Origin of the sequence: Thalassobacillus hwangdonensis, from assembly GCF_042675915.1 — a bacterium.
Lineage (GTDB): Bacteria > Bacillota > Bacilli > Bacillales > Halobacillaceae > Thalassobacillus_A > Thalassobacillus_A hwangdonensis.
Genome location: NZ_JBHTKL010000001.1, coordinates 631,485 through 689,155 on the forward strand (window position 1 = coordinate 631,485; position 57,671 = coordinate 689,155).

Annotated in this window: 56 protein-coding genes (2 of these 56 cut by a window edge); 52 read left to right on the top strand and 4 right to left on the bottom strand. The window is 44.8% G+C overall.

The window, feature by feature from the left end; all coding sequences use genetic code 11:
* The 43 genes from infB to ACFQ2J_RS03550 form a co-directional block, all read left to right on the top strand.
* Positions 1–592, top strand: the end of a protein-coding gene (infB, locus tag ACFQ2J_RS03340) for a translation initiation factor IF-2 (RefSeq protein ID WP_386056561.1). Its footprint begins 1,547 nt before the window's first position; the window shows 592 of its 2,139 coding nt (coding positions 1,548–2,139); its start codon lies beyond the left edge, outside the window; it ends in the stop codon at positions 590–592.
* Complete coding sequence (locus tag ACFQ2J_RS03345; RefSeq protein ID WP_386056563.1) at positions 589–867, top strand: DUF503 domain-containing protein; 279 nt, start codon at positions 589–591, stop codon at positions 865–867. Before infB ends, ACFQ2J_RS03345 begins: the two co-directional genes overlap by 4 nt.
* A 29-nt stretch (positions 868–896) precedes the next feature.
* On the top strand, positions 897–1,247 hold the full coding sequence (rbfA, locus tag ACFQ2J_RS03350) for a 30S ribosome-binding factor RbfA (RefSeq protein WP_386056564.1): 351 nt from the start codon (positions 897–899) through the stop codon (positions 1,245–1,247).
* A gap of 101 nt (positions 1,248–1,348) precedes the next feature.
* Positions 1,349–2,251, top strand: coding sequence for a tRNA pseudouridine(55) synthase TruB (gene truB / locus ACFQ2J_RS03355; protein ID WP_386056566.1), 903 nt, complete (start codon positions 1,349–1,351; stop codon positions 2,249–2,251).
* 33 nt (positions 2,252–2,284) lie between these two features.
* The gene (ribF, locus tag ACFQ2J_RS03360; protein ID WP_386056568.1) at positions 2,285–3,220 is read left to right on the top strand and encodes a bifunctional riboflavin kinase/FAD synthetase; all 936 of its coding nucleotides are present in this window, start codon (positions 2,285–2,287) and stop codon (positions 3,218–3,220) included.
* A gap of 129 nt (positions 3,221–3,349) precedes the next feature.
* Positions 3,350–3,619 (top strand): 30S ribosomal protein S15, encoded by a 270-nt coding sequence (gene rpsO, locus ACFQ2J_RS03365; protein ID WP_386056570.1) that lies wholly within the window; start codon positions 3,350–3,352, stop codon positions 3,617–3,619.
* Between the two features lie 118 nt (positions 3,620–3,737).
* Positions 3,738–5,858, top strand: coding sequence for a polyribonucleotide nucleotidyltransferase (gene pnp / locus ACFQ2J_RS03370; protein WP_386056572.1), 2,121 nt, complete (start codon positions 3,738–3,740; stop codon positions 5,856–5,858).
* A 505-nt stretch (positions 5,859–6,363) separates the two neighbouring features.
* Positions 6,364–7,302 carry a polysaccharide deacetylase family protein gene (locus tag ACFQ2J_RS03375; protein WP_386056573.1) on the top strand — a complete coding sequence of 313 codons (939 nt, stop codon included), beginning with the start codon at positions 6,364–6,366 and terminating at the stop codon, positions 7,300–7,302.
* 18 nt (positions 7,303–7,320) lie between these two features.
* Positions 7,321–7,563 carry a YlmC/YmxH family sporulation protein gene (locus tag ACFQ2J_RS03380; RefSeq protein ID WP_386056574.1) on the top strand — a complete coding sequence of 81 codons (243 nt, stop codon included), beginning with the start codon at positions 7,321–7,323 and terminating at the stop codon, positions 7,561–7,563.
* 143 nt (positions 7,564–7,706) lie between these two features.
* A complete protein-coding gene (gene dpaA / locus ACFQ2J_RS03385; RefSeq protein WP_386056576.1) occupies positions 7,707–8,603 on the top strand; it encodes a dipicolinic acid synthetase subunit A in 897 nt (298 codons plus the stop codon).
* Positions 8,600–9,199 carry a dipicolinate synthase subunit B gene (locus ACFQ2J_RS03390; RefSeq protein WP_386056578.1) on the top strand — a complete coding sequence of 200 codons (600 nt, stop codon included), beginning with the start codon at positions 8,600–8,602 and terminating at the stop codon, positions 9,197–9,199. The genes dpaA and ACFQ2J_RS03390 overlap by 4 nt, the downstream gene beginning before the upstream one ends.
* A gap of 98 nt (positions 9,200–9,297) precedes the next feature.
* Positions 9,298–10,344 carry an aspartate-semialdehyde dehydrogenase gene (gene asd / locus ACFQ2J_RS03395; RefSeq protein ID WP_386056581.1) on the top strand — a complete coding sequence of 349 codons (1,047 nt, stop codon included), beginning with the start codon at positions 9,298–9,300 and terminating at the stop codon, positions 10,342–10,344.
* Positions 10,345–10,367: 23 nt separating this feature from the next.
* Positions 10,368–11,588 carry an aspartate kinase gene (gene dapG, locus ACFQ2J_RS03400; RefSeq protein ID WP_386056582.1) on the top strand — a complete coding sequence of 407 codons (1,221 nt, stop codon included), beginning with the start codon at positions 10,368–10,370 and terminating at the stop codon, positions 11,586–11,588.
* Between the two features lie 23 nt (positions 11,589–11,611).
* Entirely contained in the window at positions 11,612–12,478 is an 867-nt protein-coding gene (dapA, locus tag ACFQ2J_RS03405) for a 4-hydroxy-tetrahydrodipicolinate synthase (protein WP_386056584.1), read from the top strand.
* 121 nt (positions 12,479–12,599) lie between these two features.
* A complete protein-coding gene (locus ACFQ2J_RS03410) occupies positions 12,600–13,334 on the top strand; it encodes a ClpP family protease (protein ID WP_386056586.1) in 735 nt (244 codons plus the stop codon).
* Complete coding sequence (locus ACFQ2J_RS03415) at positions 13,331–13,540, top strand: YlzJ-like family protein (RefSeq protein ID WP_386056588.1); 210 nt, start codon at positions 13,331–13,333, stop codon at positions 13,538–13,540. Before ACFQ2J_RS03410 ends, ACFQ2J_RS03415 begins: the two co-directional genes overlap by 4 nt.
* Positions 13,541–13,676: 136 nt before the next feature.
* Entirely contained in the window at positions 13,677–15,974 is a 2,298-nt protein-coding gene (locus tag ACFQ2J_RS03420) for an FtsK/SpoIIIE family DNA translocase (RefSeq protein WP_386056590.1), read from the top strand.
* Between the two features lie 229 nt (positions 15,975–16,203).
* Positions 16,204–16,929, top strand: coding sequence for a GntR family transcriptional regulator (locus ACFQ2J_RS03425; protein ID WP_386056591.1), 726 nt, complete (start codon positions 16,204–16,206; stop codon positions 16,927–16,929).
* A gap of 108 nt (positions 16,930–17,037) precedes the next feature.
* Entirely contained in the window at positions 17,038–18,150 is a 1,113-nt protein-coding gene (locus ACFQ2J_RS03430; RefSeq protein ID WP_386056593.1) for a BMP family lipoprotein, read from the top strand.
* Between the two features lie 179 nt (positions 18,151–18,329).
* Positions 18,330–19,856 carry an ABC transporter ATP-binding protein gene (locus ACFQ2J_RS03435; RefSeq protein ID WP_386056595.1) on the top strand — a complete coding sequence of 509 codons (1,527 nt, stop codon included), beginning with the start codon at positions 18,330–18,332 and terminating at the stop codon, positions 19,854–19,856.
* The gene (locus ACFQ2J_RS03440; RefSeq protein ID WP_386056597.1) at positions 19,856–20,902 is read left to right on the top strand and encodes an ABC transporter permease; all 1,047 of its coding nucleotides are present in this window, start codon (positions 19,856–19,858) and stop codon (positions 20,900–20,902) included. The genes ACFQ2J_RS03435 and ACFQ2J_RS03440 overlap by 1 nt, the downstream gene beginning before the upstream one ends.
* Before the next feature lie 3 nt (positions 20,903–20,905).
* Positions 20,906–21,859 (top strand): ABC transporter permease, encoded by a 954-nt coding sequence (locus tag ACFQ2J_RS03445; RefSeq protein ID WP_386056599.1) that lies wholly within the window; start codon positions 20,906–20,908, stop codon positions 21,857–21,859.
* 168 nt (positions 21,860–22,027) lie between these two features.
* A complete protein-coding gene (gene yfmF, locus ACFQ2J_RS03450) occupies positions 22,028–23,320 on the top strand; it encodes an EF-P 5-aminopentanol modification-associated protein YfmF (RefSeq protein WP_386056601.1) in 1,293 nt (430 codons plus the stop codon).
* The gene (gene yfmH, locus ACFQ2J_RS03455; RefSeq protein ID WP_386056603.1) at positions 23,317–24,621 is read left to right on the top strand and encodes an EF-P 5-aminopentanol modification-associated protein YfmH; all 1,305 of its coding nucleotides are present in this window, start codon (positions 23,317–23,319) and stop codon (positions 24,619–24,621) included. Before yfmF ends, yfmH begins: the two co-directional genes overlap by 4 nt.
* Complete coding sequence (gene ymfI, locus ACFQ2J_RS03460) at positions 24,611–25,330, top strand: elongation factor P 5-aminopentanone reductase (protein ID WP_386056605.1); 720 nt, start codon at positions 24,611–24,613, stop codon at positions 25,328–25,330. The genes yfmH and ymfI overlap by 11 nt, the downstream gene beginning before the upstream one ends.
* Before the next feature lie 79 nt (positions 25,331–25,409).
* Positions 25,410–25,670, top strand: a complete 261-nt coding sequence (locus ACFQ2J_RS03465; protein WP_386056607.1) for a DUF3243 domain-containing protein — start codon at positions 25,410–25,412, stop codon at positions 25,668–25,670.
* Between the two features lie 221 nt (positions 25,671–25,891).
* Positions 25,892–26,683 carry a DUF3388 domain-containing protein gene (locus tag ACFQ2J_RS03470; RefSeq protein ID WP_386056608.1) on the top strand — a complete coding sequence of 264 codons (792 nt, stop codon included), beginning with the start codon at positions 25,892–25,894 and terminating at the stop codon, positions 26,681–26,683.
* Positions 26,684–26,704: 21 nt separating this feature from the next.
* A complete protein-coding gene (locus ACFQ2J_RS03475) occupies positions 26,705–27,607 on the top strand; it encodes a helix-turn-helix domain-containing protein (protein ID WP_386056610.1) in 903 nt (300 codons plus the stop codon).
* Positions 27,608–27,729: 122 nt separating this feature from the next.
* Entirely contained in the window at positions 27,730–28,308 is a 579-nt protein-coding gene (pgsA, locus tag ACFQ2J_RS03480) for a CDP-diacylglycerol--glycerol-3-phosphate 3-phosphatidyltransferase (protein WP_386056612.1), read from the top strand.
* Positions 28,309–29,556, top strand: coding sequence for a competence/damage-inducible protein A (locus ACFQ2J_RS03485; protein WP_386056614.1), 1,248 nt, complete (start codon positions 28,309–28,311; stop codon positions 29,554–29,556). It abuts the gene before it with no gap.
* A 163-nt stretch (positions 29,557–29,719) separates the two neighbouring features.
* Positions 29,720–30,751, top strand: coding sequence for a recombinase RecA (gene recA / locus ACFQ2J_RS03490; RefSeq protein ID WP_386056615.1), 1,032 nt, complete (start codon positions 29,720–29,722; stop codon positions 30,749–30,751).
* Positions 30,752–31,052: 301 nt separating this feature from the next.
* Positions 31,053–32,618 (top strand): ribonuclease Y, encoded by a 1,566-nt coding sequence (rny, locus tag ACFQ2J_RS03495; protein WP_386056617.1) that lies wholly within the window; start codon positions 31,053–31,055, stop codon positions 32,616–32,618.
* Positions 32,619–32,870: 252 nt separating this feature from the next.
* On the top strand, positions 32,871–33,668 hold the full coding sequence (locus ACFQ2J_RS03500) for a TIGR00282 family metallophosphoesterase (protein WP_386056619.1): 798 nt from the start codon (positions 32,871–32,873) through the stop codon (positions 33,666–33,668).
* Positions 33,669–33,775: 107 nt separating this feature from the next.
* A complete protein-coding gene (locus ACFQ2J_RS03505) occupies positions 33,776–34,036 on the top strand; it encodes a stage V sporulation protein S (protein ID WP_320378968.1) in 261 nt (86 codons plus the stop codon).
* A 193-nt stretch (positions 34,037–34,229) separates the two neighbouring features.
* The gene (locus ACFQ2J_RS03510; RefSeq protein ID WP_386056621.1) at positions 34,230–35,153 is read left to right on the top strand and encodes a dipeptidase; all 924 of its coding nucleotides are present in this window, start codon (positions 34,230–34,232) and stop codon (positions 35,151–35,153) included.
* Between the two features lie 251 nt (positions 35,154–35,404).
* On the top strand, positions 35,405–37,150 hold the full coding sequence (locus tag ACFQ2J_RS03515; protein WP_386056622.1) for a 2-oxoacid:acceptor oxidoreductase subunit alpha: 1,746 nt from the start codon (positions 35,405–35,407) through the stop codon (positions 37,148–37,150).
* Positions 37,151–38,017 (top strand): 2-oxoacid:ferredoxin oxidoreductase subunit beta, encoded by an 867-nt coding sequence (locus ACFQ2J_RS03520; RefSeq protein WP_386056623.1) that lies wholly within the window; start codon positions 37,151–37,153, stop codon positions 38,015–38,017. It abuts the gene before it with no gap.
* 201 nt (positions 38,018–38,218) lie between these two features.
* Positions 38,219–39,250: an L-threonine 3-dehydrogenase gene (gene tdh / locus ACFQ2J_RS03525; protein WP_386058334.1), complete on the top strand. Its 1,032-nt coding sequence runs from the start codon at positions 38,219–38,221 to the stop codon at positions 39,248–39,250.
* 34 nt (positions 39,251–39,284) lie between these two features.
* Positions 39,285–40,460 carry a glycine C-acetyltransferase gene (locus ACFQ2J_RS03530; RefSeq protein ID WP_386056624.1) on the top strand — a complete coding sequence of 392 codons (1,176 nt, stop codon included), beginning with the start codon at positions 39,285–39,287 and terminating at the stop codon, positions 40,458–40,460.
* A 202-nt stretch (positions 40,461–40,662) separates the two neighbouring features.
* Positions 40,663–42,240, top strand: coding sequence for a tRNA (N6-isopentenyl adenosine(37)-C2)-methylthiotransferase MiaB (gene miaB, locus ACFQ2J_RS03535; protein ID WP_386056625.1), 1,578 nt, complete (start codon positions 40,663–40,665; stop codon positions 42,238–42,240).
* Positions 42,240–42,665: a RicAFT regulatory complex protein RicA family protein gene (locus tag ACFQ2J_RS03540; protein ID WP_386056627.1), complete on the top strand. Its 426-nt coding sequence runs from the start codon at positions 42,240–42,242 to the stop codon at positions 42,663–42,665. Before miaB ends, ACFQ2J_RS03540 begins: the two co-directional genes overlap by 1 nt.
* A 182-nt stretch (positions 42,666–42,847) precedes the next feature.
* Positions 42,848–43,408 carry an outer spore coat protein CotE gene (locus ACFQ2J_RS03545; RefSeq protein ID WP_386056629.1) on the top strand — a complete coding sequence of 187 codons (561 nt, stop codon included), beginning with the start codon at positions 42,848–42,850 and terminating at the stop codon, positions 43,406–43,408.
* 185 nt (positions 43,409–43,593) lie between these two features.
* Positions 43,594–44,076, top strand: a complete 483-nt coding sequence (locus tag ACFQ2J_RS03550; protein WP_386056631.1) for a hypothetical protein — start codon at positions 43,594–43,596, stop codon at positions 44,074–44,076.
* A gap of 47 nt (positions 44,077–44,123) precedes the next feature.
* Here the strand turns inward: ACFQ2J_RS03550 and ACFQ2J_RS03555 are convergent, their stop codons facing one another.
* Positions 44,124–45,044 (bottom strand): GNAT family N-acetyltransferase, encoded by a 921-nt coding sequence (locus ACFQ2J_RS03555; protein WP_386056633.1) that lies wholly within the window; start codon positions 45,042–45,044, stop codon positions 44,124–44,126.
* Between the two features lie 167 nt (positions 45,045–45,211).
* Between ACFQ2J_RS03555 and mutS the strand changes: the two genes are divergently transcribed.
* Together mutS and mutL are read left to right on the top strand one after the other, a co-directional pair.
* Positions 45,212–47,773 carry a DNA mismatch repair protein MutS gene (mutS, locus tag ACFQ2J_RS03560; RefSeq protein WP_386056635.1) on the top strand — a complete coding sequence of 854 codons (2,562 nt, stop codon included), beginning with the start codon at positions 45,212–45,214 and terminating at the stop codon, positions 47,771–47,773.
* Between the two features lie 14 nt (positions 47,774–47,787).
* Positions 47,788–49,656: a DNA mismatch repair endonuclease MutL gene (mutL, locus tag ACFQ2J_RS03565; RefSeq protein ID WP_386056637.1), complete on the top strand. Its 1,869-nt coding sequence runs from the start codon at positions 47,788–47,790 to the stop codon at positions 49,654–49,656.
* 288 nt (positions 49,657–49,944) lie between these two features.
* Here the strand turns inward: mutL and ACFQ2J_RS03570 are convergent, their stop codons facing one another.
* On the bottom strand, positions 49,945–50,310 hold the full coding sequence (locus ACFQ2J_RS03570; protein WP_386056639.1) for a helix-turn-helix domain-containing protein: 366 nt from the start codon (positions 50,308–50,310) through the stop codon (positions 49,945–49,947).
* Between the two features lie 206 nt (positions 50,311–50,516).
* Between ACFQ2J_RS03570 and miaA the strand changes: the two genes are divergently transcribed.
* The 7 genes from miaA (at position 50,517) to glnA (ending at position 57,248) form a co-directional block, all read left to right on the top strand.
* A complete protein-coding gene (gene miaA, locus ACFQ2J_RS03575; RefSeq protein WP_386056641.1) occupies positions 50,517–51,452 on the top strand; it encodes a tRNA (adenosine(37)-N6)-dimethylallyltransferase MiaA in 936 nt (311 codons plus the stop codon).
* A gap of 39 nt (positions 51,453–51,491) precedes the next feature.
* Positions 51,492–51,716, top strand: coding sequence for an RNA chaperone Hfq (gene hfq / locus ACFQ2J_RS03580; RefSeq protein WP_386056643.1), 225 nt, complete (start codon positions 51,492–51,494; stop codon positions 51,714–51,716).
* 129 nt (positions 51,717–51,845) lie between these two features.
* Positions 51,846–52,793 (top strand): AAA family ATPase, encoded by a 948-nt coding sequence (locus ACFQ2J_RS03585; protein ID WP_386056645.1) that lies wholly within the window; start codon positions 51,846–51,848, stop codon positions 52,791–52,793.
* Positions 52,794–52,851: 58 nt separating this feature from the next.
* Positions 52,852–54,102, top strand: coding sequence for a GTPase HflX (gene hflX, locus ACFQ2J_RS03590; protein WP_386056647.1), 1,251 nt, complete (start codon positions 52,852–52,854; stop codon positions 54,100–54,102).
* Positions 54,102–55,364 (top strand): methionine gamma-lyase family protein, encoded by a 1,263-nt coding sequence (locus tag ACFQ2J_RS03595; RefSeq protein WP_386056649.1) that lies wholly within the window; start codon positions 54,102–54,104, stop codon positions 55,362–55,364. Before hflX ends, ACFQ2J_RS03595 begins: the two co-directional genes overlap by 1 nt.
* A 126-nt stretch (positions 55,365–55,490) precedes the next feature.
* Positions 55,491–55,895, top strand: coding sequence for a MerR family transcriptional regulator (locus ACFQ2J_RS03600; RefSeq protein WP_386056651.1), 405 nt, complete (start codon positions 55,491–55,493; stop codon positions 55,893–55,895).
* Between the two features lie 21 nt (positions 55,896–55,916).
* Entirely contained in the window at positions 55,917–57,248 is a 1,332-nt protein-coding gene (gene glnA / locus ACFQ2J_RS03605) for a type I glutamate--ammonia ligase (protein WP_386056653.1), read from the top strand.
* Between the two features lie 92 nt (positions 57,249–57,340).
* Here glnA and ACFQ2J_RS03610 read toward each other — a convergent pair whose 3' ends face one another.
* Both ACFQ2J_RS03610 and ACFQ2J_RS03615 read right to left on the bottom strand, forming a co-directional pair.
* Complete coding sequence (locus ACFQ2J_RS03610; protein WP_386056655.1) at positions 57,341–57,523, bottom strand: aspartyl-phosphate phosphatase Spo0E family protein; 183 nt, start codon at positions 57,521–57,523, stop codon at positions 57,341–57,343.
* A 123-nt stretch (positions 57,524–57,646) separates the two neighbouring features.
* Positions 57,647–57,671, bottom strand: the final stretch of a protein-coding gene (locus ACFQ2J_RS03615; RefSeq protein WP_386056657.1) for a DUF421 domain-containing protein. 566 nt of this gene lie beyond the right edge of the window; only the last 25 of its 591 coding nucleotides appear in the window; its start codon lies off the right edge, out of view; the stop codon is at positions 57,647–57,649.

The following is a 57,671-nucleotide window of genomic DNA, read 5'->3' on the forward strand; positions in this document are numbered from 1 at the left end:
TCTGAAAGCTGATGTCCAAGGTTCTGTTGAAGCTCTTGCATCCTCTCTTCAGAAGATTGATGTGGAAGGCGTAAAAGTCAAAATCATCCACACTGGTGTAGGTGCGATCAATGAATCTGATATCTCACTAGCATCCGCTTCCAATGCGATTGTCATCGGTTTCAACGTACGCCCGGATTCCAATGCGAAAAAAGCTGCAGAATCTGAGGATGTCGAAATCCGTCTCCACCGCATCATTTATAAAGTAATGGAAGAAATCGAAGCGGCAATGAAAGGGATGCTTGACCCTGAATTTGAAGAAAAAATCATCGGTCAAGTCGAAGTACGTGAAATCTTCAAAGTGTCCAAAATCGGTACGATCGCTGGAGCATATGTCACGGATGGTAAAATCTCTCGTGATGCTGGTGTTCGCGTCGTACGTGACGGCGTCGTCATTTTCGAAGGCGAAATCGACACATTGAAACGTTTCAAAGATGATGTGAAAGAAGTAGCTCAGAACTATGAGTGCGGAATCACTGTGAAAAATTACAATGACATCAAAGAAGGCGACGTCATTGAAGCATACGTCATGCAGGAAATCGAACGGACATGATCCTGAGCGCTGAAGTCGAATGCTTCATCTATGAAGCACAGTCATTGAAAGAGAAGCGTTCGGTGATCAAGCGGGTTATGACAAGGATGCAGAATGAATTCAATGTAGCAGTCAGTGAGCTGGATCATCAGAACCTCTGGCAACGGACGACGATAGGTGTCGTTACGATCGGAAGCGATCGGATGTCTGTCGAACGTGTGATCCAGCAGGCACTGGCATTCATTGATTCATTTCCTGAAATTGAAAGGACGGAAACGACTCTGGAATGGAGTTGATCCCGTCATCAGCAAAAGAGGTGTAGCAGATGAGTGAATTAAGAGCAAACCGTGTCGGGGAACAGATGAAGAAAGAACTTGGCGACATCATAAGTAAAAAGATCAAGGATCCTCGTGTAGGGTTCGTGACGGTTACCGATGTCCAAGTTACTGGTGACCTGCAGCAGGCAAAAGTTTTCATCTCTGTGTTAGGCGAAGAAAAACAGAAGCAGGAAACATTGGTGGGACTTGCAAAAGCGAAAGGGTTCATCCGATCAGAGATCGGAAATCGTATTCGCTTGCGTAAAACCCCTGAGATCACATTTGAATTCGATGATGCGATTGAAAGAGGAAATCGTATTGAGAAACTGCTTCGTGATCTTAACGAAGATAGTTATTGACCTTATGAATCCGTGCTGCCACCTGCGGCGCGGATTTATTACATTAAATCTCCATCAGACGGTTCAGACTAATCGACGACTGGTGCGGTGAGGTGATACATATGGATGGAATCCTGGCACTTTGGAAGCCTAAAGGCTGGACATCCCATGACTGTGTGATGAAAGCAAGAAAACTGTTGAAAACGAAGAAAGTCGGCCACACAGGAACACTGGATCCAGATGTAGAAGGTGTGCTCCCCCTGTGTATCGGCACAGCTACAAAAATTGTTCCATTCTTAACGGATACACGTAAAGATTATGATGCGGTCGTATGCGTCGGAAGCAGTACAGATACAGAAGATGCAAGTGGTGAAGTCATTTCCGAAAAAGTTGTGGATCCTGCGCTGACACTCTCGGAAGTGGAGCAGGTAATCAAGCAGTTTGAAGGGGAAATCACTCAAATCCCGCCGATGTATTCAGCTGTGAAAGTAAATGGTAAGAAACTGTATGAATACGCGAGAAAAGGGGAAACAGTGGAACGCCCTTCTAGAAAAGTGCAAATCCACCAAATCGAACTGCTTTCTTCAAGCCTCTCTGAGCAGGACGGAAAAGTTCATTTTCCTATCCGTGTGACCTGCTCGAAGGGCACGTATATCCGTACGTTATGTGTCGATATCGGAGCTGCACTAGGGTACCCAGCCCACATGGCACATTTAGTACGAACTCGAACCGGAGACTTCGGAAAAGAAGATTGCTATTCGATTGAAGAAGTGGAAAAGCATGCAACAAATGATTCCGTATCGCAGATTCTTCTACCGATGGAAAGAGGATTGAATCATATTGAAGCGTGGACGGTTGACGAAGGGCTTGCTGAAAGGATCAAATTCGGACAAGTTTTGAATCAGACCGACGATCTGCCTGATTCGAATCCATTCAGAGTCGTACACGAAGGTAAGACGCTTGCAATCTATCAGCGTCACCCTGCAAAAGAGGGCAAGATTAAACCGGTAAGAGTTTTTAACTGAGCATTATTTTGAAACGTAAAGTAGGTGAGAGCGTTGCAAGTGATTGAATTGACATATCCACATACCCTGAATCGGGAGGAAATCGACCCGACGATCATGGCTGTCGGCTTTTTTGATGGCGTCCACCTCGGCCATCAGAAACTGATTAAGACGGCTGTAGAACTAGCCGAACAAAGCGGGAAGCAAAGTGCAGTGATGACCTTCGACCCACACCCGTCGGTCGTATTGAAAAAAGAACAACAGCATGTGAAATACATTACTCCATTGGCGGATAAAATCTACTTCCTCGAAAGAATGGGAGTGGACCGACTGTACGTCGTCCGCTTCACAGAGTCATTGGCAGAACTATTGCCACAACAGTTTGTCGATCACTTTTTCATTGGATTGAATGTAGATCATGTAGTCGCCGGGTTTGATTTCAGTTATGGCCGTATGGGCAAAGGGAATATGGAAAGTCTTCCGTTCCACTCCCGCGAGCAATTCACCCAAACGACGATTCCCAAGGTCGAACGGAATGGAGAGAAAGTAAGCTCCACTAGGGTCAGGGAAGCGATAAAAAATGGTGAACTTCCTGAAGTGACGGACTTGCTGGGAAGGCCCCTATCCGTTCAGGGCGAGGTCATCAAGGGTGATCAGCGGGGACGTACCATCGGTTTTCCAACTGCAAACATCCATATCAGTGATGCCTATCTGCTCCCGAAGGTAGGGGTGTATGCCGTTGCGATCAATGTCAGGGGCAAATGGTATCATGGTATGGCGAATCTAGGCTATAAACCGACTTTTTACGACGAAGCGGAAAAACCAAGCCTCGAAGTGTATATTTTTGACTTTAATGGAGATATTTATGGAGAAGACGTAAAGGTCGAGTGGCATGCGTTCATCCGTGAAGAAAAGAAGTTCAATGGGATCGATGCGTTAATTGCCCAACTTCATTCTGATGAAGAGGAAATACGTCGTTTTTTTCAGTGATTACAGTCAATCACTTGCATTTTAGCTCCAAAACATGTACCCTTAATTACGGAACCTTCGCTTGGCAGTGCGTAACTCCGACGCTTGCTAGGGGAAAGGGAATTCTAAGAAATTACAGGAGGTGCCATTATGGCAATCACACAAGAACGTAAGAATGAAATCATCAATGAGTACAAAACTCATGAAAACGACACTGGATCTCCAGAGGTTCAGATTGCAGTTCTAACTGAGCAGATCACTTCATTGAATGATCATTTGCGTACTCACAAAAAGGATCACCATTCACGCCGTGGTCTTTTGAAAATGGTAGGTAAGCGTCGTAACCTATTGAACTACCTACGCAAATCTGACATTACACGTTACCGCGAGTTGATCAAGAGTCTTGGCTTGCGTCGTTAATGGTATGACTAAAAGCGGGAGTAATCCCGCTTTTTCTGTATGTTTAAGTACATAAAGAATGTTATTTAAAACATTCTTTTTAATTTACAGTTGATATTCTGAGAGGAGCACAGCATTTATGGCAGAAGAAAAACAAGTGTTTTCAATTGATGTTGCCGGACGTACATTCTCCATTGAAATCGGAGAATTGGCTAAGCAGGCAAGTGGCGCTTGTATGGTCCGTTACGGCGATACATCCGTATTGTCTGCGGCTACCGGTTCCAAGGAACCCAAGGACCTTCCGTTTTTCCCGTTGACAGTCAATTATGAAGAGCGACTTTATGCAGTCGGAAAAATCCCGGGAGGATTCATCAAACGTGAAGGACGTCCAAGTGAGAAGGCAGTACTTGCTTCCCGTCTGATCGACCGTCCGATCCGTCCGTTATTCCCGAATGGATTCCGTAACGATGTACAAGTCATCAGTACAGTGATGAGTGTGGACCAGGACTGTTCATCTGAAATGGCAGCAATGCTTGGTTCATCCATTGCACTTTCTATATCCAACATCCCGTTCGGTGGGCCGATTGCCGGTGCCGTTGTCGGACGTGTAGATGGTGAACTGATCATCAACCCTACTATCGAACAGCAGGCGAAAAGCGATATTGATCTGACTGTTGCTGGTACGAAGGATGCCATCAATATGGTGGAAGCTGGTGCCAACGAAGTACCTGAAGAAGATATGCTTGAAGCGATCATGTTTGGTCATGAAGAGATCAAGCGCCTTGTAGCCTTCCAGGAAGAGATCGTCGAAGCTGTAGGAAAAGAAAAGATGGATGTCGTTCTATTTGATCTTGACCGTGAGCTGAAAGCGCAAGTGGAAGCTGAAGGTAAAGAGACGATGGTCAAAGCGATCCAGACATTTGAAAAGAAAGCACGAGAAGAAGCGATCAAGGAAGCTAAAGCATCCATCATTGCTCATTATGAAGAGCAGGGAGCGGATGAAGAAACAATCGGAAAAGTTCAGGCGATTCTCGATGACATGGTTAAAGAAGAAGTCCGCCGACTTATTACGAAAGAGAAGATCCGTCCTGACGGGCGTGCTGCAGATGAAATCCGTCCATTATCTTCCCGTGTCGGTATCCTGCCTCGTACACACGGTTCAGGATTGTTCACTCGTGGACAGACTCAGGCGTTGAGCATCTGTACGCTAGGTGCGCTTGGTGATGTACAGATCCTTGATGGTCTGGATTTGGAAGAATCTAAGCGATTCATGCACCATTACAACTTCCCTCATTTCTCCGTCGGTGAAACTGGTCCGATTCGTGGACCTGGTCGTCGTGAAATCGGGCATGGAGCTCTAGGTGAGCGTGCACTTGAAGTTGTCGTACCTTCAGAAGAGGATTTCCCATACACGATCCGTCTTGTATCGGAAGTGCTTGAATCGAATGGTTCCACGTCTCAGGCAAGTATTTGCGCAAGCACCCTTGCAATGATGGATGCCGGTGTACCGATTAAAGCACCTGTAGCAGGTATTGCAATGGGTCTTGTGAAATCCGGAGACGATTATACAATTCTTTCTGATATTCAGGGTATGGAAGATTTCCTTGGAGATATGGACTTTAAAGTAGCAGGTACTGCTGATGGTGTCACTGCATTGCAGATGGATATCAAAATTGAAGGACTATCCCGTGAAATTCTTGAAGAAGCTTTGAAACAGGCGAAAAAAGGCCGCATGCAGATTCTTGATAGCATGCTTGCTACAATGCCTGAAACACGTCAGGAATTGTCCCAATACGCTCCGAAGATTCTTACGATGGAGATCAAGCCGGAGAAAATCCGTGATGTCATTGGACCAAGCGGTAAGCAGATCAACAAAATCATCGAAGATACAGGTGTCAAAATCGATATCGAGCAGGACGGTAAGGTGTTCATCTCTTCCGCTGATTCAGAAATGAATGCAAAAGCGAAGCAGATCATCGAAGATATCGTCCGTGAAGTCGAAGTCGGTGAAGTATATGATGGTAAAGTGAAACGGATTGAGAAGTTCGGTGCTTTCGTTGAATTGTACAAAGGTAAAGAAGGCCTTGTACACATTTCTGAAATGGCCGAAGAACGCATCCGTAAAGTGGAGGATGTCGTGAAGCTTGGGGATACGATCAAAGTTAAAGTGAAAGAGATCGATAACCAAGGGCGCGTCAACCTGTCCAGAAAAGCGATTCTTCTTGAAGAAAAGAAAAAAGAAGAAGCAAACCAGCAATAAAGAAGCTGGGAGACCAGCTATACAGCTTGTAGAGGAACTTCGAGTCCTCTACAAGCTTTTTTTATGCGAAAGTGGGAAAATACCACTCGCATTCTCCGGACGACCCCCCAAGCTATTCTCGTATAACATAACCTCTAGAACTTCGATCTTTCATTGGAATCTACTAGTTTTTGACTTTATTTCACTGAAAAAGACTAAGTAAATACTACTGTTGATTACCTGGTCCTAGATAAGCCATAGAAAAGTATGCATAACCAAACACACCTAGGGTGGCTGGGAAACTGCGAGACTCCCGTGGGAGAAGGGGCTAGGCGAGACCCCACAGGGAGTGAAAACGACCGAGGAGGCTCGCCAGCTCCCCCACAGGAAAGCGAGTAGTTTCCCAGACGCCCTTTGCACAGATTCGGAAAATCCTAAAGCATAAACTGATTAGATTCCATCAGCGTAGCAAATTCCGTTCTACCTTGTCCTTAAGCAACATAAGCTATCGATAAGGAGGGGTGGTATGAAGCCAAAGGCTGCATTAGTGGTTACACTGCTCATCGCAGGATTTGCCGTATTATTTATTAGTCAGAAAGAATTGTTGCGTAACTACACACCTGCAATGCTCCTGACTGGTTCCGAGTCGACCTCTCTATATAAAGAGATCGAATCGAAAAGCAAGGAAATGAATGAAGCACCTGAAAATGCGTACATCGATCAAGTTTGGAAAAAAACACCCGGCTTAGACGGCCGTAAGGTAGATATAAAGAAATCATATGAAAAAATGAAGAAGAATGGAATTTTCGACAAAAAGCTGCTTGTCTACGATACTGTCCCTCCTGGAGTATCCATCGATGACCTCCCACCTGCCCCGATCTATAGAGGGAATCCGGAAAAGGAGATGGTCACTCTGCTGATCAATGTCTCATGGGGAGAAGAGTATATTCCTGAAATGTTGAAGACGCTCAATGAAAAAAACGTAAAAGCGAATTTTTTCATCGATGGAAGGTTTGCTGAAAAGAATCCTGACATTGTGAAAATGATTCATGAGCAGGAACATATCATTGGAAATCATGCCTACAACCATCCGGATATGTCGAGGATGGATAAAGCTTCTGCGAATGAATCAATTTCCCAGACGAATGACGTGCTTCGCTCGCTGATTAATGATGAAACCAAATGGTTCGCTCCTCCTGCCGGCGGCTATAATCAGCAAGTCGTCGAAGCAGCGGAGGAACTTGAGATGTACACGATCCTTTGGACTGTGGATACGATTGACTGGAAGAAGCCTACCAAAGAAGTGCTTCTTCAGAGAGTACTGCCGAAAGCGCATAATGGTGCAACCATCCTTATGCACCCTACTGCAGTGACAGCGGACAGTCTGGATGAATTGATAGATGGACTCAGAGACAAGGGATTCCGAATCGGCAATATTGAAACATTGATGGATACTTCGAGATGATAAAAAGGAGGCTTCGATATGAGGTACAAAAGTCTAGGAGGAAAAGAGATCGTCGATATTACAAGCGGTACGAAACTTGGAATACTTGGTCAAACGGATATGGAAATCGATCAGACGACAGGGGAGATCATATCGTTTGTCATCCCTGAATACAAATGGTTCGGGATGAAATCGGAGTCGGAAGGATACAGGATTACCTGGGATGAAATCATACGTGTCGGTGAAGATATGATCCTCATTCAACCGAAAAAGAAGCTGTGATTCACAGAGATATAGTTAAAACATCCATTTTTATGAAATGGGTGTTTTTTTGTTTGTGAGTGCTTCAAAAAGCGCACGAACAGATGGAGGATTCATAGGATAGAGGGAAACGGTAGTGCAGCAGATAAAGGAGGTGTCCGGTTATGCTGACCGGATTTAACGTGGCGATTCTTGGTGGAGACGCCAGGCAGATCGAAATGGTCCGCAAATTGAATGAATGGGATGCCACACTCCATTTAGTAGGATTCGACAAACTTGACTATGGATTTACCGGCGCGAATCATATCGACATGGATGATGAGGTAATTGAGAAGCTTGATGCTGTTATTCTTCCTGTACCGGGAACGGATGCAGCAGGTAATATCGAATCGATTTTTTCGAATCAGCAAATTACACTCGAAAAAGAGTGGGTGGAACGAACACCAAGCCATTGTCTTTTTTTCACTGGAATAACGAACGACTATTTGACATCGATGATCCACCAGGCAAACCGTAAACTGATCCCATTGTTTTCACGTGATGATGTAGCAATTTATAACTCAGTGCCTACAGTTGAAGGCACGATCATGATGGTGATTCAGAACACGGATTTCACGATCCATTCCTCTCGTGTGTACATTCTTGGCCTTGGCAGGGTGGGGATGAGTGTCGCGAGAGCCTTTCACGGATTAGGTGCGAAAGTGTTCGTCGGTATCAGGCGATCTGAACATTATGCAAGAGTGATGGAAATGGGGCTTACTCCATTTTATTTGAATGAACTGGAACAGGTGTCCGGGAACTGTGATGTCCTGATTAATACGATTCCTGCTGAGATTGTTACAGCGGCAGTCATCCAGAAAATGCCTGGCCATACCTTCGTGCTTGATTTGGCTTCTAAGCCTGGAGGGACGGATTTCCGTTATGCGGAGAAGCGTGGAATCAAAGCGGTTCTTGCTCCAGGACTTCCTGGAATTGTAGCTCCGAAAACTGCAGGTAAAATACTGGCGAACGTAGTGCTGCAAGTGTTGAAAGAATCAACTGGAAAGGATGAACATGAATGAGTTTAAGCGGAAAAACGATCGGCTTCGGATTGACTGGATCCCATTGTACGTATGATGCGGTTTTCCCTGAAATACAAAAACTTGTCGACAGTGGTGCGACAGTCATTCCTGTGCTGTCTTATACCGTACAGAAAACGGATACGCGATTTGGGGACGCAGCAGATCATTTAAAAAAGCTGAAAGAAATTACTGGTGAGGAACCGATCATGACCATTCCTGATGCAGAGCCTTTGGGGCCGAAGCGGCCGTTGGATTGCATGGTGATTGCACCATTGACGGGGAATTCCATGAGTAAATTCGCCAATGCGTTGACAGACTCCCCTGTTCTGATGGCGGCAAAAGCGACGCTCAGGAATGGCAGTCCTGTCGTGGTCGGAATCTCTACCAATGATGCACTTGGACTGAATGGTGTAAACCTTATGCGCCTGATGGCGACGAAGAACATCTACTTCATCCCTTATGGTCAGGATCACCCGTTCAAGAAGCCGAATTCACTCGTAGCGGAAATGACGTTACTGAAAGAAACCGTTTTGGCTGCCATTGAAGGAGAGCAGCTGCAGCCGGTGCTTCTTCAACGATATTTCGATGAGGCATAGTTTTCCTTAACGATGCCCGAGGTTAATATGATAGAATACAAGCAGAGTGACTCTTTGAATCAATCCAACAACCATAAGAAGAGAGAGGAGACACCATCATGAGTCAAACAAAAACATATAATGTGGCAGTTGTCGGTGCTACGGGAGCTGTCGGCCAAAAAATGATCCAGACATTAGAAGAACGTAATTTTCCTATAAATGAATTGAAGCTGCTTTCTTCCAGCCGTTCCGCTGGAAAGAAAGTGGTTTTTAAAGGTGAAGAACTCATTCTGGAAGAAGCGAAACCGGAAAGCTTCGAAGGAATCGATATCGCGCTCTTCTCTGCGGGAGGTTCCGTATCAAAGCAATTGGCACCTGAAGCAGTGAAACGTGGTGCAGTAGTCGTTGACAACACAAGTGCCTATCGCATGGAAGATGGTGTACCACTAGTCGTCCCTGAGGTGAATGAAGCAGATATCAAAGAACATAAAGGAATCATTGCCAACCCGAATTGTTCAACGATCCAGATGGTAGCTGCCCTGCAGCCGATCCGTGAAGCATTTGGACTGAAACGTGTGATCGTATCTACGTATCAGGCAGTTTCAGGTGCAGGCACACAGGCGGCAGATGAGCTTCGCCAACAATCGAAGGAGTTCTTGGAAGGAAAGGAAATGAAAGCAGAAATCCTTCCGGTCGGTTCTGATGAACGCCATTACCCGATTGCCTTCAACGCATTGCCGCAAATCGATAAGTTTCAGGATAACGGTTATACATTCGAAGAGATGAAGATGATCAATGAAACGAAGAAGATCATGCATGAGAACGATTTGCCGGTTGCGGCCACATGTGTGAGACTTCCGTTTTTCACATCCCACGCAGAGAGTGTCTATATTGAAATTGAGAAAGACGGTGTGGAAGTTTCCGATATCCACAATTCCCTTAAAGAAGCTCCGGGAATCGTGCTTGAAGATGATCCGGCTACCCAGACATATCCGACACCATTGAGCGCTGCAGAGAAGCGTGATGTATTTGTTGGTAGAGTAAGGAAAGACTTGGACCAGTCGAACGGTTTCCACCTTTGGATCGTGTCTGATAACCTATTGAAGGGGGCAGCGTGGAATTCCGTCCAGATTGCGGAGCGGCTCGTTGCCAATGATTGGTTGTAATACAAATTTGATGAGGTGTCAGCATGAAATTTTTAGTTCAGAAATTCGGCGGTACTTCTGTGAAGGATCCAGAAGGCCGTGCCAATGCAATAAATCATATTAAAGCAGCACTTGAACAAGGATACAAAGTGGTGGTGACCGTATCGGCGATGGGAAGGAAAGGGGATCCGTACGCAACGGATTCCCTGCTTGACCTCGTTCATTTTCCTGCTTCGAATATTTCATCCAGGGAAAGAGATTTGCTGATGTCGTGCGGAGAAACGATTTCATCGGTGGTTTTTTCAAATGAATTGAAGCGGTCCGGTGTACATTCGATTGCCCTGACAGGTGCACAGGCAGGCTTTTTGACGAATGAAGATTTCAATAAAGCCAAAATCCTTAAGATGGATCCTGCTCGTGTAATCGAGGAATTCACTGAACACGATGTCGTTGTAGTTGCCGGTTTCCAAGGCAAGTCGAGCAATGGTGAAATTACTACCATTGGCAGAGGAGGCAGCGACACAACAGCTGCCGCACTCGGCGCTGCTTTGCAGGCAGAGTACGTGGATATTTTTACAGATGTCGAAGGAATCATGACAGCAGATCCCCGTCTCGTTGAATCTGCGCGTGCACTTAATGTAGTCACGTACAACGAAATCTGTAACCTTGCTTATCAAGGCGCAAAGGTCATCCATCCGAGAGCTGTCGAGATAGCAATGCAGGCGAAGGTGCCGATTCGTGTGCGTTCCACCTATTCACCGGATGAAGGAACGCTTGTCACTTCCTCCCGTGAAACAGAGGCTGGCAAAGACATCGCAGATCGTGTCATTACAGGAATTGCGCATATTTCTTCCATCTCACAGATCAGGGTGCAGGCCAAAGATGAGCCTTACCAGCTCCAGTCTGAGGTATTCAAATCGATGGCAGAGGCCGGTATTTCCGTCGATTTCATCAATATCTCACCGAGCGGGGTCGTCTATACCGTCGAGGACTATTACACCGATCATGCTATAGAAACTTTGCAGGGATTAGGTTATAAACCGGAAGTCATCCGCAATTGTGCGAAAGTATCGACTGTCGGAGCAGGGATGACCGGTGTTCCTGGTGTTACTGCTAAGATTGTCCAGACGTTGACGGATGCAGGTGTCCAGATCCTTCAATCCGCAGACTCCCATACGACCATTTGGGTGCTCATTCCTGAAAAGGAACTTGTCAAAGCAGTGAATGCACTGCATGATGCATTCGAGCTGAACGTACTTTTATAAACGAAGAAGGAGGAATTGGAACGATGAATTTTGGTAGAGTTTTGACCGCGATGGTCACACCATTCAATAACAAAGGTAACATCGACTTCGATAAGACGACGAAACTCGTTGACTATTTGATCAATAATGGATCAGACGGGCTCGTCGTTGCAGGTACGACTGGGGAATCTCCTACACTGACGAATGAAGAAAAGGTTGCGTTGTGGAAACATGTCGTTAAAGCAGTAGACAATCGTGTACCTGTCATTGCAGGGACAGGTAGCAACAATACACATGCAAGCATCGAACTGACTAAAAAAGCGGAAGCGTGTGGCGTTGACGCGGTCATGCTGGTCACCCCATATTACAATAAACCGAACCAGCGCGGGCTGTCTGCGCATTTTAAAGCCATTGCCAATGAAACGAAGCTTCCAGTAATGCTCTACAATATTCCTGGTCGTTCCGTCGTCCAAATGACAACTGAAACAATCATCGAGTTATCCAAGATCGACAATATCGTTTCTGTAAAAGAAGCAAGTGGGGACTTGGACGCAATGGCAGAAATCATCCAACATACCTCTGAAGATTTCACTCTTTACAGTGGAGATGACGGTTTGACACTTCCTGTAAGAGCGATCGGTGGAGATGGAATTGTTTCTGTATCATCCCATGTCATCGGCAATGATATGCAGGAGATGCTTGATAAGTTCGATGAAGGTGATGTCAAAGGTGCTGCGGCGATTCATCGCCGTATTCTGCCGATCATGAACGAACTGTTCAGTGCACCTTCCCCGACGCCGGTGAAAACCGCGCTGCAGATCAAAGGGTTGGATGTTGGTGGCGTACGTCTGCCACTGGTACCATTGACGTCTGAAGAACGCGATCGTATTACAGCTATTCTCAATGGATAATTAGAAAGAGTAAGATGCCGTTCAGGTGAAAGTTGCCTCCTGATCGGCATCTTTTTATTGGTTATTGATGCGTAAGTCATCCTGATTTGTCCATACTAACCATTAAGAAAGGGGTATGGTCATGTCTGAAGAACATAATCAACAACCGAAGGAACAACCGAAAGAACAGCAAGGAAAATCGGAATTGGTGGAAAAAATCCAGCAATTGGGGCAATCGAATGTCCCACAGGCACCTGACTCCAATATTCACGTCCTGCCGATTATCGGACAGGTCGAAGGGCATGTTCAGTTGCCGCCTCAGAACAAGACGACTAAATATGAACATCTCATTCCGCAATTGATTGCAATTGAACAAAACCCTAAAATCGAGGGATTGGTCGTATTACTGAATACAGTTGGTGGGGATGTAGAAGCTGGATTGGCGATATCTGAAATGATTGCCTCTCTATCCAAGCCTACGGTATCCATCGTACTTGGCGGAGGTCATTCGATCGGTGTCCCGATTGCAGTATCTGCCGATCACTCATTCATTGCAGAAACTGCAACGATGACCATCCACCCGATCAGACTGACTGGTCTCGTTATCGGAGTGCCACAAACATTCGAATACCTGGATAAAATGCAGGATCGTGTTATTAATTTTGTGACGCGCCACTCCAATGTGTCCGAGGAGAAATTCAAAGAATTGATGTTCGCAAAAGGAAATCTCACAAGAGATATAGGAACAAATGTAGTTGGTGATGATGCAGTTGAATTCGGTCTGATTGATGCAGTCGGGGGAGTCAAAGAAGCAATGGAAAAATTGAATGAAATGATCTCCCAGAATAAGCCGGATGAGAAGCAGGTGGTTCAATGATCCTTTACACCCCACTGAGTGAAGTGGATATATTTCCTCCTGACCAGGAGGAATATCAGAATACAATCATGACTCAGTACAATCAACGGCCCGTCAAAGCGATGAAAATGGGAAATGGGAATTATCAAATCGTCCAGCTGCTCTCGACAGACCCGCAGGATTTCATGGACCCGGACTTTCAGCCTGGAATAGAATTCAATGTATAATCCCTGCCCAAACATATGATTGCCTGTGCTATAATAAAAGGGATGAGAATATGAATCAGGATGGTGCATACACGGTAGATAAACGAAGGTCGATCCAGTGTGCAGCATCCTTATTCGCTTTTTTGAGGTGAATCCTATGGCTAAAAAAAGAAAAAAGCGGCAAAGCAAATTGAAAAAGCAACTGAAGACAGAGCTGCTCGGACTTTTCTTCGTATTGATTGCCGTTTTCGGCAGCGGCGCAAGTGTGATCAGTGACGGAGCGATTCCGGGAGGGCTCGAGCATCTGCTGCAGTTTTTCTTCGGTGTCTGGTACTTCATTGCGTCCCTGTTCCTCTTATGCCTTGGTATCTATTTGATGGTGAAGCGCAAATGGCCTGTATTCCTACATAAAAAAATGGTTGGCTTTTATATCATATTCACTTCCATTCTGCTATTCACCCATATACAGTCCTTTGAAGGAATACTTGCAGGTGCCGTCAAGCCTTCGATCCTGGAAACGACATGGGAACACTACTTCACGTATCTAGAGGGGGAAATTTCCTATAGTACGCTTGGTGGGGGAATGATTGGAGCACTTCTGTTTGCCTGGACTTATTTCCTGTTCTCTGCAGCTGGAGCTAAAATCCTTGCTGTTTTCGGCATGATTGTCGGGGTTCTGTTCTTGACGGAGTGGTCACTTGGGTCATGGATGGGAAAGGTGTTCGGTAATTTGAAAGCCTTCGCTCAACAACAGTGGAAACAAGCGAAGCCGAAAGGTAAAAAGCCGAAAAAGAAGCCTGCGGACAAAAAAGAACCGGAGGCTGTCGCTGAGACTGAAGCGGAACGAAGCTATGATATTGTTGAAGAAGGAAATCCTGACCCAGGAAGTCAAGAACCGATCATTCAGGACTTTACGGATAACGCTTATGCCAAGAAGCAGGAAGCTAAGCCGGATCAGCCAGAAGAAAATCAGGCTGGTAAAGATGAAGACACGCTTGCACAATCACTTCCGATGACTGAAATGGAGAACGTCGACTACCAGTTGCCGGGTATGGACCTTCTGAATGAACCTTTCAAAAATTCCCAATCACAGGAACGTTCCCAGATCCAGGCTACGGTGAGAAAGCTGGAGAAAACGTTCCAGAGTTTCGGAGTGAAAGCGAAGGTGACGAAAGTCCATGTTGGACCTGCAGTTACAAAGTATGAAGTGTACCCGGATGTTGGCGTCAAAGTCAGTAAGATCGTGAACCTTCATAATGATTTGGCACTTGCATTAGCTGCGAAGGACATACGGATCGAAGCACCGATTCCTGGAAAATCAGCTGTCGGTATCGAAGTGCCGAATCAGGAAGTGGCGATGGTGTCACTCCGCGAAGTGCTTGAATCTTCACAGGCTAAACAAGGCTCAAAGCTTGGCTTTGCGCTCGGAAGAGATATTTCAGGCGATGCAGTGATGGGGGAATTGAATAAGCTTCCGCACCTGCTTGTGGCAGGAGCGACAGGAAGCGGGAAAAGTGTGTGCATCAACGGGATCATCACGAGCATTTTGATGCGTGCTAAGCCACATGAAGTCAAGATGATGATGATCGATCCTAAAAAAGTGGAATTGAATGTCTATAATGGCATTCCTCACTTATTGGCTCCGGTCGTCACCGATGCCAAAAAAGCGGCACGAGCACTTAAGAAGGTCGTAGCTGAAATGGAACGTCGTTATGATTTGTTTTCCGATACTGGAACTCGGAACATTGAAGGTTATAACGAATATGTCAATAAGCAGAACCAACTGCAGGAAGAGCAACAGCCGCAACTTCCTTATATCGTCGTTCTCGTCGATGAGCTTGCTGACTTGATGATGGTCGCTTCCGGTGATGTAGAGGATGCAATTACGAGACTTGCACAAATGGCGCGTGCGGCAGGAATCCATCTGATCATTGCAACGCAACGCCCATCCGTAGACGTCATCACAGGTGTCATCAAAGCGAATATTCCTTCGCGTATTGCTTTCAGTGTTTCCTCTCAAACGGATTCCAGGACGATTCTCGATTCCGGTGGTGCAGAAAAGCTGCTCGGAAGAGGGGATATGCTGTACATGCCGGTAGGGTCCTCAAATGGTACCCGAGTCCAAGGGGCATTCTTATCCGATGAAGAAGTGGAGCGAGTGGTCGACTTCTGTATCGAACAGCAGCGTGCCCAATACCAGGATGAGATGATACCTGAAGAAGAAAGTGAAACGAAACAGGAAGTGGACGATGATCTATACCCGGAAGCAGTCCAGCTTGTCATTGAAATGCAGAGTGCCAGTGTATCGATGATCCAGCGCCGTTTCCGAGTTGGATACACTAGAGCGGCAAGGTTGATCGATGCTATGGAAGACAACGGTATCGTAGGTCCTTATGAAGGAAGCAAACCTCGTACGGTACTTGTATCTGCGAATAGTGAAGAACAAACATCCTGAACCAGTCCCATTCTCATTATTTTACAATATTTGATGAGAATGGGTTTTTTTTATGTCTTTTTATTGCGTGAATATTCCGATATTCAGAATAGAGGAGGCGATTTTGAAAAATATGTCGACATAGTATTTATTTCTTCCTAGAAAAGTGTTATATTATTGACGAATATGATGTGTCGAACGTCAGATGTCTGATCTCTATACATAGGATTATTGACCAGGAGTGAAAGCGATGTCAATCAAACATGACACTCGTCACTTGTATTTGCAAGTGATCGACCAAGTGAAAAGGGATATTGAAAAAGGTGTCTACAAAGAGAAGGAAAAATTACCATCAGAATTTCAGTTATCAAAAAGTTTAGGGGTCTCCCGGGCAACATTACGGGAAGCGCTCCGCATCCTGGAAGAGGAGAATATTGTGACACGTCGTCATGGTGTTGGAACCTTCGTCAATCCAAAGCCAGTGTTTTCCTCAGGAATCGAACAATTGAGCAGCGTAACATTCATGATTGAAAGCAGCGGGATGAATGCTGGAACTCAGTTCCTTTCTACGGACGTCGTCGAACCGACAGAAGAGGATATGGAACGATTTGCTCCACTACATATTCAAAACCTTGCGAAAGTCGAGCGAGTAAGGACAGCGGATGGAGACCCTGTAGTTTACTGCATCGACAAGATTCCAGAACAATTCATCCATGGGGAAGACTTGAAGGAAGCGGATTCAATGTTCCGCATTCTTGAAGGTGTAGCAGGCAAACGGGTTAGTTATGCAGTTACACATATCGAACCGATCGGTTACCATGACCGCATTTCACCGATTCTTAACTGCGATCCTGAGCAATCGCTTCTTCTGCTGAAACAAATGCACTACACTGACGAAGATGAAGCTGTCCTGTATTCCTCCAATTACTTCAGAGCGGACAAGTTCAGCTTCCACGTTTTAAGAAAACGTGTGTAAGGGCTTTCAATAGTATGTAACATTCTATTTTAGGGAGGTGATGCCGAACTTAGGACTCGGTAGGTTTGTCGCACATCTTTTACTTAAAACTATTAGGGGGTAATTTTTTTGAAAAATCGTCGTTTTCTAATGATTATCGGTCTGCTACTTGCAATCGGTATGGTACTTGGCGCATGTGGTTCTTCCGATGACGAAGGATCCAATGGAGATAATGAAGGTAGTGACAATGGTGACGAAGCTTCAGGAAATGAAGATTTCTCTGCAGCAATGGTAACTGACGTTGGTGGAGTAGATGATAAATCCTTCAACCAATCTGCTTGGGAAGGTCTGAAAGCTTTCGGTCAGGAAAATGGAATGGAAGAAGGCGAAGGGATTGCCTATGCTCAGTCTGAAAGTGATGCTGACTATACGACGAACATCTCTCGTCTTGTCCGTGATGAGTATGATTTGGTTTATGGTATCGGCTACCTTCTTCAGCCGGACATCGCTAAAGCCGCTGAACAGTATCCAGATACGAACTTCAGTATCGTCGACTCTGTTGTAGAAGCAGACAATGCTTCAAGTATCCTGTTCAAAGAACATCAAGGTTCTTTCCTTGTTGGTGTTGCAGCTGCTATGAAGACTAACTCGAACAAAGTTGGATTCGTCGGTGGTGTTGACGGAGACTTGATCAACAAATTCGAAAGTGGATTCATCGCAGGTGTTAAATCCATCAACCCTGATATCGAAGTGGAAGTACAGTACGCTGGTGCATTCGATGCTGCGGATGATGGTAAAGTAATCGCTTCCCAAATGTATTCAAGCGGAATCGATGTCATCTATCACGCTTCTGGTGGTACAGGTAACGGTGTCTTCGCACAAGCGAAAGACCTTAAGAAGAGCAACCCTGACGAAGATGTTTGGGTAATCGGTGTTGACCGTGACCAGCACGAAGAAGGTCAAATCGACGACATGAACGTTACATTGACTTCCATGGTCAAACGTGTAGATATCGCAATCCAGGATATGACTACAAAAGCAATGAACGGTGAGTTTCCTGGTGGGGAAATCGTCGAGTACGGCTTGGAAGATGACGCGATCAGCGTTGCACGTACAAATGAAGATGCAATGACACAGGACATCATCGATGCTGTTGAAGAATGGAAACAGAAAATCATCGACGGTGAAGTAGAAGTACCAAGTACTCGTGATGAAACGAAAGCATTCGTAGACTCACTATAAGTATTCAAGGGGGGCCGGACACGGCCTCCTGTATATTGAAGATCATCAAATGAAGGGTATCATGATGGTCCCTTTCATTTGGTGATTTTTACTGCCATCAATAATAAAGAGACAACACCCAGGATGCGTCTAGGGACTTTTATAATTTTGGGGACAAAAAAGGGGAGTGAGGAGAAATCATGGATTATGTTATTGAGATGCTTGGCATCCGTAAAGAGTTTCCAGGGATCGTTGCAAACGATGACATTACCCTCCAGGTAAAAAAAGGCGAAATCCATGCCCTGTTAGGTGAAAACGGTGCGGGGAAATCAACGTTGATGAACGTTTTGTTCGGTTTGTATCAGCCGGAAAAAGGTGAGATCCGCGTCCGTGGAGAGAAAGCGAATATCAAAGGGCCGAATGATGCCAACCAATTAGGGATCGGCATGGTGCACCAGCACTTCATGCTCGTGGATACGTTCACGGTAACGGAAAATATCATTCTTGGAAGTGAACCTAGTAAACTAGGAAAAGTAGATATAAAGAAAGCAGAAAAAGAAGTGAAGGAGATTTCCGATCGGTACGGATTGAAGGTCGATCCTCGCTCGAAAATCCGCGACATTTCAGTCGGAATGCAGCAGCGTGTGGAAATATTGAAAACGCTTTACCGTGGGGCAGACATCCTGATTCTGGATGAACCGACAGCAGTTCTGACCCCTCAGGAGATCAAAGAATTGATCGAGATCATGCGTACCCTTGTTAAAGAAGGGAAATCGATCATTCTAATTACACACAAGCTTAAAGAAATCATGGAAGTATGTGATCGTTGTACTGTCATCCGTAAAGGAAAAGGCATCGGAACCGTTGATGTTGCTGGTACAAATCCGACGGAGCTAGCATCCTTGATGGTGGGCAGGGAAGTTTCCTTTTCCACTGAGAAGACTCCTGCACATCCGAAAGAAAATGTGCTGGCTGTAAAGGACCTGATCGTCAAAGATGCCAGGAAAGTAGACATGGTCAAGGGTCTGAATTTGGAAGTCAAGGCGGGAGAAATCGTTGGAATCGCTGGTGTCGATGGGAATGGTCAGTCTGAATTGATCGAGGCGATCACCGGGCTGAAGAAATCCGAGAGCGGAGTCATTCAATTGAATGGAAAATCCATCATGAACCTTAAACCTCGGAAAGTTACGGAAGCGGGTGTTTCCCATATCCCTCAGGACCGTCATAAATATGGACTGGTACTTGATTTTCCGATTGGTGAAAATATGGTTCTGCAAACCTATTATCAAAAGCCATACTCAAAAAATACCGTTATGAACTTCAAAACTATCTATAACAAAGCGAGAGATTTGATCAAGGAATATGACGTGCGTACCCCTAGCGAGTACACTCCTGCACGTGCACTGTCAGGTGGAAATCAGCAGAAAGCGATTATCGGCCGTGAGGTGGACAGATCCCCTGATCTGATCATTGCAGCCCAGCCGACTCGTGGTCTGGACGTAGGTGCAATCGAATTCATCCATAAGAAATTGATCGAAGAACGTGATAAAGGACGTGCTGTTTTACTTTTATCCTTCGAGTTGGATGAGATCATGAACCTGAGTGACCGTATTGCCGTCATGTTCGATGGCCAGGTGGTTGCAGAAGTGAAGCCGGAGGAGACGAGCGAGCAGGAACTGGGTCTTCTGATGGCTGGTAGCAAGCAGGAAAAGGCAGGTGACGCGTGATGTTTTCCAATCGTACAGTTAATATTCTGATTCCGATCATTTCCGTTATACTAGGGCTTCTATCCGGTGCGATCATCATGCTTATATTCGGTTACAATCCGGTTGAAGGGTATGCAGCATTATGGAAAGGCTCTTATGGTGATCTTTTCTTCCTTGGAGAAACGTTACGTCTTGTAACACCATATATCTTATCAGGACTTGCGGTTGCATTCGCATTCCGCACGGGTCTGTTCAATATCGGTGTCGAAGGACAGGTATTCATGGGCTGGCTTGCCTCCGTGTGGGTAGGGGTGGCGATCGATGCACCAATGATCATCCATCTTCCGTTGGCGATCATTGCAGCAGCTCTAGCTGGAGCAGCCTGGGGATTCATACCGGGTCTTTTGAAAGCGAAACTAGGTGTCCATGAAGTTATCGTAACAATCATGATGAACTACATTGCACTATATACATGTAATGCCATCGTACGTAATGTAATTACAGACGGTCAGGATCGTACAGATCGAGTAGCTGATTCAGCTTCTCTTGGCGCAGAATGGTTATCCCAACTGACGTACTTCTCCCGTCTGCATTATGGACTGTTGATCGCACTTGGCGGAGCATTCGTCATGTGGTTCTTGTTGAATAAGACTACAAGAGGATTTGAGCTTCGTTCAGTCGGTTTCAACCAGAATGCTTCAAGCTACGCTGGAATGAACGTAAGCAGAAACATCATTCTGTCCATGGTGATTTCCGGAGGTTTCGCTGGACTTGCCGGTGCGATGGAAGGGTTAGGGACATTCGGATACATGTCAGTTAAAGCCGGATTTACGAACATCGGTTTTGATGGTATCGCTGTTGCCCTACTGGGTGCGAACACGGCAATCGGCGTCATTTTTGCAGCATTGTTATTCGGAACATTGAAAATCGGTGCATTGGAAATGCCCACAAGCGCCGGTGTTCCGACAGAACTGGTAGAAATCGTAATTGCATTGATCATTTTCTTCGTAGCATCAAGTTATATGATTCGTTGGTTCATATTGAAATTCAAAAAGGAGGGGAAATAAGCGATGGGTATCATTGAAGTCTTACAGGTCATCATTCCATCTGCAATTTTCTTTGCCGCCCCTCTGATTCTGACTGCAGTCGGCGGTGTATTCAGTGAACGGTCAGGTGTCGTCAACATTGGTCTTGAAGGGTTGATGGTCATGGGGGCGTTCGTCGGAATCGTCTTCAACCTGACTTTCGCAGAGACGCTCGGTTCATGGACGCCGTGGTTATCGATTCTGGTCGCGATGGTAGTCGCATCCTTGTTCTCGATCATCCACGCGGTCGCTTCAGTGACTTTCCGTGCAGACCAGGTCGTAAGTGGCGTAGCCATCAACTTCCTTGCGTTAGGAATCGGTTTGTTCCTTACGAAGCAGTGGTACGATAAAGGGCAGACCGATATGATCAGTCAGCCGTTCTACACATTCAACGTCCCTGTATTGAGCGATATTCCGGTGATCGGAACATTGTTCTTCTCGAAAATGTATGCGACGTCTTACTTGGCTATTTTCATTGCAATCATGGCGTGGGTCGTCCTTTATAAAACACCGTTCGGTCTGCGGCTGCGTTCTGTCGGGGAACATCCGATGGCAGCGGACACGAATGGAATCAATGTTTCACGCACACGTTATGTGGCAGTTATGATTTCCGGTGCAATGGGTGGACTTGGCGGATCGGTCTTTGCGTTGACGATCGCTTTGAACTTCTCCCACGGTACAATTGTTGGACAAGGATTCATGTCATTGGCTGCTGTCATTTTCGGTAAGTGGCATCCGTTAGGAGCGCTTGGAGCAGCATTATTCTTCGGTTTTGCTCAGAGCTTGAGCTTTTCCAATTTGGCAATTTTGCAGGATGTTCCGCAAGTATTCCTGCTGATCGCTCCTTATGTCTTGACTATCCTTGCTTTGGCAGGGTTCATAGGTAGAGCAGAGGCGCCGAAAGCCATCGGCCAGCCTTATATTAAAGGAAGCAGATAATAAAGAAAGTGCAATTCACCCGGAATGTTTTGGTTCTGGGTGAATTTTTTTACATTTAGAATGAAATCACGTATTGTAGGATTTAAGGTCAGTGCATAATGATGGATAAATGAAGTAATATTAGAAAAAAATAAATTGACAGGGATGCTACCTCAGGAGGTTTCGATTATGAAGATCAATAAAGAGAAGATGATTGAAAAGCAAGGGTACCGATTACATATCCTTCAAAGCAAGAAATATAAGACGATCAATGTCGTTGCCAAGTTCAAAAGTGCACTGCAGCGTGAATTGATGACGAAACGGGCGCTATTGCCGATGATTCTCCAAAAGGCGACGAGTTCTTACCCGGATACCCGTTCCTTACAGGCGGCAATGGAAGATCTTTATGGCATGGTACTTAACAGTGATGGTACGAAAAAAGGAGAGGATCATGTCATCAGCTTCCGCATGGAAGTTGCAAACGAAGTATATTTGAACGACCAGACTCCTCTTTTGAAAAAAGCGTTGGGATTGTTCCGTGAAGTGCTTTTCCAACCTAAAGTTGTGGACGGCGGCTTCGACCCGAAAATTGTTAACAGGGAAAAGCAGACGCTGGAACAGAAAATCACATCGATCAAAGATGACAAAATGAGCTATGCGAATATGAGGATGATCGATGAAATGTGCAAAGGGGAGCCATATTCCCTGCATGTACATGGTTATTTGGAAGATCTGAAGAAATTGGATGAAAAGGACCTCTATTCCTATTATCAATCCTTCATTTCAAATGATCTTCTCGATGTATATATCATTGGCGACCTCGAAAATATCGATGTGGAAGCCTTGATGGATGAACACTTCCGCAGAGATTCATCCGAAGTGAACCAGGATGATGGAAATGAAAAGCAGCATATAGCTGTATCCGAGCCTAAAAATATCGTGGAACATGATGACCTGAATCAAGGTAAACTCCACCTGGGCTTCCGTACTCATACGGTGTTCGGGGATGAGGATTACTTTGCTTTGCAGATTTTCAATGGTCTCTTTGGAGGTTTTCCAAGCTCCAAGCTGTTCATGAATGTCCGTGAAAAGCACAGCCTTGCTTACTATGCGGCTTCCCGATTTGAAAGTCACAAGGGGTTGCTGCTTGTATTCAGTGGTGTCGATCCGAAAGATTATGAAAAAGCAAAAACGATCATCCTTGAACAGGTAGAAGCGATGAAGAAGGGTGAATTCACAGACGAAGAGGTCGAACAGACGAAAGAACAGGTGACCAATCAGTTGCTGGAGACGATGGATAATGCACAAGGTCTGATCGAAGTGCTCTATCACCAAGTCCTTTCCGGTAAAGTCATCGAAGCCGAAGATATGATCGAACAGGTACGTGGAGTGACCAAAGAGGATGTCATCGCAATGGCCAATAAAATCGAACTTGATACGATTTACTTCTTGACCAGTCGTGAAGGGGGAGAACAGGAATGAAAGAACTAGTATATGAACAATTGAATGAAACGATTTATACAGAGACATTGGACAATGGATTGAAAGTCTACCTTCTTTCTAAGCCTGAAATGGCGAAAACCTACGGAATTTTCGGAACCAACTACGGTTCGATCGACCAGACGTTCACCCCGATCGGAAATGAGGAGACAGTGAACGTTCCTGAAGGGATTGCGCATTTCCTTGAACACAAGTTGTTTGAGAAAGAAGATCGGGATGTCTTCCAGGACTTCACGAAACTTGGTGCATCTGCAAACGCATTTACATCTTTTACAAAAACTGCCTACTTGTTCTCTGCGACGAACCATATCGAGAAGAATGTAGAAACCCTTTTGGATTTTGTCCAGGATCCATTCTTCTCTGATGAATCTGTAGAAAAAGAAAAAGGAATCATTGCTCAGGAGATCCGAATGTACGATGACCAGCCGGACTGGCGTGCATTCTTCGGTACAATCCAGAGCCTCTATCACGAACATCCGGTGAAAATCGATATCGCGGGTACCGTGGATTCGATTCAGAAAATCACAAAAGAAGACCTTTATACTTGTTACGAAACATTCTATCACCCATCCAACATGTCTTTATTCATTGCCGGAGACATCGATCCGGAAAAGATGATGGAGCAGATCAAAAACAATCAGAGCAGCAAGAGTTTCGCCAAAGAAGAGGAAATCAAACGTTCCTATCCTGATGAACCTGATCACGTGGCCAAGTCCTTCGACTCGATTGAAATGCCTGTATCGACTTCCAAGTGCATGGTGGGGATCAAGGAAAAGGTGAAAGGGTTGAGAGGTGAAGACATCCTAAGGTCAGAACTATTATCCGGGATGATCCTTAGTCATTATTTCTCTAAAAGTGGAGAGTTCTATGAAGAGCTTTACCAAAACGACCTGATCGATGATAGCTTCCACTTCGAGACGGACCTTGATGTGGAATTCGGATTCACGATCATTGGTGGTGATTCCCGAAAGCCGGATGAACTTGCAGACCGAATCAAGGAAATGCTGCACCAGCTGAAGGATCAGAAAATCGATCCGGAAGATTTCGAACGGATGAAACGTAAGAAAATCGGACATTTCCTTCGTGCAATGAACTCGATGGAATTCATCGCCAACCAGTTTTCCCACTATCATCTGCTTGGCGTCGATTTGTTTGAAGTGCTTCCGACCATTGAAAGCCTCACAATCGATGATGCAACTGCTTTTCTGGAACACTGGATCAAGGAAGATCGTATAGCTGTCTTCCAGGTAAAGCCGGCGGCAAGTGAGAAGCATGCCGGGTAGTGTGCTCATATTAGGAGCCAGTGGTGATATCGGTAAGGCGATTGCAAAAAGTACAGTCGAAGAAGGAGCTAATGTCCTGCTTCATTATCACTCTAATCGCTCTTCCATTGACGCGCTGGTTTCTGAACTACCGGAAGCACGTGTGCTCGGCACGGTGCAAGCGGATTTATCGACTTCTGAGGGAATCAAACAATTGATCAACAGCATCCCTTTTACACTCGACGGGATCATCTTTGCGGGAGGATCCAGCTTTCAGGGCTTGCTCCAGGACGCGGGGGAAGCAGACATGGATCTGCTTTACCATCTTCACGTCAAAACACCATGGATGGTCGCCTCAAGCTTTTTACCACAGATGATTCACAAACGGAGAGGAAAGATCATTCTCATCTCTTCAGTCTGGGGGAGTGTTGGTGCAAGCATGGAAGTGTTATACAGTTCGGTAAAAGGAGCACAGAACAGTTTTGTTAAAGCTCTGGCGAAAGAGGCAGGACCAAGTGGCGTACAAGTGAATGGGATAAGCCCTGGATTCATTGATACAAAAATGAACAGCCTTTATTCTGAAGAAGAAAAAGCGGTCATTTTTGATGAAATTCCGCTAGGGCGTCCTGGACTTCCGGAAGAAATCGCATCCGTTGCCGCCTTCCTCATCAGTGATCGATCCAGCTACATCAATGGTCAGATCATCACAGTCGACGGCGGTTGGACCTGAAGCATTTTATTATATTCATGTATAATGCATCCATTTTTTCTAAAACTAACGGTGTACCATATTTAAAGGAGGAAATGGAATGTCTGTACTTGATAATTTCGACTCTTGGAAAGACTTTTTGGGCAACCGTCTTCACCAGGCTGAAGGACAAGGGATGAAGCAAGGGGCAGTATCGAATATTGCATACGAAATCGGCGGTTATTTAGCGAAAAATGTCGATGCGAAAAACGAGCAGGAAGCGATCCTTCGTGATTTGTGGAATGTTGCAGATGAACAAGAACAGCATGCCATTGCGAACATGATGGTGAAGCTTGTTCAGAATGACGGTACACACCAGTAAGAAGAAGAATGCAAGAGGAAGAGCCGGGCGGATGTCACGGCTCTTCATTTGTTAAAAATAGTAAACAACACCTTTAAAGTAGAAATAGTTGCACTTTTGTCGAATATTATCATTTAACTCCTTTTCTAAAATATGAAAATCATTTATTATAAAATAAGAGATTGAAACATGCTTGTGGATGGTATACATAAAGATGACGGATTACAAGAGGAGATGGAAGTATGGAAAGGAAAAAGTGGTATTTGGAATATGAAATCCAATATAACCGTCCAGGCTTGCTCGGGGATATTTCCTCTTTGCTTGGTATGATGTCCATCAATATCATTACCATCAATGGGGTGGAGAACTCCCACAGGGGCATGCTCCTTCTTTGTAAAGACGATGATCAGATTACAAGGCTGAAATCGATTCTGAAGACGATGGATACGATCAAAATCACGAAGCTGCGCAGACCGAAGCTGCGGGACACGCTTGCAGTGAGGCATGGAAGATACATACATAGCGATATTGATGACCGTAAGACATTCCGATTCATTCGCGAAGATTTGGGGTTGTTGGTTGATTTCATGGCAGAGCTGTTTATGAAAGATGGACACAAGCTTGTCGGTATCCGTGGGATGCCACGTGTTGGAAAGACTGAGTCTGTCGTTGCTGCGAGTGTCTGTGCCAACAAACGTTGGTTATTCGTATCGAGTACGCTTCTTAAGCAGACGATCCGGAATCAGTTGATTGAAGATGAGTACAGCGAAGACACATTGTACATCATCGACGGAATCGTTTCGACTCGAAGAGCAAGCGAGAAACATTGGCAGCTTGTCAGGGAAATCATGCGTTTGCCAGCTACCAAAGTAGTGGAACATCCTGATATTTTTGTGCAGGAATCCGAGTATAAACTGGAGGATTTCGATTACATCATTGAACTGAGGAACAGTGATGATGAAGAAATCACCTATGAAAAAGTGGAGAAACCAGAATGGAACCCAAGCGACGGTTTTTCTATGTTTGATTTTTAATTGTATTGGAAGGTGTTATAGATGGAGCTTGGTACCCGTTTAAGGGAAGCGCGTGAAGCGAAGAAATTATCATTGGAAGAAGTCCAGGACGTTACAAAAATACAAAAACGTTATCTTCAGGCAATTGAAAAGGGAAACCTGAGTGTACTGCCTGGGAAATTCTATGCCAGGGCATTCATAAGGGAATATGCAGCAGCTGTCGGGCTGGACCCGGATGAAGTGATGGAAACGCATGCGAATGAACTTCCTGCATCAGAGGATGAGTCGATCAACTACACCCGGTTGCAGCGGTCGAAGAAAGAATCCGTTTCAACTGGACCAGGATTCTCGAAGTTATTTCCCACCATCATGACTGTATTGCTTATCATTCTGATTGCATTTGCAATCTGGTACTTCGTCCGTTTGCAAATGGAGCCTGATACGGGTGGTGGACAAACCGATGAAGGCACGGATGAGTTCATCATCAACGATCCTGCGCCATCGAGCAATGAGGATGATGAGGAAGCTGCTGAAGAAAATGGTGAAGAAGATCAAAACGCCACTGAAGATAAAGAAGCTCCTGAAGAGGAACCGGAAGAACCGGAACAGCCTGAATTGGAACTGAATCTTGTGGAAGAAGGTACGGGCAGTTTCCCGATGCACACATTTGAGTTGAAGAATGCTGAAGAAATCAACGTTACCCTTGAACTTGATGGGAAGAGCTATCTTGAAGTGAAGGAAGGTCCGAATGGAGAACATTTGACTTCCCCTGTCAATTACAGTGAAGGGGACTCCCCATTGGAATTTGAATTCACTGGTAAGGACCAGATCTATATCAGCATGGGATTTGCGCCTGCCGTAACCGTAAAAATCAATGATGAAGTCGTCGATTTTCCTGTAGATAAACAATCGCAGAAATTTTTGATTGATATTGTGAACGAATAATGGAACCTAGCTGTTCCGAAAGTGAGAAACAAAAGAGTCATTGGGTCATCCCTCTGGCTCTTTTCAACCGATGCTTTTGGAACAGCTTTTTCTATCATGAATTGTTGTTAGGAGTGGATAGCATGAATATTCCAAATCGAATTACGTTATCACGAATTTTTTTGATCCCCATCTTCATCGTCCTGATGTCAGTACCTTTTGATTGGGGAACATACCAAATGGGAGAGGCGGAATTGCCGATCGCCCATCTGGCAGGAGCCATCCTATTCATCATTGCCTCTACTACAGATTGGATTGATGGGCACTACGCACGTAAGCACAACCTTGTTACGAACCTTGGGAAATTCCTTGATCCATTGGCAGATAAACTACTCGTTTCTGCAGCACTTATCCTGCTTGTCGAAATCGATCTTGCAGCAGCATGGATCGTGATCATCATCATCAGCCGAGAATTTGCAGTCACAGGACTAAGGTTGGTGGCGGCGGGAGAAGGGATCGTACTTGCAGCCAGCAATATGGGTAAATGGAAAACGACCTTGCAGATCGTTGCTATCTCAGCGCTGTTGCTTCATAACTGGCCGTTTGCCTTTATCGGTTTTCCGTTTGCAACTGTTATGCTTTATGCAGCCATGATTATTACAGTCATTTCTGGGTATGATTATTTCAAAAAGAACTGGCATGTCATGAGGAGCTCGAAATAAATGAGGACAATCAATGCAGAGGTCATAGGTGTTGGTACGGAACTTTTGCTTGGGCAAATTGCGAATACGAATGCACAATGGATATCACAGCAGCTTGCTGTCCTAGGTATCCACGTCTATCACCATAGTGTTGTGGGAGACAACCTGGAGCGCTGCAGTCAGACATTCCAGACAGCTCATAACCGTTCGAATCTGGTCATCGTGACAGGAGGACTGGGGCCGACGGAAGATGACATGACGAGGGATGCTGCACAATCCATCTTTGGTCAAAAGCTGGTGACAGATGAAGAGAGTATGGAACGGATCGAGCACTTCTATGTAAAGAACAATCAACCGATGTCACCGAACAATCGGAAGCAGGCGCTTGTGTTTGAGCATGCCGATGTCCTTCAGAATTTAGAGGGCATGGCGCCTGGAATGATTGTACAGCATGAATCGACGGCGTGGGTGTTCCTGCCAGGTGTTCCTTCTGAGATGAAATTTTTGATGAATCAACATGTACTGCCTTTTTTGAAGGATCGTTTTCAACTGGAAGCAGAAATCGCATCAGAAATGCTTCGCTTCATCGGGATTGGCGAATCTCAGCTGGAACACGATCTTGCAGATATCATCCAGTCTCAGACTAATCCTACAATCGCTCCACTTGCAAGTGAAGGAGAAGTAGGGCTGAGACTTACTGCGAAAGCTGCATCATCAGAAGAAGCTAAACGATTGATCGAAACTGCGAAAACAAGAATCCTTGCTGTGGCAGGTGAGTATTACTACGGATCAGATAACATTACGATAGAAGAAAAAGTGTTGAAGATGCTACAGGATCGAGGTTGGTCCATTGCATCTGCTGAAAGTCTTACAGGTGGAAGATTCATGGACCGTCTCGTCTCCATTCCAGGAGCTTCGTCAGTATGCAATGGAGCAATCGTAGCCTATAGCGCTGAAGTAAAAGAGCGCGTGCTGGAGGTCCCTAAGTTCCTACTGAAGAAGTATGGTACAGTAAGTGAAGAGTGCGCCTCTTGCATGGTGCTGAATGTCCAAAGCATGCTCGAGAGCGATGTAGCTGTCAGTTTCACAGGTGTGGCTGGCCCTGATGCTGTCGAAGGGCATGAAGCAGGGACAGTGTATATCGGGTTGCAGTTGAAAGATCAACAACCGATCATCCGTAAGTTCCACTTTACTGGAAGAAGGGAACAGATACGGAACCGTGCCGTGAAAAAAGCACTGGAAATGATTTTTCATCAGTTAAAAAAATGATTCAGTCTAAGGGAATCATGCGATAATTCACAATTGATCCGGCAAACGTTGAATTATCGCATGATTTTTTCTGTTGAAAATAGGGAACATTTATTCGCTTTTTTGTTGGCAAATCGTTCAAAACAAGTTATTATAGGGATAGAAATGGTGAAAGGGGATAATTATGAGTGATCGTAAACAGGCATTAGATATGGCACTTCGTCAAATTGAAAAGCAATTCGGTAAAGGCTCCATCATGAAACTTGGTGAATCAGCAGAACAGAAGGTGAACACGGTACCTAGTGGATCCCTTGCATTGGATGTTGCACTTGGAGTAGGTGGATACCCTAGAGGACGTATTGTTGAGATATATGGACCGGAATCTTCCGGTAAAACGACTGTAGCACTGCATGCGATTGCTGAGGCACAGCGCCGCGGTGGACAGGCTGCATTCATCGATGCAGAGCATGCACTCGACCCTGTATATGCTAGAAACCTGGGAGTGAATATTGAAGAGCTTCTTCTTTCCCAGCCGGATACAGGAGAACAGGCACTTGAAATTGCTGAAGCATTGGTACGAAGTGGAGCGGTAGACATGGTTGTCATCGACTCTGTTGCTGCATTGGTACCAAAAGCAGAAATCGAAGGTGAGATGGGGGATTCCCACGTCGGTCTTCAGGCGCGTTTGATGTCCCAGGCGCTCCGTAAATTGTCAGGTGCTATCAACAAATCGAAAACGACTGCCATCTTCATCAACCAGATCCGTGAAAAAGTCGGAGTCATGTTCGGTAATCCGGAAACGACTCCTGGTGGCCGTGCGTTGAAATTCTATTCATCTGTCCGACTGGAAGTGCGTCGTGCTGAAACGCTTAAGCAGGGCAATGATATGGTCGGAAACAAGACTCGTATCAAAGTCGTCAAAAACAAAGTAGCTCCTCCGTTCAAACAAGCGGAAGTGGATATCATGTATGGGGAAGGTATTTCACATGAAGGTGAATTGATCGACATCGGTACGGATTTGGATATCGTTCAGAAGAGTGGTTCCTGGTACTCCTACAATGATGAGCGTCTTGGACAGGGAAGGGAAAATGCGAAGCAGTTCCTTAAAGAGAATAAAGATATCCTCGATGATATCAATAACAGGATTCGTCAGCATTATGATATGTCAGGTGAAGATGCAAGCAAAGAAGAAAATCAGGAAACCCTGGACGTATAAGATCCAACGGATATAACAGGGATTTTCAGAGGCAGAGTATGGACGTTGGAAAGTCCGTACTCTGCATTTTTCTACATAAAATGACAGAAATTTTCGAAAGAAACGCTGAAGCCTTTTGTGATAAGGCTTTGCAATATGACATATATTTGACGATTCCTTGACATTGGTTGACCACAAGCTTAAAATTAATGTGTATCATTTTCATATTTTATACACGATTGAAACAATTTTTGAAACTGAAAATGAAACGTCTGTACATGCCGACAAATTGTACAAGTTCATAGCAAGAGGAGGTGGAATCATGGATAATTTGGTATCCCTGCTCATCTTCATTTTGCTTGCCCTGATCGTCGGTATTGTTGTTGGTTATCTAATTCGGAAATCCATCGCCGAAGCGAAGATCTCAAGCGCAGAACAACTAGCGAAACAGATTGTCGAAGAAGGCCATCGCAATGCAGAAGCTGCTAAGAAAGAAGCGCTTTTGGAAGCGAAGGATGAAAATCATAAAATTCGACAAGATGCTGAGAATGAAATTCGTGAGCGTCGATTGGAATTACAAAAAACTGAGAACCGTCTGACACAAAAAGAAGAGAACCTCGATCGCAAAAGTGAAACGCAGGATAAGCGTGAACTGACGCTCGAGAAGAAAGAGGAGACTCTTACCGAAAAACAACAACAAATTGAAGTAATGGAAAGCAAAGTGAAAGCTATGCTGCAAGAGCAACAGACTGAGCTTGAACGTATTTCCGGTTTGACCTCCGACCAGGCAAGACAAGTAATCCTGGAAAGAGTTGAACAAGAGGTTTCACATGAATCTGCCCTAATGATCAAAGAAGCAGAAAACCGTGCTAAAGAGGAAGCGGATAAGAAGGCTAAAAGCATTCTTTCACTTGCCATGCAACGTTGCGCGGCTGATCACGTAGCTGAAACTACCGTATCTGTGGTCAATCTTCCTAATGATGAAATGAAAGGACGGATCATTGGTCGTGAAGGCCGTAACATCCGTACCCTCGAAACATTGACTGGAATCGATTTGATCATTGACGATACGCCGGAAGCTGTCATTCTTTCCGGGTTTGATCCGATCCGCCGTGAAACAGCCCGAATTGCTTTGGAGAAATTGGTTCAGGATGGCCGTATCCATCCAGCCCGTATTGAGGAGATGGTTGATAAATCTCGTCGTGAAGTGGATGAATATATCCGGGAGGTTGGAGAACAGACTACATTTGAAGTAGGAGTTCACGGACTGCATCCGGATCTGGTGAAGATACTAGGTCGTTTGAAGTACCGTACAAGTTATGGTCAGAATGTGTTGAAACACTCGATGGAAGTTGCGTTCCTTTCAGGTCTGCTGGCAGCAGAGCTAGGGGAAGACGAAACACTCGCACGTCGTGCTGGTTTGCTTCATGATATCGGTAAAGCGATCGACCATGAAGTAGAAGGAAGTCACGTAGAGATCGGTAAGGAGCTGGCAACGAAGTACAAAGAGAATGAAGTAGTGATCAATTCGATCGCTTCTCACCATGGTGATGAAGAGCCTACTTCCATTATCTCAGTACTTGTGGCCGCTGCAGATGCTCTATCAGCAGCACGACCTGGAGCAAGAAGCGAAACACTTGAGAACTATATCAAACGTCTTGAAAAGCTGGAAGAGATTTGCGAATCCCATGATGGAGTCGAAAAATCTTTCGCTATTCAAGCAGGACGAGAAGTTCGTATCATGGTAAGACCGGATGATATTGATGATGTCGCTGCTACCAAGTTGGCAAGGACGATACGGAAACAAATTGAGGAAGACCTCGACTATCCGGGTCACATCAAAGTTACAGTCATTCGCGAAACGCGTTCCGTAGAATACGCAAAATAAGAAAGCGGCCATTTGGTCGCTTTTTTATTTTTCCCTGGAAATTAGACTCAAGAACATTTACATTTGGACATCTATTTGAGGTTCCGTTCATTGCGCTGTTTCGCTTTGACAACGCAGGAGCGGTGTGTGAAACTGATTTTAATAGCAAACCCTGAATAACAATTCAACGTGAAATTCAGAAGCGGCTAGATAGATGTTCCATGTTTTACAATCCATCACTATACTAAATACACATATAGAAAGGAAATGAACATGAAAATTTTATTCATAGGAGACGTCGTGGGATCTCCTGGAAGAGATATGGTCCAGGAATACCTTCCGAAACTGAAATCGAAATACCAGCCGACGGTAACGATCATTAATGGTGAAAATGCAGCCTCCGGTAAAGGGATCAATGAAAAGATCTACCGGAACTTCCTTCAGTGGGGGGCGAATGCGGTAACGCTCGGGAACCATGCATGGGACAAGAAAGAGATTTTCGATTTTATCGATCATGCAGAATATATGGTCCGCCCGGCTAATTTTCCTGCAGGTACACCAGGAAAAGGGCTCACCTTCGTAAAAACGAATAAAGGCGAGGTTGCAGTGATCAATCTTCAAGGAAGGACGTTTATGACACCGAATGACGATCCTTTTCGGGTGATCGATGAGTTGATTGAGGAAGCAAAGCAGCGTACCAATATCATCTTCCTGGATTTCCATGCGGAAGCTACCAGTGAAAAACAGGCGATGGGATGGTATGTGGACGGCAGGGTAAGTGTCAATGTAGGCACACACACTCATATCCAGACAGCTGATAACCGGATATTGCCAAATGGAACCGCTTATATTTCCGATGTTGGAATGACGGGTCCTTACGACGGAATTCTGGGAATGGAAAGAGAAGCGGTCATGAAACGTTTCCTGACAAATCTGCCTGTACGTTTTGAAGTTCCAAAAAAGGGAAGGACACAATTAAGTGCTATCTTGGCAGATGTGGATGAAAGCACCGGAAAGGCAAAAGACATCAAACGGATCCTCATCAACGACGACCATCCCTTCTTCGGCTGATTATTTGAATTTTTCAAAAAATTCCTTCATAATGTAAAGGAATAATCTTCATCTCCAAGAATATAGTAGTTATGGAACAACTATCGTTTATGAAGGAGGAGCTAGTATTGGATATATTAAAAGTATCAGCTAAATCTAACCCTAATTCAGTAGCAGGCGCTCTAGCTAATGTGCTAAGGGAACGTGGCTCTGCGGAGATTCAAGCAATTGGCGCCGGCGCTTTGAACCAGGCGGTTAAGGCAGTGGCGATTGCCAGAGGATTCGTCGCCCCGAGTGGCGTTGATCTTATTTGCATCCCAGCTTTTACAGATATCATGATTGAGAATGAAGAGCGGACTGCAATCAAATTGATCGTTGAACCAAGGTAAGTAGACAAGCTCTTCCGTAACCTATAACTGACTTCAGCATTCGAGGATGTCTCAAAAGGTCCGGCACTTCATCCGGAAGTGCTTCTTACCTTGTGAGACATCTTTTTCTATGATGCTTGAAATGTGACACCGCTAGTCTGATATAATTCCTCCTGACAATGAAATGTATCCGTATGAAGAAAGGAAGAGCTTTGTGATTATAGATGCGCACTGTGATGTTCTATGGAAATTGTGGGAAAACGACTATGATTTCCATGATAGTGATCTATTACGATTGAATTATAAGAAGTGGAAGAAAAGCGATGTGAAAGTACAGTGTTTCGCGATTTTCGTGCCGGATGATGTGAAGGAAGCTGCGCAGTATGATGTGGCGCTGGAAATGGTACATATCTTTTTTGACCGGATCATTGCCCCCTACGATGATGTTAAGTTCATCACATCTAAAGAAGAACTGATAAGTCTGGCGCCCCATGCAAAAGGTGCGATGCTTACTCTGGAGGGCTGCCATGCAATCGGTCATGATCTAAATAAATTGAAAACGCTCATAAATATGGGAGTACGTGCTGTCGGACTTACTTGGAATCAGGCGAATGCGACATGTGACGGTATCGAGGAGAAGAGAGGTGCAGGGCTCAGCTCTTTTGGAGAAGAAGTCGTCGATTACTTGAACGAAGAAAGGATATGGACGGATGTTTCCCACCTTTCCTATCAGGGGTTTTGGGATGTGATGAATCGAAGCCAATATCCGATGGCTTCTCATTCGAATGTATTAGAACTGGCTGGACACCCTCGCAACCTGGATAAGGATCAATTGACAGCATTGATCAAAAGGAAGGCATGGATCGGGATTACGTTCGTTCCGGAATTCATCAATGGTCAGACGGAAGCAGAATGGATCGAAGTCCTCCCTCATATCGATTATATCCTGCGTATGGGTGGAGAAGATTGCCTTGGTTTCGGATCAGATTTCGAAGGCATCGATGATATAGTCAAAGGTTTGTATGATGTGAATGACTTTACTGCATTCGTTCAACAACTGATACCACGTTACGGACAACGTCTCGTCGAGAAAATGAGCTATGTGAATTTCATCGATAAGTTTCCAAGATTAAGATAATGTCGATTCTTGCAAGTCGTGTTCTCTTGAAAAATGATAGGGGAACGTCTATCATTAAAAGCGTACAGGACAGGATATTGGAAGTGTTTTGTTTCGTACATACATCCTATGAAACGAACTATAAGATTTATAAATTGAACCAATAGAAGATGAAGAGACAAAGGCTGAACCGGGTGTTCAGACTGAAAGCACAGGTGTGGTCCCATCGTTTCTTCGAAAATGGAACCGACACAATGATGGAGGGGTGTAACATGGTTGAACAGCTTTCTTGGAAAGTTGGTGGACAACAAGGGGAAGGTATTGAGAGTACTGGTGAAATTTTCGCCATTACACTGAACCGATTAGGCTATTATTTGTATGGATATCGCCATTTCTCTTCCCGTATCAAAGGTGGTCACACGAATAATAAAATTCGTGTAGCAACACAGAAAGTAAGGTCGATTTCTGATGATTTGGATATTCTGGTCGCATTTGATCAGGAGACAATCGATGTCAATGTCCATGAGTTACATAAGGATGGAATCGTACTTGCCGATGCGAAATTCAAACCGACAGTTCCGGAAGACAAAGATGTAACGCTATATGCTGTACCTTTTACAGAAATTGCGACAGAGCTCGGGACATCATTGATGAAGAACATGGTCGCAGTCGGTGCTTCTGCTGCTATCATGAACCTGGAACCAGAGTCTTTCCGTGAAGTCGTCGATGAAATCTTCTCAAGAAAAGGCCAGCAGGTCGTCGATAAGAATATGGAAGCAATTGAAAAAGGTGCTGCTGCTGTCAAAGAACAGGCAGATGGTAAGCTTGAAAAAATGGAACTTAACAAAGCCGATGGCAAGAAGCGGATGTTCATGATCGGTAACGATGCCATTGCGATGGGCTTCCTGGCTGGTGGATGCCGCTTCATGGCAGCATATCCAATTACGCCGGCTTCTGAGATTATGGAATATATGATTAAACGACTGCCTGAATTCGGGGGTACGGTCATTCAGACGGAAGATGAAATTGCGGCAGCAACAATGTCCATCGGGGCGAATTATGCCGGTGTAAGAACGATAACAGCATCTGCCGGACCTGGACTTTCCCTGATGATGGAATCGATCGGGCTTGCGGGGATTACTGAAACACCACTGGTCATCGTCGATACGCAGCGGGGAGGACCAAGTACCGGGCTACCTACAAAGCAGGAACAATCCGATCTGATGGCGATGATCTATGGCACTCACGGAGAGATTCCGAAAGTCGTCATAGCTCCAAGTACGGTTCAAGAGGCATTTTACGATGCGATTGAAGCATTGAACATTGCTGAGGAATATCAGGTACCAGTCATTTTACTGTCCGATCTTCAGTTATCTTTAGGTAAACAGACCGTGGAACCGCTTGAATACGACAAGATTGATGTTCGCCGAGGCAAGCTCGACCTTCATCCTGATTTGCCGGAACTTGAAAAAGGGGAATATTTCAAGCGTTATGAAGTGACAGAAGATGGTGTCTCTCCACGTATCCTTCCTGGAGAGAAAAACGGTATTTTCCATGTTACCGGTGTGGAGCATGATGAAACTGGGAAACCATCCGAAGTAGCATCTAACCGTCAGGCACAAATGGATAAACGTCTTCGAAAGCTGAAGCGTCTTCCGGAAGTGTTTGATACTCCAGTGTACACGAGTGCTCCTCATGAACAAGCAGATGTGTTGTTCGTAGGATTCAACTCTACACGCGGAACGATCGAAGAAGCGATCGGCCGTCTTGAAGACGAAGGAGTGAAGGCGAATCATGCGCAGATCCGTCTTGTTCACCCGTTCCCGACTGAACAATTACGTCCATTGATAGACAGGGCAGCCAAAGTTATCGTCGTTGAGAACAATGCGACAGCACAGCTGGCGAATATCATTAAGATGAATGTTGGTAATCATGAGAAGATTTTCACTCTCAATCAGTATGATGGTACACCATTCCTGCCGGGTCAAATCCATGAACGTAGTAAGGAGTTGTTGTAAATGGCGACATTCAAGGACTTTCGTAATAAAGTGAAACCGAACTGGTGTCCAGGCTGTGGAGACTTTTCTGTCCAGGCATCCATCCAGCGTGCAGCTGCCAATGTCGGACTTGAGCCGGAGGATCTTGCTGTAATATCAGGAATCGGATGTTCCGGGAGAATCTCAGGGTATATCAATGCTTATGGATTTCACGGGATTCACGGACGTGTACTGCCTATCGCCCAAGGGGTGAAGATGGCGAATAAAAACTTGAAAGTCATCGCTTCCGGTGGAGATGGAGATGGGTTTGCCATCGGCATGGGTCATACCATTCATGCAATCCGTCGTAACCTCGATATCACCTACATCGTCATGGATAACCAGATATACGGTCTTACTAAGGGGCAGACTTCCCCTCGAAGTGAGATGGGCTTCAAAACGAAAAGCACACCGGAAGGATCTATTGAATCTGCTGTCAATGTCATGGAAATGGCGTTATCTTCAGGTGCTACTTTCGTTGCGCAAAGCTTCTCCAGTGATTTGAAGGATTTGACTTCATTGATTGAACAGGGGATCAATCATAAAGGTTTCTCATTGATCAATGTGTTCAGTCCATGTGTGACCTATAATAAAGTGAACACTTACGACTGGTTCAAAGAGAATCTGGTCAAATTAAGTGATATTGAAGGGTATGACCCTACTGATCGCGGATTGGCCATGCGCACGTTGATGGATCATAACAGTCTCGTATCCGGTCTGATTTACAAGAATGAAGGACAGAAATCGTATCAGGATCTGATTCATGGCTATTCGGAAGCTCCATTGAAAGACAGTGAGCTGAAGGTGGATAAGAGCAAATTCGATGAGTTGGTTTCTGAGTTCATGTAATTATACAAGACAATTTCCTCTTTCCTTTTCAGCATGACGGAAAGAGGGAGTTGTCTTTTTTAGTGAGATTTTTTCCTTGTGAGCAATTGTCCATTTGGTGTGGACGTATCGACTTTTTAAAAACTGTCTGTCATGATACAATGTTTACATATATGATTTTCATAGATTGATAACAGGTTAGGAGTGTTCGTAGTGAGTGGAATGATGAAAGCAATTGTCAAGCATCATCGTGGGGAAGGTGCAGAACTTAGAGAAGTTCCAGTGCCATCCATCGGTGATCAGGATGTATTGATAAAAGTAAAAGCGACATCCATCTGCGGAACGGATGTTCACATTTACAACTGGGATGATTGGTCTGCAAGCCGTGTCAATCCTCCATATGTGTTCGGGCACGAATTTGCAGGAGAAGTTGTAGAGGTAGGATCGAAAGTCACCAATTATAAAAAAGGGGATTACGTCAGTGCTGAGACACACCTTGTCTGCGGCCACTGCCCGCAATGCCTGACAGGCAAATTCCACATTTGTGAGAACACAGAAATCATCGGTGTCGACACGCAAGGATGTTTTGCTGAATATGTTGCTCTTCCGGAGCAGAACTTATGGAGGAACCCTGCTGACATGCCTACAGATATAGCATCTGTTCAGGAGCCGATGGGGAACGCGGTACATACCGTTCTTAACGGCGATGTAGCGGGTAAATCAGTCGCTATCATCGGATGTGGACCAATCGGTCTTATGGCTGTAGGCGTTGCTAAGGCTGCCGGTGCCTCTCAGGTTCTGGCATTCGATTTGAATCCGTATCGATTGGAACTGGCTGAGAAGATGGGTGCAACGGCATTGATCAATTCTGCGGAAGAAAATCCGGTGGAAAAAGCCAACGCGCTAACAAATGGCCATGGCGTGGATGTCGTGTGTGAAATGAGCGGCCATCCTGTCGCGATGGATCAAGGCTTCAAGATGATCACTAATGGTGGAAGAATGTCGATTTTAAGTCTTCCTACGCAGCCAGTTAAGATTGATGTGACGAATGATATTGTCTTCAAAGGTATTGAAGTGCAAGGAATTACCGGTCGGAAAATGTATGAAACGTGGCAACAAGTGTCTCGTCTGCTACAATCAAAACAGGTGGACCTGTCACCGATGATTACCCACCATCTGCCTCTCGAGGACTTCGAGAAAGGCTTTGAACTGATGAATCAAGGGAAATGTGGGAAAGTAGTACTTCACCCATAAAAAGCAACCAATCATTTTAAGGAGGCGTGTTTTTATGAAAGGTTTTGAATACCTGCAAAAAGAATTGGATGAAATGAGAGAAGAGGGGACATTCCGTGAATTGATCCCACTTGAATCCGCTCAAGGCTCACGTGTAACCATCAAAGGAAAAGAAGTGATCCAGCTTTCTTCTAATAACTACCTTGGACTTACTTCCCATCCGAGGATGGTGGAAGCTGCCGAAAAAGCGACACGTGAATACGGAGCAGGTACCGGATCCGTCCGTACAATTGCTGGTACATTGAAAATGCACGATGACTTTGAAGAAAAGCTTGCTAAATTCAAACACACGGAAGCAGCACTTGTGTTCCAGTCCGGTTTCACTACAAACCAGGGCGTACTATCATCAATCCTAACTGATCAGGACGTCGTCATTTCAGATGAATTGAACCATGCTTCCATCATCGATGGCATCCGCTTGACGAAAGCCGGCCGTAAAATCTACAAGCATGTGGATATGGACTCGCTTGAGCAGGCGTTGAAAGAATCGGATGAGTATCGCACGAAATTGGTCGTTACTGACGGTGTCTTCTCAATGGATGGTAATATTGCGCCGCTTCCTGAAATTGTCGAGCTTGCTGAAAAATATGGCGCACTTGTCATGGTCGATGATGCACATGCTAGTGGAGTTCTTGGAGAAAATGGTCGTGGTACAGTCAATCACTTCGGTTTGGACGGCCGTGTCCATATCCAGGTCGGAACATTGAGTAAAGCAATCGGAGTCCTTGGTGGTTATGTGGCAAGTACACAAACACTTAAAGAGTATTTGATTCACAAAGGACGTCCGTTCCTATTCAGTACATCCCACCCACCAGCAGTAACAGCTGCTTGCGATGCGGCAATCGATGTGCTTCTTGAAGAACCTGAGCTTATTGAAAAGCTTTGGGATAACACGAAGTTCTTCAAAAAAGGACTGGAGGAGCTTGGATTTGATATCGGCATCAGTGAAACGCCTGTAACACCGGTCATGGTCGGTGATGATTCAAAGACACACCAGTTCTCCGATGAACTTTTCAATGAAGGAGTATTTGCACAAGGGATCGTATTCCCGACAGTACAGCGCGGGAAAGGTCGTGTAAGAACGATCGTAACAGCAGAACACTCCAAAGAAGAGCTGCAGGAAGCATTGGATGCTTTCGAACGCGCAGGTAAGAAATTGAACATTATTTAAATAGTGATTGCTTGCGGAGTGTGTTGACGAAGCGCTTTACCTATATGCCTAATAAGATGACCCGAACTATTGTAAATGGATAGTTCGGGTTTTAGCATGAATGAAACTTTTCTATGAACGTTGTGCGACAGGACTTAATTTTCACGTAAAAACTTGATATAATTAGACAGTTAGATATGCTACGTGGAAAGGAGCACTGTTGATGAATGAGCAGCAGCGAAAACAGATGTCCCAAATCCGTACAGAAAAGCCAGCGGACGTAAAATCCGACCAGGATAATCTGAAACGGATCAAAAATAAAACGAGCGATGAATTCATGCAGTATTTTCAGACGAACTATCAGCCTCCTTCATTGAGGGATGCGAAGAAACGTGGAAAAGAAGACGTCAAAGTCCATTACGATTTCAGTATTCCTGAAGATCTCTCCAATCTCGGACAAGGCAAAAAATATATGATCCGTACATACGGATGCCAGATGAATGAGCATGACACGGAAGTCATGGCTGGCATGCTGGAGGACATGGGTTACCAAGCTACCACAGAGACTAGGGAAGCGGATATCATCCTGCTTAACACGTGTGCAATCAGAGAAAATGCAGAAAACAAGGTGTTCGGCGAAATCGGTCACTTGAAGCCTTTGAAGATGGAAAATCCCGACTTGATCCTTGGTGTCTGTGGTTGTATGTCACAGGAAGAATCCGTCGTGAACCGCATACTTAAGAAGCATCCTTTCATGGATTTGATTTTTGGAACACATAACATCCATCGTCTTCCACATCTGATCAAAGACGCGATGTTCAGTAAAGAAATGGTGGTTGAAGTATGGTCCAAAGAGGGCGATATCATCGAAAACCTCCCACGTTCCCGTAAAGGGAAGATCAAGGCATGGGTCAACATCATGTACGGCTGTGATAAATTCTGTACGTACTGTATCGTTCCTTACACGAGAGGTAAAGAACGGAGTCGACGACCTGAAGATATCATCCAGGAAGTAAGACATCTTGCAGCTCAAGGGTATAAAGAGATCACCCTGCTCGGGCAGAATGTGAATGCTTACGGGAAGGACTTTGAAGATATCGATTATGGTCTTGGCGAACTGATGAATGAAATCCATAAAATTGATATTCCTAGAGTACGTTTCACTACATCCCACCCTAGAGATTTCGACGATCGCTTGATTGAAGTGCTTGGACAAGGCGGAAACCTTCTGGATCATATCCACCTTCCTGTCCAGTCAGGCAGCTCGAGTATCCTTAAAATCATGGCTCGTAAATATACAAGGGAAAGCTACCTTGAGCTAGTGAGGAAAATTCGTGAAGCGATGCCGGAAGCGACGCTGACTACTGATATCATCGTCGGTTTCCCGAACGAGACGGAAGAACAGTTCCAGGAAACGTTGACCCTTATGGAAGAAGTTGGATTTGAAAGTGCCTACACTTTCATCTATTCTCCAAGGGAAGGCACACCAGCTGCCAGAATGAAGGATAATGTTCCTATGGAAGTGAAGAAAGAACGCTTGCAACGCCTTAATGCAATCGTCAATCGTCAATCGAAGGAAGCAATGGAGAAATATGAAGGTGCAATTGTTGATGTGCTCGTAGAAGGAGAAAGTAAAAAGAATCCGGAAGTGCTTGCAGGTTATACGAAACGGAACAAGCTAGTTAACTTCCGTGCCCCTAAATCGACAATCGGAGAAATTGTCAAAGTTAAAATAACAAAAGCCAAAACTTGGTCCCTGGACGGAGAATTGGTAGAAGAAGCAGCAGAGGTGAAAAGATAATGGCAGAATACACAAGAAAACAAGTAGTGGAAGAAGCGGAAAAACTTGCGAAAATGATGGCCAACATCGAGGAAATCGATCGTTTTAAACAGCTAGAAGCAAAAATCAACGAGAATAAGAAAGTGCAAGGGAATATCACGAAGATCAAGGCTTTGCAGAAACAGGCTGTCAATTTTCAGGCTTATGGCAAAAGCGAAGCACTTGAAAAGGTCGAAAAAGAAATCGACCGTCTTCAGGCTGAATTGGATGCGATTCCTGTCGTGAGTGAATTCAAAGAATCCCAGGTTGTCATCAATGATATCCTTCAAATGGTCTCCAATACGATTGCACGCGAAGTGACCAATGAAGTAATCCGCTCGACTGGCGGAGACGTATTGAAAGGCGAAACCGGTTCGAAAGTAAACAACAGTTCATGCAGTCACTGAGAAAAGACATGCCGTTAAACGAGTTTTCATCGTTTAACGGTATTTTTTTGTACAAATATCTGGGCTCTTGCATAGAATGAACTAATAAATCCTTACACATATTCCTCACTGAAAAAAGCTAGGCACATTTTGCCCAGTTTGGGCATAGGATATTGTGTATGACAAAGGGAGGTTTTGGTGAGATGTCATTCTTTGATCAAGAGTACCGTGAAATCATCACGAAAGCAGTTTGTGCAAAAGGAAAGAAATTCACGCAATCGACTAACATCATATCACCGTCTCATCGTCCAACGAGCATTTTAGGTTGCTGGGTGATCAACCATATCTACAATGCAAAGAAAAAAGGCGATTATGTTGAAGTACATGGAAGTTATGATGTCAACTGCTGGTATTCATTCAATGATAATACTAAAACAGAAGTCGTAACGGAGAGCGTCGATTACTGTGACAGAGTAAGACTTTCCGTCAAGGATGAAAACTGCGTACATGATGACCTTGAAGTCATTGCCAAAGTGGTGCAGCAGCCGAACTGTCTGGAAGCTAACATCACAAGCAATGGGCAGAAGATCAAGGTGGAAGTGGAAAGAGAGTTCATCGTTGATGTTATCGGGGAAACGAAGCTATGTGTACGGGTCAACCCTGACCGATGTAAATCGCATGATGATTGGGATTTTGGAGATTTATCGGACGATGATTTCTCAGAGATCGATCCAGATTTTCTCGGAAGACATGAGGAAGAATAACAGGAGAATATTGGTGTGGAAGAATGTCTCCTGGAGATTGTCAGGAGGCATTTTTCTTGTTGGAAATTATTAAGTTGATTGATTGTAAGGATGGTTTTCAGATTAGAGGGGATTTAATACAAATAAAGTGATGTTTGGTATAATATTTAGATAAATTCCCCACTAACTTGACAGAGGAGAATCTCATGGTAGTTAAAGTAGCACCTTTCATTTTGTTCATTTGCTTAACGTCTGTATTAGCTGGTTGTTCTCCCGAGGAAAATTCTACAACTGATGACGAAGGGTTGTTCTTATATAAAGGAACCATACTTTCCGATAAGCAAAATGTCGGCGCAATTATCAGAGGGCTTCAGCCGCAGGAAAAGTTAGAAAGTTTTTCAATCTATCCTGAAGAAGAGCAAGTTACTGTTCGGTATAGCCAACTTCCACTGCAAGATGAACATACCATTAGTATTACCAACGCTTCCTTCCTCTTTAATTTGATTAAGGATGTAGAGAAGATTCTATTCAGATTTGATGATAGAAGGTACACGATCTATAAAGAAGATTTGCAAGAATGGTATAACGGTGATGGATATCAAAATGCATCTGACGAAACAGATTTATATGAAATAATTCAAGATAACTTAACTGATCATCAAAAAGTAGAAGGATTTTTTGGAGATTAAATATCTGATAAAGTACATAGAAGCAAAAAGCAGCAACGTATCACCGATCATTCGGTGTCCGTCGCTGCTTTTTCATTCACAACAATACTTTTTACCAAGCTTTTCTTAAAAAAGCATAGCTCATGAACTTGCTTGAACCCTGCCTTTTTATATAATTTGAGTGCTTTTTCATTAGTTGCATTGACGCATAGTGTAACCGAATCAATCTCATCGTGGGTGAACATCCATTGAAGGGCGTTAACGATCAGCTTCCTTCCAATACCTTTCCCTCTATCCTTTCTATTAACAGAAACAAATTCGATGCTGGCTTCATTGAAGGCTGGCTCAACTTCGACATAAATGTATCCTGTCAAAAGGTTTCCATCCGTCGATATGAATAATTTCCGTTGAGAATCAAGTCGTGACAGTATTTCTTCTGCCGAGTAATAAGCATCGGGGAAAGACTGATAGTGTAGTTTGTTGAATTCCTGCTGCTGACCTGATTGCACTTCTCTAATTCCTGTTTCCCTTTGCTGAGGTACACTTTCTTTATCAATCGTTAAAATCACTTGTGCATCCATAGCCTCGAAGTCCATTTCTTCAGCAAGAGAGATGACCGTGTCATTTTGCTTGTTTGGAAATAAAAACAGTTTTTCAATGGTTGGAGGGATGTGATTTTTCAGTTCAACAAAAAGCTCTGTGGCCAACTCACTTAATCCACCCCTGACGAATGGACCCCAGATTTCTGCGGTTTGATGATCCAGGTCTCCATCAAATCCGATAAGACCGATAACTTTTCCGTCTTTAAAAGCTGCTACGAAGCTTTCCCAATAAGGAACTTGGTCAAAGTCTTCAGATAATGATGCTCTGATTTCTTCTGGTTCCGTACCACAATAACCGATATGTTGTTCCTCTAATCGATTCATCTCTGCAATGAAATTAGCAATCACACCGAGCTCATGTGTGTGAACCTTTCTTATTTCAATCATTTCGTTTTCCCCTCCATCATTTCTATCATTCTAGCACAATGCAAGTAGAATGGGTGAATATGGAAAAGGGGTCTTGTAAAAAGGAGGCAGGTGTTCATCCATTCAAGAGCCTGGCTTATCTATGATATAATGATTCCATGTGAAAGATTAGTAACGGAGGCTATCAAATGACGCAATATACCCCTATGATGAAGCAATATCTATCAATCAAGGCACAACATAAGGATGCCTTTTTATTTTTCCGACTTGGAGATTTCTATGAAATGTTCTTCGAAGATGCAACGAAAGCATCTCGGGAACTCGAGATTACATTGACAAGCCGTGATGGTGGGGATTCGAGAATCCCGATGTGTGGTGTACCCTATCATTCCGCTGAAAATTACATAAAATCGCTTGTAGAAAAGGGATATAAAGTAGCGATCTGTGAACAGGTCGAAGATCCGAAAGCATCGAAAGGCGTAGTGAAGCGGGAAGTCGTGCAGCTGATCACGCCTGGAACCGTAATGGAAGGCAGTATGCTCGATGACAAAGAGAACAATTACCTTGCAAGTGTGTCTATGTTCGAAGATGATACATTCACTGTTTCCTATAACGATTTAAGTACCGGAGAAAACAGCATCGCCTTGATTACAGATGGATGGGATGCTGTCGTAGGTGAATTATACAATCGTTCAGTAAAGGAAGTTGTCGTTGCAGATAATTTCCCTGAATCCTATCAAACCCAGTTAATCGAACGGATGAATGTGACGGTGTCCTATGAAAAGAATGACGAGCTCGAACAGACATTCGAGCACCTCGTCAAGGATATCCACCAGCAAAAATTGATTGACGGCTTCGCCAGGTTGTTGAATTACATTCAGCACACCCAAAAACGGTCGCTTGATCATCTGCAGCCTGTCCAGAAGATAGAATTGCAGGACTATATGGCTTTAGATATGTATTCCAAGCGTAATTTAGAATTGATGGAGACGATTCGGAAGAAAGGTAAAATCGGCAGTTTGTTGTGGGTTGTCGATGATACGATTACTTCAATGGGAGCCAGATTGCTGAAGAAATGGATGGAACGCCCACTCCTGCGAAAAGAGGACATTACCATCCGGCATAATCAGGTAGATGGCTTCCTATCTCAATTTTTCGAAAGGGAAGAGCTTCGGGAAGAATTGAAGTCTGTCTATGATCTCGAACGCCTTTCAGGGAGGATTGCATTCGGAAATGTGAATGCAAGGGACCTGATCCAGTTGAAGAAGTCATTGAGTAAGGTGCCGAACATCCTTCAAGTACTGCAGAAGTTCGATAATGACTCGATCCAGCATCTTTATGCGAACATAAATCCGCTGGAAGACCTTCATGATTTGTTAGACGGTAGTGTAAAAGAAGATGCACCGATTTCCATCAAAGAAGGCGGCATCATCAAGGACGGCTTCAACAGCCAGCTCGATGAATACCGGGATGCTACCAGAAATGGCAAGCAGTGGATTGCGCAACTCGAGCAGAAAGAACGTGCGGAAACGAAGATCAAGTCTTTGAAAATCGGTTATAACCGTGTTTTCGGCTATTATATCGAAGTGACAAAAGCGAATCTGCATCTTCTGCCAGAGGGGAAATATGAGCGGAAACAAACGCTTACGAATGCAGAGCGTTATATCACTCCTGAACTGAAAGAGAAAGAAACACTCATTATTGAAGCGCAGGAAAAAAGTGTCGAGCTTGAATATTCATTATTCGTCGAATTGCGGGAAAAAGTGAAGCGATACATTGGTGAATTGCAGCAGTTGGCGGATCAGCTGAGCAAGATTGATGTCCTTCAAGGCTTTGCTTCCGTAGCAGAAAAGAATGGATATGTCCGCCCGGTATTCAATGAATTGCGGGAGATCGAAATCAGTCAAGGCAGGCATCCTGTCGTCGAACAAGTCATGAAGGAAGAAGAATTCGTACCGAACGATGTGTTGATGACACAAGGCACCGACATCCTGCTGATCACAGGACCGAATATGTCAGGTAAAAGTACGTACATGAGGCAGCTCGCACTTACAGCCATCATGGCTCAAATCGGATGCTTTGTCCCATGTGAGGGAGCAAACCTGCCTGTATTCGATCAAATCTTCACTCGAATCGGTGCCGCTGATGACCTCGTTTCAGGACAGAGTACTTTCATGGTGGAAATGATGGAAGCGAAGCATGCGCTGAAAAACGCAACCGAAAACAGTATGATCCTGCTCGATGAAATTGGTAGAGGGACAAGCACGTACGATGGAATGGCGCTTGCACAGGCGATTGTTGAACACATTCACGAACACATCCATGCAAAAACGTTATTTTCCACCCACTATCATGAATTGACGGAACTGGATGAGAGTTTGGAACGTCTGAAGAATGTCCACGTCCGTGCAGAAGAATTTGAAGGGAATGTCGTTTTCCTTCACCAGATTCAAGACGGAGCAGCAGATGAAAGCTACGGAATCCATGTTGCGAAACTGGCTGAACTTCCTCATACACTGATTGAACGTGCGACAAACCTCCTTCACCAGTTTGAAAACGGGAACGGCAAACTGCCCGAGCGTAGCGATGAGGAACAGCTTTCTCTGTTCGTTGAAGAGAAGCAGCCTGTTAAAGAACGCTATGTGAATGCAGATTGGACCGACCAATTGGCTTCTCTGAACTTGATGGAGATGACTCCGATGGATGCAATGAATGAATTGTACAAACTTCAAAAGCAGATCAAGAAATAGAAGGAGGGAGATCCATGGGCAAAATACGTCTGATGCCTGACCACCTGGCGAACAAAATCGCGGCAGGTGAGGTTGTGGAACGTCCATCCTCTGTCATAAAAGAATTAGTCGAAAACAGTATCGATGCCGACAGTTCATGGGTGAAAGTTGAACTGATGGAAGCTGGTCTTCAGCAGATCAAAGTTACGGATGATGGCGATGGAATGGAAGAGGAAGATTGTGAACATGCATTTTTCCGTCATGCCACAAGTAAAATTCAGGATGAAAATGATCTTTTCCATGTAAGAACACTAGGGTTTCGAGGTGAGGCCCTTGCGAGTATCGCAGCAGTAAGCAGATTGTCGATTCAGACTTCAACTGGTTCAGAAGCTGGTACCCGCCTTGAAATGGAAGGTGGCAAGCTGGTCAAGAAAGACAAGAGTGATGCCAGAAAAGGAACAGAAATCATCGTCAACGACCTTTTCTTCAATACTCCTGCAAGGCTGAAGTATATGAAAACGATTCATACAGAGCTTGGGCATATCACGGATGTGCTGAATCGGATGGCGCTTTCTCACCCTGATGTTAAATTCACTTGTATCCATAATGGCAAGGAATTGTTCCAGACGTCAGGAAGAGGGGACCTGAGGCAGGTTATCGCGCAAATTTATGGAATGTCTGTGGCCAGGAAGATGATACCGATCAAGGCGGAGACACTGGATTTCAAGATTTCCGGGTTTATTGCAAAACCGGAGATCACCAGGGCATCGCGAAATTATATGTCAACGATTGTCAATGGTCGGTTCATAAGAAATATTACCGTCAACAAGGCGATTATGAAGGGCTATCATACGTTATTGCCGATCGGCAGGAACCCTGTTGCAGTCCTGACGATCGAAATGGAGCCGATCCTGGTGGATGTAAACGTCCATCCAGCCAAACTTGAAGTCCGCTTCAGTAAGGAAAAAGAATTGTTTGATACAATCGAACAAGCCATAGTCGGCGCGTTCAGAAAAGAAACCCTGATTCCTGAAGCAGCGGAACCAAAATCAGTCAGGAAACCGAAAGTCCAATCCCAGCAGCCTTCCTTCGTATTCCATGAAGAAAAACGGGAAGAAGCACACGAACAGCACCAGCATGCGTTCCAGCAATTGCTGCGTTCGGAAGAGAAGAAGGATTCGCCTGATTACACGGTAGAAAAAACGAGTTTTGACACCGAACAGGATGAAGTGATAAGGGAAATGGCTGCGCCGTCGACTGGAGAAGATCGCCAGGATCCAGATCCGGTGCAACAAGTGGAAGGTGAGAAGGGTGAAGTCGACCGAGTGCCGACAATGTATCCGATCGGACAGCTCCATGGGACGTATATTTTGGCTCAGAATGAAAATGGGCTCTATATCGTCGACCAGCACGCTGCTCAGGAACGGATCAAGTATGAATTCTTTCACAAAAAGCTGGGATTGGTGGAGAATGAGGTACAGGAACTGCTTGTGCCAATGACATTCGACTTCTCCAAACAGGAAGCATTGAAGATTGAAGAGATGAAAGAAGAACTCATGCAGGTAGGCTTGTTTTTTGAAACTTTTGGAGAGCATACGTACATCATCCGTTCTCATCCGCAGTGGTTCCCGAAAGGGTTCGAAAAGGAAATCATACAGGAGATTGTTGAACAGGTCATGTCCGATGAGCGAATTGATGTTCAGAAGTTGAGGGAAGAAGCAGCGATCCTGATGTCGTGCAAACGATCGATAAAGGCGAATCACTATCTGAATCAGGATGACATGTTCCGACTGCTGGAGGACTTGAGGAAATCTACCGATCCATTCACCTGTCCACACGGCAGACCAATCATCATCCATTTCTCGGAGTATGAAATGGAGAAAATGTTCAAGCGAGTCATGTAGATCATAAGAATTGTGTGAAATAATATAGCAAATCCAGACAATCTATTTGTCTGGATTTTTTTGAACTATTTTATGTGAGAAAATCGCTTCGTCAACATACTTCGCTTTCCGCGGGCACGGCCTCAGCCTCCTCAGAAAGCAAAGACCGCTTTCCTCCGGGGTCTTCGGACGCGTGCTGTTCCCGCTGGAGTCTACGTATGTTGACTGCGCTAAATTTTAGTCATGTAAAAAGATTACTTATTTAACTGATATAAATAGATAGTCAGTCATACAGTTTACATAATCTAATTATTGTTTATTTTGTTTGTTCTGGTTGATGAACTGGAAGAAGTTTATGATTTGCTGCATTTCTTCTTTGGAAAAACTCTCCCATGTATCGACATCGAGCAGGTCACCCTCTAATAGGTCAGCCACATGGATAATTTCTTTTATTTTTACGGTCGCATCAAAGGGGTAGTCGCTTAACCCTAATAGATAATCGGTGGAAGATTGGAGGGTGATGGAAAGATCGATGATGTTCTTCATATCAGGGTGGGTATAGCCTCGCTCCCAGTTTGAGATCACCTGGGGGCTTTCTTTGACATGGTCCGCTAATTGCTTTTGTGTCCACTTCTTTTCTTTGCGTAACCGCCGGATCCGCTCACCTGTAATCATCGTCATGCACCTCCTACACTTATCATATCAGCAACTAACGAATTTCGATACTAATAACTAACGGAATTTTTGAAAAAATCAAAATAAAATAACGGATTCCGTTAGTTCGTAATTTTATAACGGAATCCGTTAGTCTGGAAGGTGGGAATCACTTTCGAGTTCTTGTATAATATGCAACGAGAGTATGAAGAATCGAGGCTGAAATTATGAAACCAACAGTCGTTTGTGTTGTAGGACCGACAGCTGTCGGAAAAACAAAATTAGGTGTGGAAATTGCCCGACGTTTCGATGGAGAAGTGATCAGTGGCGATTCTATGCAAGTGTACCGTGGGATGGATATCGGCACAGCTAAGGTGACGGATGAAGAAATGATGGGTGTCCCTCATCACATGATTGACATCAAGCAACCATATGAATCCTTTTCTGTGGCTGAATTCCAGGAGCGTGTTACGCGTCATATCGAGGAGATTCATCAGAGAGGAAAGCTTCCTGTAATTGTGGGTGGAACGGGGCTTTACATACAATCTGTTATTTATGGCTATAATTTTTCAGATGATAAGCGGGATCCGGAAGTCTCCAGGAAGATTGAGCAGGAAATTGATGAAAAAGGTATAGAGTACGTGTATCGACAGTTGCAGGAAATCGACCCTGAACAAGCGGAAAAGATACATCCGAATAATTCAAGACGGGTTGTAAGGGCGCTCGAAGTTTACCGTACAACGGGGAAAACGATGAGTGAACTTAAAGCGGAGCAGGAGTCTGAATCGCCTTACCATCCGATCTTGATCGGGTTGGAAATGGACCGGGAACAACTGTACGAGAGGATCAATCATCGTGTCGATCTTATGATGGTGGAGGGGCTTCGAGAAGAAGTGCAAAAGCTCATTGCGGCTGGTTATGGAGATGCGCAGTCGATGAAAGCGATCGGGTACAAAGAATTCCTTCCTTACTTTAATGGAGAATCTGACCTTGAAGAGACGCTAGATCTATTGAAGCGTAATTCAAGAAGGTATGCTAAACGGCAGCTTACTTATTTCCGAAACAAGATGGACGTGCAATGGTACACGATCGATCCGGCGGAATATCATGAAAAGTTTCAAACAATTTTACGGGATTTAGCAGGAATGATCGAATCGACATAGAAATAAAACAAGTATAGATAGAAAAGAGGAGGAAGATTCATGGCTCAATCTGTAAATATCCAGGACAATTTCCTGAACCAGCTAAGAAAAGATCGCGTTCAAGTAACGGTCTTTCTACTCAACGGGTTCCAATTAAGGGGGACCGTCAAAGCTTTCGACAATTTCACAGTACTTCTGGAAGCTGACGGGAAGCAACAACTGATTTTCAAACATGCCATTTCCACATTCTCTCCTTCGAAGAATGTACAATTGGATAAAGAGTAAGTAAGGAACGGGCGATTGTATCGTCCGTTCTTGTTTTTTTGTCTGAAAGGGATCATGCTTAAGAATTGGGCATTTGTCACACCTGCCAGTTGTCCGGCGTATAGTGGTATGGAATAAGGGGTGATCGATGTGAGTTCCCATCTGACAAAGAACCATCAAGGTCAAATCAATATCGTCTTGAGGGACCATAAAAAGGAAAAGACCGGCGGAGCATCAAGAGTTGAATTGACGCAAACTGCGAATTATCCATATGAAATCATTGATCGTCATTTAGAAGCCTTTGTAGGCATGGAGCGGTTGCGTGAGAAAGTGAAAGAAATCTATGCGCAAGTACTTATTTCTGAAAAACGCAGGCAAATGGGGCTGCTTGGTGATCGGCAGGTCCTTCATATGATGTTCAAAGGTAATCCTGGGACGGGGAAAACCACGGTTGCGCGAGCCTTAGCGAAGATCTTCCATGAGATGGAACTGCTTGAGAAAGGTCATTTCATCGAAGCTGACCGAAGTGATTTGGTCGGAGAATACATCGGGCATACCGCCCAGAAGACGAAAGACCTGATCAAAAAGGCGCTGGGAGGCGTTTTGTTCATTGACGAGGCATATTCTCTTGCTCGTGGCGGGGAGAAGGACTTCGGAAAAGAAGCTGTCGATACGATCGTGAAGTGTATGGAAGACCACCACAATGAGTTTATCATCATCCTTGCTGGTTACCCTAAAGAAATGGAACGGTTCACCTCATTGAATCCAGGGTTGAAGTCGCGGTTTCCTATTTCGCTCGATTTTCCTGATTACGACTCCGGCGAACTGCTTGAAATCGCTATCGACATGGTTCAGGATAAGCAGTATCGGTTTTCCAAACAGGCAGAATGGAAACTGAGGCAGCACTTTCAACAGTTGCTGAAGAATAAGCCTTACAATTTTTCGAATGGACGTCATGTGCGGAACATCGTGGAGGATGCGGTGAGAAAACATGCGATCCGGGTCGTCGAACACCCAGCTCCTAACGCGGAGCTTTTGATGACCATCGAATCCCGCGATTTGCAATTGGAAGAAAAGAAAGAAATGCCGATGATATAAAAGTGTCAGCGAGTTTGATATGATAATAGCACACATCGTTCTAGAAAGAGGTATATACATGGCAGATAAAGAACAAGTAATGCTCGTAGCAAGAAATGACTCGAAGCAAGAGGAGAAAAGATTCCGCTCCTCATTGGAAGAACTTAAATCTTTGACCGAAACTGCTGATGGTTCCGTAAAAAGGATCATCACGCAAAACCGAGAGAGGGTCCACCCTGCTTATTACCTCGGTGAGGGGAAGCTTGAGGAGATCAAACTCATCATTGAAGAGGAAGAGATCAATCTAGTAGTCTTCAATGATGAACTTTCTCCGGGGCAGCTTAGGAACATTACAGATAAGCTGGAAACGAGGGTAATTGATCGCAGTCAGCTTATCCTTGATATTTTTGCGGGTAGGGCGAAGACGAAAGAAGGAAAAATGCAAGTGGAGCTCGCTCAGCTCCAGTATTTATTGCCCCGCCTGGCAGGAAAAGGTACGGAGCTCTCAAGACTCGGTGGAGGAATCGGTACAAGAGGGCCAGGGGAAACCAAATTGGAAACAGACCGCCGGCACATTCAGCGAAGAATCGATGATATTAAGCGAAGGCTGCAAGTGGTAGTGAAACAACGGGAACAATACCGTAAGCGTCGTAGAGAAAATAAAGCGTTTCAGATTGCGATCGTCGGATACACCAACGCTGGGAAGTCAACTTTTTTCAACCGTGTCACCAGCAGTGAATCGTTCGAAGAAAACCTTCTGTTCGCTACGCTTGATCCTTTGACGAGGCAATTGACTTTCCCTTCAGGATTCCAGGCGCTTGTGTCAGATACAGTTGGTTTCATCCAGGATCTTCCTACCCAATTGATCGCAGCTTTCCGGTCGACACTTGAAGAAGTGACAGAAGCGGATTTTATTATCCATATGGTGGATGGTGCACACCCTGACCATGAACAGCACGAAGAAACTGTGCTTAAGCTGCTGGGAGATCTCGGTGCGGATCACCTGCCGATCTTGACTGTATATAATAAGAAGGATCTGTTGACTGGTGAATTCATTCCTCATGCCTTTCCTTCCATCACTGTCTCTGTACACGACCCTATTGATATCGGGCGTGTTTTAGGTAAAATAGAAGAGGTCCTCAAAGAAGAATGGGAAGAATATGATGTTTTCCTTGAAGCATACGAAGGCAGGAAGCTTCAGCAATTAAAGCGGGAAAGCATCGTCGACCATCTTACGTTCAATGAGGAGCGGGAAGGATATGCAATGCATGGGTATCTCCATCCGGACCATCCATTGCTCAATCAATTAAAAGGTAAAGGACGTCATTGATGAACCAAAAGATTGAACAACTAGCAAACACTACAGAACGGGAATTATACACTTATCATCAGCAGGTGCAAACGATTGTTGAGCATAATCAGCAAAGAGTGCTTGAAGGTTTTCAAACGCTCAGAATCAGTGATTCCCATTTTAATCCGACTACAGGGTACGGCTATGATGATTTTGGCAGAGATACATTGGAGGCCTTATACGCTTATATTTTTGGTGGAGAGGATGCGCTTGTGCGACCGCAGATCATCTCCGGTACCCACGCCATAACCACTGCGCTTTTCGGAGTACTTCGCCCGGGTGACGAATTGTTGTACGTTACTGGTAAACCTTATGATACTTTAGAAGAAGTCGTAGGTGAACGAGGAGAGAAGGATACTGGTTCATTGCGGGATTTTGGAATTGGATACCAGGCCGTGCCTTTAGGGGCTGATGGCAAGGTTGATATGCAGCAAGTGGAAGGTGCAATCTCGAAGAATACGAAAGTCGTTGCAATCCAGAGATCGAAAGGGTACGCAGATCGACCTTCATTCACGATAGAAGAAATCAGCCAGATGATAAAAGAAGTCCGTTCAATCAAACAGGATGTCATTGTATTCGTAGATAATTGCTATGGCGAATTCGTCGAGAAGCAGGAGCCGTTACATGTAGGCGCGGACCTCATTGCTGGTTCGCTTATCAAAAATCCCGGAGGCGGCATCGTGCGTACGGGTGGATACATAGCTGGAAATCGTGACCTGATTGAACAATGCAGTTACCGACTAACTTCGCCGGGATTGGGTAAGGAAGCAGGAGCGAGCCTGAACAGCCTTCAGGAGATGTACCAAGGTATCTTCCTGGCGCCGCATATTGTTGGAGAGGCGCTTAAGGGGGCAATGTTCACTGCTCGTTTTTTACAGCAGCTCGGTTTTGATACGACTCCTTCTTTCGATCAAGTCCGGACAGACCTGATCCAGTCGGTTTCGTTTGAAACAGCAGAACAGATGGTAGCCTTCTGTCAGTCGATCCAAAAATCTTCACCGATCAATTCCCATGTCACCCCACATCCCAGTCCGATGCCTGGTTATGAAAGTGATGTGATCATGGCGGCGGGGACATTCATTCAAGGAGCGAGCCTTGAATTGACAGCGGATGGTCCGATCCGCCCTCCGTATATGGCCTTTGTGCAAGGTGGATTGACCTACGCGCATGTGAAAATCGCTATTAAACAAGCGGTCGGCCATTTAGTGGAAACTGGTTTTTTAGTAATGGAAAAAGGGTAGACTGAGATGGGCGGTGCTCATCTCAGTTTTTTTATACTTTTTCATGTTATATTTCCTTACATAGGTTGACACTTTTAGTTTCATGCATATAATTAAAGTATAACAATCAAGGGAGGTGGGGCATCGATGAGTGATGAAATCCGCCGTTCGATGCCATTGTTCCCGATAGGTATAGTCAAGTCATTGACCGATCTATCTGCACGTCAGATCAGGTATTATGAAGAGCATGATCTGATCCAGCCTGCACGTTCAGAAGGTAACAGGAGAATGTTCTCTTTCAATGATGTTGATCGACTTCTGGAGATCAAGGCCTTGATCGAGAAAGGTGTCAACCTCGCAGGAATCAAGCAGGTGCTGTCCATGAAAGCTGCACCTGAAAACCAGGAACTTGACGAAGGGCAAGTCGAAGAAATCCATAAGGAGCTATCTGAGAAGGAGCTTCGCCGCATGTTGCAGCATGAGCTGATGCATGCAGGAAGATATGGCAAGTCTTCGTTAAGACAGGGAGAACTATCAAGGTTCTTCCATTAAAATGTAGGAGGAGAAAACGGAATGGGTTTTACAAAAAAAGAGATTTACAAAAAGCTTGAAGAAGAAAATGTACGCTTTATCCGTCTGCAGTTCACAGATATGTTAGGTACCATCAAGAATGTTGAAATTCCACTTAGTCAGCTTGATAAAGCACTTGATAACAAAATGATGTTCGATGGTTCTTCCATCGAAGGATTTGTGCGTATCGAAGAGTCGGATATGTATTTGGTGCCAGACCTGGATACTTTCGTTGTATTCCCTTGGACTTCAGAAAAAGGGAAAGTAGCGCGTTTCATCTGTGATATCTACAATCCGGATATGACGCCGTTCGAAGGGTGTCCCCGATATAACCTTAAGCGTAACCTGAAGAAAATGGAGGAGCTAGGGTTTTCTGCATTCAACATTGGTACAGAGCCGGAATTTTTCCTGTTCAAGCTTGATGAAAACGGTGAGCCTACGATGGAACTGAATGATAAAGGTGGATACTTCGACCTTGCACCGACGGATCTTGGGGAGAACTGTCGTCGTGATATCGTTCTGGAACTGGAAGAAATGGGCTTTGAAATCGAAGCATCCCACCACGAAGTGGCTCCGGGACAGCATGAAATCGACTTCAAATACTCAGATGCAGTCAAACACTGTGATGATATCCAGACGTTCAAACTTGCAGTCAAGACAATTGCCCGCAAGCACGGACTGCATGCGACCTTCATGCCGAAGCCATTGTTCGGTGTAAATGGATCCGGTATGCACGCCAACATGTCCCTGTTCAAAGATGGAAAAAATTCATTCTTTGATGAAAAAGGTGACTTGCAGCTTTCAGAAGTAGCGTATCAGTTCACTGCTGGTATCATCAAGCACGCGACGAATTTCACAGCAGTTACTAACCCGACGGTAAACTCCTACAAACGCCTGGTTCCTGGATACGAAGCACCTTGTTACGTAGCATGGTCAGGTCAAAACCGCAGTCCGCTCATCCGTATCCCGACTTCACGTGGCTTAAGCACACGTATCGAGGTGCGTAGTGTGGATCCTTCTGCCAACCCTTATATGGCGATGGCTGTATTACTTGCTGCTGGTCTTGACGGAGTGGAAAACAAACTTCAGGCGCCTGCACCAGTCGATCGCAACATCTACGTAATGGATAAAGCAGAGCGGGAGAAGAACGGAGTACAGGATCTACCATCCACTTTGTTCAATGCGCTCGAATTGCTGAAGCAGGATCAGATCATGGTCGATGCACTTGGTGAGCACCTGTTCGAACATTTCATCGAAGCGAAGGAAATCGAATGGGATATGTTCCGCACACAGGTTCACCCATGGGAACGTGAACAATACTTGCAGACTTATTAATCGTTTGCCTATACAAGAGGCTGCCGGAATTCCCGGCAGCCTTTTTTATGTTAAAAAAAAAGAACCACACCACTTGTCGGTGCAGTTCTTGATCAGGGACGTGCATTCTGTTTATTGATCAAATCCATCAGATTATTCAATAACTTGTCCAACTCCTGCGACACTACCACGACGTCAGGGTCTTTCGGGTCTTTCATGTAAACATCATACATCTTTTTCCGCATCTTTTCTATTTTATCTTCCAATGCGGTGATCTCTCTCTTTAAGGTTTCCACTACGGATCCCCTCACTTCTGTTATACCATAGGTCGTATTTGGATCTTAATCCTATTATACACCTTCTATCATTTAAACATAAATCTTTGATTCGACAAAATGCGGGGTAGGATAGTAAGCTTCTCATGCATCTCCGGGCTGTTTGTAC

What these genes read in the sequence shown, in the direction of transcription:
- ACFQ2J_RS03345 (WP_386056563.1), top strand. Translation starts at nt 589, where the DNA reads ATGATCCTGAGCGCTGAAGTCGAATGCTTCATCTATGAAGCACAGTCA.
- rbfA (WP_386056564.1), top strand. Translation starts at nt 897, where the DNA reads ATGAGTGAATTAAGAGCAAACCGTGTCGGGGAACAGATGAAGAAAGAA.
- truB (WP_386056566.1), top strand. Translation starts at nt 1,349, where the DNA reads ATGGATGGAATCCTGGCACTTTGGAAGCCTAAAGGCTGGACATCCCAT.
- rpsO (WP_386056570.1), top strand. Translation starts at nt 3,350, where the DNA reads ATGGCAATCACACAAGAACGTAAGAATGAAATCATCAATGAGTACAAA.
- pnp (WP_386056572.1), top strand. Translation starts at nt 3,738, where the DNA reads ATGGCAGAAGAAAAACAAGTGTTTTCAATTGATGTTGCCGGACGTACA.
- ACFQ2J_RS03375 (WP_386056573.1), top strand. Translation starts at nt 6,364, where the DNA reads ATGAAGCCAAAGGCTGCATTAGTGGTTACACTGCTCATCGCAGGATTT.
- ACFQ2J_RS03380 (WP_386056574.1), top strand. Translation starts at nt 7,321, where the DNA reads ATGAGGTACAAAAGTCTAGGAGGAAAAGAGATCGTCGATATTACAAGC.
- dpaA (WP_386056576.1), top strand. Translation starts at nt 7,707, where the DNA reads ATGCTGACCGGATTTAACGTGGCGATTCTTGGTGGAGACGCCAGGCAG.
- ACFQ2J_RS03390 (WP_386056578.1), top strand. Translation starts at nt 8,600, where the DNA reads ATGAGTTTAAGCGGAAAAACGATCGGCTTCGGATTGACTGGATCCCAT.
- asd (WP_386056581.1), top strand. Translation starts at nt 9,298, where the DNA reads ATGAGTCAAACAAAAACATATAATGTGGCAGTTGTCGGTGCTACGGGA.
- dapG (WP_386056582.1), top strand. Translation starts at nt 10,368, where the DNA reads ATGAAATTTTTAGTTCAGAAATTCGGCGGTACTTCTGTGAAGGATCCA.
- dapA (WP_386056584.1), top strand. Translation starts at nt 11,612, where the DNA reads ATGAATTTTGGTAGAGTTTTGACCGCGATGGTCACACCATTCAATAAC.
- ACFQ2J_RS03410 (WP_386056586.1), top strand. Translation starts at nt 12,600, where the DNA reads ATGTCTGAAGAACATAATCAACAACCGAAGGAACAACCGAAAGAACAG.
- ACFQ2J_RS03415 (WP_386056588.1), top strand. Translation starts at nt 13,331, where the DNA reads ATGATCCTTTACACCCCACTGAGTGAAGTGGATATATTTCCTCCTGAC.
- ACFQ2J_RS03420 (WP_386056590.1), top strand. Translation starts at nt 13,677, where the DNA reads ATGGCTAAAAAAAGAAAAAAGCGGCAAAGCAAATTGAAAAAGCAACTG.
- ACFQ2J_RS03425 (WP_386056591.1), top strand. Translation starts at nt 16,204, where the DNA reads ATGTCAATCAAACATGACACTCGTCACTTGTATTTGCAAGTGATCGAC.
- ACFQ2J_RS03435 (WP_386056595.1), top strand. Translation starts at nt 18,330, where the DNA reads ATGGATTATGTTATTGAGATGCTTGGCATCCGTAAAGAGTTTCCAGGG.
- ACFQ2J_RS03440 (WP_386056597.1), top strand. Translation starts at nt 19,856, where the DNA reads ATGTTTTCCAATCGTACAGTTAATATTCTGATTCCGATCATTTCCGTT.
- ACFQ2J_RS03445 (WP_386056599.1), top strand. Translation starts at nt 20,906, where the DNA reads ATGGGTATCATTGAAGTCTTACAGGTCATCATTCCATCTGCAATTTTC.
- yfmF (WP_386056601.1), top strand. Translation starts at nt 22,028, where the DNA reads ATGAAGATCAATAAAGAGAAGATGATTGAAAAGCAAGGGTACCGATTA.
- yfmH (WP_386056603.1), top strand. Translation starts at nt 23,317, where the DNA reads ATGAAAGAACTAGTATATGAACAATTGAATGAAACGATTTATACAGAG.
- ymfI (WP_386056605.1), top strand. Translation starts at nt 24,611, where the DNA reads ATGCCGGGTAGTGTGCTCATATTAGGAGCCAGTGGTGATATCGGTAAG.
- ACFQ2J_RS03465 (WP_386056607.1), top strand. Translation starts at nt 25,410, where the DNA reads ATGTCTGTACTTGATAATTTCGACTCTTGGAAAGACTTTTTGGGCAAC.
- ACFQ2J_RS03470 (WP_386056608.1), top strand. Translation starts at nt 25,892, where the DNA reads ATGGAAAGGAAAAAGTGGTATTTGGAATATGAAATCCAATATAACCGT.
- ACFQ2J_RS03475 (WP_386056610.1), top strand. Translation starts at nt 26,705, where the DNA reads ATGGAGCTTGGTACCCGTTTAAGGGAAGCGCGTGAAGCGAAGAAATTA.
- pgsA (WP_386056612.1), top strand. Translation starts at nt 27,730, where the DNA reads ATGAATATTCCAAATCGAATTACGTTATCACGAATTTTTTTGATCCCC.
- ACFQ2J_RS03485 (WP_386056614.1), top strand. Translation starts at nt 28,309, where the DNA reads ATGAGGACAATCAATGCAGAGGTCATAGGTGTTGGTACGGAACTTTTG.
- recA (WP_386056615.1), top strand. Translation starts at nt 29,720, where the DNA reads ATGAGTGATCGTAAACAGGCATTAGATATGGCACTTCGTCAAATTGAA.
- rny (WP_386056617.1), top strand. Translation starts at nt 31,053, where the DNA reads ATGGATAATTTGGTATCCCTGCTCATCTTCATTTTGCTTGCCCTGATC.
- ACFQ2J_RS03500 (WP_386056619.1), top strand. Translation starts at nt 32,871, where the DNA reads ATGAAAATTTTATTCATAGGAGACGTCGTGGGATCTCCTGGAAGAGAT.
- ACFQ2J_RS03515 (WP_386056622.1), top strand. Translation starts at nt 35,405, where the DNA reads ATGGTTGAACAGCTTTCTTGGAAAGTTGGTGGACAACAAGGGGAAGGT.
- ACFQ2J_RS03520 (WP_386056623.1), top strand. Translation starts at nt 37,151, where the DNA reads ATGGCGACATTCAAGGACTTTCGTAATAAAGTGAAACCGAACTGGTGT.
- tdh (WP_386058334.1), top strand. Translation starts at nt 38,219, where the DNA reads ATGATGAAAGCAATTGTCAAGCATCATCGTGGGGAAGGTGCAGAACTT.
- ACFQ2J_RS03530 (WP_386056624.1), top strand. Translation starts at nt 39,285, where the DNA reads ATGAAAGGTTTTGAATACCTGCAAAAAGAATTGGATGAAATGAGAGAA.
- miaB (WP_386056625.1), top strand. Translation starts at nt 40,663, where the DNA reads ATGAATGAGCAGCAGCGAAAACAGATGTCCCAAATCCGTACAGAAAAG.
- ACFQ2J_RS03540 (WP_386056627.1), top strand. Translation starts at nt 42,240, where the DNA reads ATGGCAGAATACACAAGAAAACAAGTAGTGGAAGAAGCGGAAAAACTT.
- ACFQ2J_RS03545 (WP_386056629.1), top strand. Translation starts at nt 42,848, where the DNA reads ATGTCATTCTTTGATCAAGAGTACCGTGAAATCATCACGAAAGCAGTT.
- ACFQ2J_RS03550 (WP_386056631.1), top strand. Translation starts at nt 43,594, where the DNA reads ATGGTAGTTAAAGTAGCACCTTTCATTTTGTTCATTTGCTTAACGTCT.
- ACFQ2J_RS03555 (WP_386056633.1), bottom strand. Translation starts at nt 45,044, where the DNA reads ATGATTGAAATAAGAAAGGTTCACACACATGAGCTCGGTGTGATTGCT.
- mutS (WP_386056635.1), top strand. Translation starts at nt 45,212, where the DNA reads ATGACGCAATATACCCCTATGATGAAGCAATATCTATCAATCAAGGCA.
- mutL (WP_386056637.1), top strand. Translation starts at nt 47,788, where the DNA reads ATGGGCAAAATACGTCTGATGCCTGACCACCTGGCGAACAAAATCGCG.
- ACFQ2J_RS03570 (WP_386056639.1), bottom strand. Translation starts at nt 50,310, where the DNA reads ATGATTACAGGTGAGCGGATCCGGCGGTTACGCAAAGAAAAGAAGTGG.
- miaA (WP_386056641.1), top strand. Translation starts at nt 50,517, where the DNA reads ATGAAACCAACAGTCGTTTGTGTTGTAGGACCGACAGCTGTCGGAAAA.
- hfq (WP_386056643.1), top strand. Translation starts at nt 51,492, where the DNA reads ATGGCTCAATCTGTAAATATCCAGGACAATTTCCTGAACCAGCTAAGA.
- hflX (WP_386056647.1), top strand. Translation starts at nt 52,852, where the DNA reads ATGGCAGATAAAGAACAAGTAATGCTCGTAGCAAGAAATGACTCGAAG.
- ACFQ2J_RS03595 (WP_386056649.1), top strand. Translation starts at nt 54,102, where the DNA reads ATGAACCAAAAGATTGAACAACTAGCAAACACTACAGAACGGGAATTA.
- ACFQ2J_RS03600 (WP_386056651.1), top strand. Translation starts at nt 55,491, where the DNA reads ATGAGTGATGAAATCCGCCGTTCGATGCCATTGTTCCCGATAGGTATA.
- glnA (WP_386056653.1), top strand. Translation starts at nt 55,917, where the DNA reads ATGGGTTTTACAAAAAAAGAGATTTACAAAAAGCTTGAAGAAGAAAAT.